The organism is Ectobacillus antri, from assembly GCF_003852715.1.
Classification (GTDB): Bacteria; Bacillota; Bacilli; order Bacillales; family Bacillaceae_G; genus Ectobacillus; species Ectobacillus antri.
In genome coordinates this window covers 1-55,453 of record NZ_RIAV01000009.1, presented here as the reverse complement: position 1 = coordinate 55,453, position 55,453 = coordinate 1, and the positions used below count along the sequence as shown (strand labels likewise).

Genomic DNA, 55,453 nt, shown 5'->3' with positions numbered 1-55,453 from the left:
CGCCAGTATCCTACAATTTGTACATTTTCAACTGTTCCAAATTCAACATTATCAACATACAAACCTACATCCCATTCATCACCCAATCCACCTAGTTTTTGATTATATCCATTCAAACCATCATACGAAGGATATATACGGAGGTTGCGGATAGACCAGTTTTGTGTTGTTGCTTTTACACGTAAAGCGACGCTGAACAACTTTGAAGATGCAGGAGTTATACCAGAAGAGTCAGTATTCATAAAGTTCAGTAACTTATAGTATTGATTTTCTGTGTTTGTAGAACTCCCATTTGTACGCCATCCACCTGATACCCTCATATCACTCGTGCCTTGTAAAGTATGTTTTTTTACACCATTCCCCACAAAACGTAAATGCGTCCCTACACTTTCCTCTTTTGCTTGATCTGGAAATGATGGAACCCATTTATCAACACCATCTCCAAAGATATGGATTTCACCAAACTCTAATGTATCACTAACGATATACACACCTGTAGGGATATACAAACGTCTCTTCATCGTTTCCGCATACATAATTGCTGTTTTTAAAGCAAGAGTGTCATCTGTAATACCATCACCTTTTGCTCCATATTCCCTTACATCAATCCAGTCTGTTTTTTGTGTAATTTGAGATACTTGTTTATCATTCTGTTCACTTAAACGTTTGGCATCTTCCGCTAAAGTTCTAACTTCTGTTACATCAGGTAACTCCACTTTTATTTTATTTCCTAGCATGGTCGGCTCAATATACGGCATAATCCCCCTCCTTACATGGTGTAAACTGCATCAATGTGATACGTCTCTTGCTGCGCATAATACTTACGTAAATCTTCCACCCTGCGCCCAAATTCGTTGTTTGCATCGCGTTGCAGCACCAAACCTTCTTCCTCATCCTGGTACTTCGCACGTGCGACTGCATATAGAATAAACAGGTCATGAAACTGCGGCGGTATAACCGGTTCGTCATCTGGTGTAACTAAGTGCGGTAACCTTGCTTGGTAATACACATCCACTGATACACCGCTGATGTTTTGGAAACCGATTGTATTACCCCATCGTTTGTATCCTGCACTCATACGATCTGTCAGTTTGAGTAAAGGAAGTTCTCCGCTATCTCCAATCACGTGCATAAGTTTCAGACAATCAGGCGGTAACGGATAATCCCCTACACCATCCTCAAACAACAAGGTGACCCGTTTCTCGTAGCGTGTAACAGCCGAGATAATATCCATGGCACGGTTCACCCATCCGGTGATAACTGCATTTTCTAACGTGTCGTCTAGGTCTGTATTCACCTGTTCGATGATTTGCTGTAAGTTCATGCAACCCCTCCTTTCTATATAAAAAAGAGGACTCATTGAGCCCTCTCTCATACATACCTGTTATGTCGCAGTATCGTCCGAATACGAATTAGATATTTACTTTACTAATAGTTGCACGACCAATTCGGACTGTCCCTGTCCCTCTGATATAAATACTTATGTTTAATCTTACTGCTCCATTGGTAACTGTGAGTATTGGGGTTCGCAAAACACCAAATGTTGGGTTATATGGGAAGATTCCTGTCGCATCATTTGTGTAAGGAGCCATTACTGTAGTATTTGATCCACCCTCTTCGCTAAGTTTGAGGCTTAGAGACAGTGTATTGGGGTTGTCATTTTGAAATTCAAATTGCGCCACAACCTTATCTCCTGCTCCAAATTTAGTCACATCAGTTTGTTTTATAAAAAGTTGCAGTCTTGTTGCTCCATCTACTGTTTGATTGATTTGTTGCCACTCGCCTTTTATTTCGTCTGTTCTTGTTACCTTAGATGTAGTGTAAGTTCCACCACCATTCACTGTCCATGACGTAGCAACGCCTGTTCCTGCATTGCCATCAAACATACCATTTGGGCATAAATTTGTTGGGTCTGCATTATTAGATGGGAGTAAATCAATAATAGGAATAAATTCACTTAATGTTTTAGCGAGTTTCTCTCCAAGTATTGCTGCTCCTTTTGTGCTTGGATGAGTACCGTCAGATGTACAATCAGCAACCCAGTTGCCGTTTGATGGATTTGTCACTAAAGGACTCCAATCGCATAAAATCATGTGTGGATTTGCCCAACAATATTCTTTAATCCAGTTATTCACTTGATATAGAATGTTCTTTTGTGCCGTAGTTGCGGCATCATAAGGCATAATGGTAGTTGCTACGACTTGAGTATTATTAGCAACTAGTGTCTCAAAAATAGTTTTCAAATTGTCTCTAATGATTGAAAACGAATTTCCTGAAATTACATCATTTACTCCACCTTCAACGATGCACCACGAGGGCTTATATGCTAATACATCGGTTTGAATTCTATTTAACATTTGAGTAGTTGTGTTACCTGAGATGCCAGCATTATTAAGCACTTTCAGGCGTTGACGTAACCAAATATTCGCCCAATAAAAGTATCCAGTGTATCCGTAAAAGTTTTGATTTGTCCCCCCATCGTTAAATCGAGCAGTAATAGAGTCACCAAATATCACAACAGTATTTGCTAACGTTGTCCTTTTAGAGACATTACTTAAAGAATTTTCTACATCCGCCAACTGCGCACTAAGACCGCTCACTGTATCCGATAATGTTTGCACCGTTGTGGGCAGGGTTCCGTCTGTAATCGGTCTATCGTAAGCAGTCGCAAGGAACGCTTGTGAGTTTACGGCGGAGCGAATTGTAAATTCCGTAAAGTTCGTTGTTATATCCCACTTCTCGTTCGGTTTGACTACACGATCTGTATAGCCACCAATTGTAACAAGAATGTCTGCACTCCCTTGGTTCTCAATCATGAAATATTCTTGCTGGATTGGATACGTGTACACTACGTTACTGGTGCTCGTTGTATCAATAAAGGATGTTTTGATTTCACCTGTACTTAAACCGACAGGCCTCGCCGTTACGTTTGGCATAAGTCTCCCCCTTTACATAAAAAAAGCACCCTATTTGATTAGAGTGCTACCCAATTTCCACATTCAATGACATTCTTGCGTATGCCTCTTGTGTCGCTGTATACGATTCTTGCCATGCTTCTGCTACACTGGCAGGCACTTCGATTTGTTTCCCTACTGCTAAGTAACGTCCTACACCGTTCACACTCACCCATACTGCATTCGCAGGGTTCAATGGATCCTTCGGAATAAACAATCGCACTTTCGGTTCTGCTTGTTGACGCTCATATTCACTTGTAAATTCTTTTTCAATAGCCACTTCGGATTTACGTGTCATCTAAATACCTCCTTATAGTAAAAAAGAGGAGCCGAAGCCCCTCATTGGATTAAGAAATCGCAGATTCGTATCGAATGATACATTTTTCGTTCAAGCGAGCAGCTGTGAACACAGACTTCCAACCTGCTGTTTTGTACAATGCAAGTGGGTTTTCTGTGTTACCTCCTTCAAATACCAACATTTCCGGCTTAGAAGAACCAGCTACATCTGGAATACCGTACGCGCCTTCACCAATCACGATTGTACCGTATACGTCGATTGCCGCAGCTCCTGCACCTGTAAACACTGGCGCTAATGTGGCTTCTAAGAAGTAAATACCGTACATTTGACCTGCGATACCTTGCTCGCGATTCTTCGTATCTACATATGTGTTTTGGTCTTTCCACTCTTGCAATGCCATGATGTTTGCAACTACCTCTGGATGCGTGAACGCTAAATAGCCTTTACCGCCGTTTGGCAAAGTAATTGGCTTCACGTTGTTCTTTTTGAACGTTGTACGCATCTTAATGATATCAGCTGCTGTAATTTTATCACCTGCCGCTACCGTTACACGAGATGCGCGGTTTCCTGCACGTTGCACTTGTGTACCTGCCGCCACGATATCACGAATTACAATATCCATAGAGATACCAGAATGCTCACCGAACATTTCCGCTGTCTCTGTTAGCAATGGATCTAATCCAGTCAAGTCTACGAAATCAGAAATCTTCGTCCATGCACCGAATTGTTGTACAGTCGCTGTAATCTTGTTAATTGTTAGGTCCAATCCATCTGGTGTTACACCTTCCGTGATTGGTGTTGTAGACGGTGCTGGTAAGTCCAAACGTCTCCAGCTCGTTGTAGCGCCTGCATGTTTCGGAATGTTTTGTTTCTTACCGTATTTCATGAAGCATGTTTCATCCACCAAACGGTCAAGCATGGTACGTTGATAAAACTCGGCTTGCTCCGCTGTTAGAGTGTTGTAAGTTGCACCAGATGCTGCGTAAGATTGAACTTTTGTAGGCATGTGTTATTCCTCCTTAGAATGTCCGTCTCTCACCTCGTAGCACACTCTCTTTGAGTTGTTTGAAGTCTTTCGCACTCAATTGACTTACACTCACATTGTGTGTCGTGTCGCCGCCGCTAAGTGTGCCTGGTGAAGCGGTTTGGTTGTTTTGTAATTTTTGTATTGCTTCTTGCTCTTTTTGCTGCGCTAACGTTTGATAGTTCGTGCGTAAGTAAGCATCAAGCAAGCTAATACCGCTTTGCTCCTTCAATTGCCATGCAGCTTGTGGGATTTGGTCAAACTCCACGTCCGGAAACATACTGCGCAGTTCGCTTACCTCTTGTGAGATACGCGCTTGTTGTTCCTGCTCTTGGCGTAATTGCTGTGCGTACTGTATATCAGGATGTTGTGACAGCAACTGATTAAATGTGTCTGGGTCAATCCCAGCCTGCTCATAGCGTTGTCTCTCCTGCGCTTTCTCGTACTGCTCGATTGCATGATTCAACTCATCGAGGGTTTGGTAGCCGCTCATCTGTGCCAAACGTTGCAATTGTTGCTCGTACGTAGTCGCACGTTGTTGCACCTTCTCATAATTCAAGCCTTTTTGAATGTAATCTGGTGCTTGATCGTAAGGAATCTGCATTTCTTCTTTGTTGTATTTCACCGTAAAAGCCTGTGGCGGGGCTTCCGGTTGTGTATCTGGCTGTGCTTGCGGTTCTGTTACAGGTGTTTCGATTGGATCTGCGGAAGTTTGGTGGCTTCCTTCTGTCAAGAATTCACTCATTTTTATTCCTCCTTGTGCTATGGTTGGCACATGCAGTTTAACGACATGCTGAGGTCAAAATAAAAAACACTTACATCATAGTGGCAAGTGTCTCGATAATCTGTCTGTTACTCATCCCTTGTTGTACCATTTGGTCAATTTGCATCTTCAGTTCGTCTGGTGCCTGTTCATACAGCATCTGTACATCCATGTTTAAGTCTGTTTCCTCTGGCGCCTGTTGCATCTGTTCCTCCGCCATCACTTGTTGTGTGGCTTGCTGTATCGCCTGCTCACGTTGCATTTCCATCTGCTGTTGTACCTTTTTCAGCAATCTATCTTTAAACGGAATCACGTTTTTAGGCGCAAATTCCAAATAATCTTCTAGGCTGATGTATTGCCCATCAAATAACTTGTCGAGTGAAGCCATCATAAGAGACTCCGAATACGACGATGACGGACCGATATCAATTTTAAGCACCATATCTACATCTTTGTACGTATCGCCTTTGAATGGGATAACCACATCCTGCTGTTCATCGTCTTTCACGACGACGTTCCTCTCCATGTTGTAATACACCTTCCACATGTCTTCCCATATACGCCCAACATCCTCTACAAACTGATAGAAGCGACGCTTAATGCTTTCAATTGGTACACTGGAAGCCTTCTGTAGTGCCATGATTGCGGCGGCGTTAAGGTCACTTCCTACCTGTTCACCGAGTGCGTTCTCATTTGCACCTACTGTTTCCTTCGTATACGTCATAAGCTCACTCACAAGGTTATTGACCATATTTGACATTGGCGCAGGTTCTAAGTGTTTAATGCCCCACTCACCCGACGGTGAGTTGTCGAATAGAATTTCACCCGGTGTGTTCGTTGGATTCCGCTTCAATGCACCTGGTCGTACCAGTAGCTTCGGCCATCCACTATCTTGCACCGATTTGATTTGCATCGCGATCAAGAAGTTAATGCTCTTTTGGTTCGGTATCAATCCTTCTATTTCACCTACACCAAATGCAGAACCTTTCCGTTTCCGCCAGTGCATACCAGCAAGTGGATACACCTTTAATCCTGTATTCGTCTGTGGTTTACATACGATACCGCTCGATACTTTCATGAAATAGACGTTGCCGTTCTCTTTCCAATACTTCGTGAGTACGATAACCTTTTCGTCACTCGTCATTTCTTGCTTTGCCATATCGTACGCTTGGTCTGCACTTTCCTTATCAGATGTAATCATAAGCGCAAGTTCGCGGCTTACTCCATTTTCCTCTGCTTGCTTGCGTACGTTGCTCACAAGTTCACGCGATGTGATGATAAAGTACGGTTGCTTTTGGATATCAGGCTGTTGCGGATCACCGGGAAAGTAATTGACAACGTCAATGATTTCACCGCACAAGTGTCCTTGGTACTTCACCTTATTCCCACCTGTTTTGTTCGGGTCAAAGTAGTAATGGATAAGACCTGTGCCACCTATTCCGCACGACTGCAGCATATCTTCATTGAGTTGGTCTTGTTTGATAAGCTCCCAGTTCGTTTCCGAGTAGCGCGTGAACTTATCTGCGCCCTCTGCTTCTGGCGATCCATCCTCTACATCCATTGCGCTGAACACCATCTTGATGTTCTCGCTCATAACAGATGCTACCTTGTGGTCCACAATCCGCTGTACGATATTAAACACCGGACGTGGTAGGTTCTTCGTGCGTTCCGTCGGTGCCGGCCATTGGTCACCTGCATAGAATCTCTCATGTTCCGCCCACTTCGTTAGAAAGCCCATGCTGCGTTTATACTCAAGAACATCCTTATACTGCTTCTCTACCACCTGCGCAGCCTGTAGCATACTCTCCTGCTTCATGTACTCACCTCACTTCTCCATTGAGCCACTCATTCATGACTGCGATTTGCTCTTGTGTATCTTTAAACTCTTGCCGCTCCTGCACCACACGCTGTACTTGTGTAACAGGTGTCTCCATACTCGGCGGCTGTTCGCTCCGTACTTCAATCTGCCACCGTAACCCTAGCTGTACGGCTTTCAACGTAAAATAGCCCGTTACAAGGGCTGTAACAGGAATCAATAAAGCGAGTGTTATTACCATGATATATAATCCTCCTCGCGTTCTGTGCTACGGAATGGATAGGCTAGTTGTGGTTTACGTTGTGCTTCTAAGTCGCCTGCATTGTAATACAAACGATTCAACGCTTGACTCATGCAATCAACCTGATCGTCGTTTTTTCCTTTTGGGAAGCTGGCGCATTCTTCCACAAAGTCGTGTACCCATTCTGCTTGTCGTGGTAGATACACGTTTCCTGCTTCAATATAAGCAGATATCGCATTCACACGTGCGACCTTGCCGCCTTGTGGGTTAACCGGTATCATACCGCCTATCTCACGTTGTAACATACTGATGATAGCAGAACCATTTGCTTTATCTTCTACCAGTTTGACATGCGCATTCGGATGCTTGCGTACCATGTTACGTATCGTTTGTAGGGTAGTTGGAAAGTTCATACGCGCTTTCACGCTATCTTTCAAATAGACGTTCGCGCCTGATTTCCCCCATACTTGCACCGCCACATAGTCGTTATCATCTTCATCCTTAAACGCGGCATCCACGCTGATAAGCTCAATTGCAAGCTCTGGTAACGTATCATAGTACTGCCACCAGTCACGCTTCAGCAAGTTCCCTTCCTGTGACGTTGGTCGCCCTTGGTACAATGCGTTGAATGACTGCGGATAACGTTTGCGTTCTTCAATAAAGTCAATACCGTATCTCTCTGGCCAAAGCGGTTCACCTTGCGCTCTACCTAGTAAGTCGTTTTGTTCTGCTTCTAATGGCAGATTATACACTTGCCACGGTAACGGCTCCGCGTATTCTGGATTCAGTAACCGCCCTTGCAGATCATCCTCATGCCACCTTGTTAAGATAAGAATGCAAATCGCACCTGGATGTAAGCGTGTAGATAGAGAATCAATCCATTCTAGCCATATCTTTTCACGATACGTCTCACTATCCGCTTCTTCACGGTTCTTAATCGGGTCATCAATAATCATTAAATCCGCACCTTGCCCTGTGACACCAGCCAAAATACCGCGGCTAATCATGCCACCGCGTGTGCCTTCAATATCCCAGTCTGTTGAACTAGAGCTGCGCTTATTGAGCTCCACGCCGAATAATTCATTTGCGTACAACTCCACTTTCTCACGGTTCTTCTTACCGAATCGTTCTGCGAAATTAGTACCGTACGATAACTCAATCACACGGTCATCTGGAAAGTGACCAAGGAAGTAACTCGGAAACGTCTCTGTAATCGTCATACTTTTACCATGACGCGGCGGTAGGTTAAAGGCAAGATATTGTACCTTCATTGGTTCCTCACCTGTTATCATGCGTTTACGGCGCTCTATCGCATCTTGTAGCTTACTGCATATAAAGCGGTTATGCGGTGCACTCTTGTATCGCTTTTCATGCACATACGACACATAGGATTCATAATCTCGCCGTGCCAATTCCTTCTGGATCTCATTCAGATTGAGTAAGTTTGGCAGCAAGTGCTTCAAGCTGTTTCAACTCCTCTAACGTATACTTCTTATAATCTACTTCCACTGTTGCGTTGACGTTTTGTGTCATCTCGCCGCTATGCTGTACTTTCTCAACAAACGCGGCATTCGTTTTCGCAATGTATTCAGAAGCCTTTAAACGGTCCTTAGACTCCGCATTGTTATCCCGCAGGACATATGTCCAGAACTCCTTTACCTCGGTCATATCAGCTATCCTACGGCTCTCTATCTGCTTGTTACGTTCCTCGATATATGCCTTAATGCCACTATTTGCAACTAACTTATGCGCATTCCCTCTAGCATATCGTTCACTGTATCCTGCTTTCCTTGCCGCGGCTTCTGCGCTCCCTAACTGGATGTAATAATCCGCAAACGCCTTTTGTCTCTCATTAAGTGTCACTTCCACCACCTCACACGCTAATTGCTTTTATCAATTGGGTAGCGTTTGTTGCACAGTGCGGCAAATGTTTAACGTCCCCGCCGAGGAGAACCCACAGCTACCCGTGCGAGCGAGCTCACTTGCTCCCATCAGCCTACAACGCATATACAGGGGATAAGATATATGCGCGTTATAGACTGAAAGCAACAAAAGGACGCTCATTTACCAAATGAACGAAGGAATACTGTGTTTCCGCACAGTATCAAATTTATACCGTCATATATAGGTGGCAACTGTAAGGTAAAAAAATAACCTATCCCGCATTGCAGAATAGGCTTTCTTGTACTTGCTTTCGTATTTTCTTTTCCGCCCGCTCCACCGCATCTTTTGCTGACTGTCTATGTATGCGACACAGCTTGGCAATCTCACCATAACTCATCATGTTCACCTTACGCATTACGAACAATTCCCTCTCTCTTTCCGTTAACGTGCTCATTGCATCCTCTATCATCAGTTGCGACCATGTATCGAGTTCACGCTCCGGTTCTGGCTCTGTTGCCGCAAACACCTTCTCAAATACGCTTGGGTCGATATACCGTGTGTTCTGATATACCGAACGTCTCTCTACCCCTCGCCTGTTCCCTGGTCTACCTCCAAGCGATATCCAGTCAATCGCATATTGTACATCGCTTGCCATACCACCTAATAGCTTTCTATCCTCGTCTGAAGCTGTAACTTGCGCTTCTTTGATACGTTTCAACGTGAATTTGTATTGCTGGAGTAAGTCGTTCACAGCTTCCTCTCCCTTCGTTTCTTCTTCGGACTATGAATCAAAGAATTGGTTTTCTTAATTTAAAACCACCCAGTCATCTGCCAGTAAATCAGTTTGAGAAGCTAACCAACCAACAACCAATGTGTTTTGTGCTGTTTTCATAACGATGGAATCTGTGAAAACTGGTTCTCCATAATATTCGCCATATCCATACTTAAAGGCGTTCTGAAAATCTGTACCTTTAATCATATAAAGAAACATTTCTTTACCGTTCCAGCCTTTGCGTGTCACTTGCTTACCTTCTTTTAATGCTTCAATTGCTTTACCAAAATCCATAATTAACGTCCCTCCGCTTTAGTTTTTATTTCACAGTATGTGTCTACAACAACGCCTCAATCACATCATGCTGCGTCTCAATGAGTCGTTTTAGCATTGTGATACGCTCCGTTTGTCTATCGTCCACCACCGTATGTGCGTTGACCATGCGCGCCTCTACCAATTCAGCCTGCGCCCTGTTCAGTTCCCCTTGCAATCTCGCAAGCTCTTTCTCTTTGATACTCACAGTCTCACGTAGGTCCCGTACTTCTACCTCTAGCCGTGTGTTGTCTTTTTGTAAGGTATCGTAGTTCTCCAGCCATTGATCGCGCTCTTTGCGCATGTTATCGAGCATGAGTTGTAACTCACTCTTCACGTTCCCTTCTTTCGATTCGACTGCTTTTTTCAGCTCTTCTCTCACAGCTTCCAGTTTCGCTTCTGTGGCTGTTTGTGGCACCTCCGCACCTTTGGTATTCCCTTGTGCTCTTGTCGTCAAATTACGCTGTTTTAGGTTGTAATGCAGTGTCTTTTCGTTCACGCCTAGCTTATTTGCGGCAAATGAAAGTTTCTTTCCTCTCTCTAACAGTTCAGCCGCTTCCTTACAAATCCCATCCCACTCTTCTTGCGATTTGAACTTACCACCTTGTCTCACCATCTCCAATTCCTCCTCACTTAGTGTGTATGTGGTTACTTGACTGTAATCGTACGTGTCTTCTTTCCGCCCGAATCGTGGTTGCCCTTTTCGTCTACTGCTCCCTGTGTAACTTCCTGTTCCTGCACCTGCCGCCATGATCCATCCCCCTTACGATATCCGTATTTATGTAAACGCATGTTGAGTGTCGTTTGTTTTATCTGTAAATGAAGTGCAGTTTCCCCAACTGTCTTTCCTGCTCGTAACAATGGCAATGCGTACTTTTGAATCCAATTCTCCATACGCTCTCTTTGAATCTGTTCTGGACTTGGCATCAATCCACGTTTTACAAGTTTATTCACACCCATTTGCAGTGTCGAGCGGTTCACATTGTATTTTTCCGCTATTTTTGGTATCGATAATCCTTCATACAGCATAAACACAATCTCATTGACATGTTTTTCGTATTTCAATTGCACTTTCGGCTTTCGTGGCTTCATACGTTCGCTTGTATTGAGTGGTGCAGCTAATTGTTGTAATTCTTTCGCGAACGGACACTGGCGTATGCACCACGCTATTTTCACTTCCCCACTTATCCCTGCTGGCTTTTTGTCACACGCACCACACGTTTCATCCATCATGCGCGTGATTTTTAGCCGTAGCGCACGTTTTTCTTGTCGTGTTAAGGTTGTCACGCTATCCCCTCCTTATTTCTTGTTTAAATTAAGAAATCCAACGTCACCCCGCGCCCTTCTTTCACCTGCACACCCTTACTCATCTCGCTGTACGGTACACTCTTACGACCGCCTAACACCGATTCTTTCCACCATTCATACGCGGTTACAAACGGTATGCGGTACACCTCGTTAGCAAACTGCCATTCTAGTAATATCCAAGCCTGTGCGCCTTGTTCACGATGTTTCCGCATGCGCTCGACTTGCTCCGGCTTCCAGTTACGCAGCTCCCATGATTTACGCGCTGTACTCTTTGCTTCAATCGCTACCGCCTGTCCGGCGTGGGAGCCGAGAAAATCCGGCATCCCTTTCTCGCTGGCAGATAGATACGCTTTCCCTCGACTGGTTCCGCGCCATTTTCCTTCTGTGCGGTGGATCATCGCGATTCCTTGTTCTTCGTACTGCCGGCATGCTAGTTCAATACGTCGCTCAAATAGTTCCCCTCTGCCGACTGCCATTAATATCCACTCGCCAATCGCTCGTAGTTGGTTTGGTTCTTCGTGAAGTATGTTTGGCTCATGTCCTCTTCTGTCATGCCAATAGATTTTCCGATTGTCACTAACAACCTCAACGCGCGCATATACTCATGCAACCTAGAAAAATCCGTTTTATATAATGTGTCAAATGCTTCGTGTACACCATAAATCAAGTTTGTATTTATTTCTTCTAACTTGTCGCTGTGTCCGTACTTATTGCCTAAGCTGATAAGGAAATGCCAGCAGTCCGCCCATTCATCCCACTGCTTGTCCTTATTGTTACGTTTGTTCTTCTTCCAGTGTTTGAAGAACTCGATTTCATTTGCCAATTCCCCTAACTCTACGAATAAAGCCATTGTCACGTTCGCTGTAAGGCTTTGCCCTTTCAAGTTGTGTACTTCAACCACCTTGTTATCTAATCGCTCTTGCGCTTCAAAAAACTGCTGTAATTTCATCGTTTCTCCTCCTTCGCAAAGTGCGCCACGATCCGTTTATGTAATTCAGGTCCAATGCCCTTTATCTCGTTCAACGTCCGCAGCTTCTCTCCTAAACGCTTACCGTCCGCTTTCATTTGCGCTTCCTGCCCGGCTCTATATGCCCGCTTCACAACCTCATTCATGCTCGAGCAACCCCACCGCTACCCAATACCTACGCCAGTCTCGTTTCCATCCTTCCTTCTCACGTTGTTTCATCGCTCTCTTGAGCCGTTTGCGCTGTTTCTTTTTGTTCGCCATCTCTATCCCTCCATTCTCCGCATTCGCACTCTCTTGCCCCTTGGAACAACGCCAGTGTGAGCATAGCGCCTGTCCACCATAATCCTGCTGCTAACATGCACCCAACAATGACCATCTACATAACCTCGTGATAACGACAAATCGTTTGCAATGCCGAGCAACTTGTCTTAATCGCTTCTAACGCTGACAATGCACTTTTATGTGTATCTGCCGCTAAATCTCTCTCATATTTGAGATACGAACACTTCCCTCTTGCAATGTCGGGGATGAGAGCTGCTTGCACACCTTCCGCACGCAGCTCCATCATCACCTTCGCTAACTCTTCCCGATATGTCCGTTCCATCTCCGCTTTTGCTTTCGCTAACTGGAATATAGTACGTGATGCTTTATCTAATCGTTTGGTCGCCTCTCGAAGCTCTTGCGTGACCTCGATTAAATCCGCTTGTTGTGTCATAATCCCAACTCCATAGAAAAGTCCCCGTGGTCAAACCCGACTAACACCTTACCGCTTGGAAACACTGTCACCGGCACCGCACTGTAACCGTACTGCGCATGTTCTTGTTTGTACTGGTCACTTTCTTCAATGTTGCGTGTTTCGTATGCTACGCCTGCAGCACTTAGACCAAATTTGACCTTACTGCACTCTGGACATTGTGTTTTCGTGTAAACAATAATCATGTTGTTGCTCCTCCCCCTTGTGTCGCTATCTCTTCGGACTGCGACATTATTAGTAGTCGTCATTCATGCAATCTATACACCAATAATAGTCGCCATTTTTTCCGTAAAAACCTGTAATATCAACTTTCTTTTTACAAATACAACATAATTTTAATTTCTTTCTTAAACGCTTTTTCATAACCTACCTCCTTCGCAATAAGTTTACTTGTAGTAAGGTTTAGAAAAATCAATCCATACAATGCACGTTTAATTTCACCCTCTATCCCAATCTGTACTATCTCTCATTTCGATTACGTCTTGTTGTAATAATTTGATGTCTTGTTGTAATAATTTGATATATGTTTCTTGTTCATCTGAATTTTGTTTTAGATTTCTTACTAACCTCATAAATTTGTAAAAGTCATTCTCTCCTTGCGAACCATTTTTAAAAGAATTTAACAGTGTTAAATCAGGAAACGATAACAAACACTCTAATTCCGTCAATTCATTCATCATATACACCTCCTAAAGTTTATTTTTATTTCACAGTATGTGTATGTAGCGATATCTCCTCGGACTGTTAACTACTTATTTAATTTCTTACCGTCCTTTAAGCCTTTCAAGTAAGCCATTTCTATTGCTTTTATTACGTTTTTGAAATCTCTATTGAAAGTAGCATCTTCGGGTTCTGCTGAATCAGATAAAATCATTAAAGTTTCAGTACCATCTGTGATTTTAATGTAGTTTGCGTATTCTTTACCCCAACCGTTATTAGGTTGAATTTCTCTTTCCTCTTCCGTTAAATCATCAAAATTAACCAGTTTAACTTTTAACATCTTTATTCTCCTCTCTCATGTCACAGTATGTGTCTACTCCGTCAGAACGGTAAGTCTTCGTCTGAAATTTCTATTACACCGCCAGTCATCACAAATGGATCTTTCACTCTGTCCTGTTTACTCGTTTGGTCTTGCCCGCCGTCCTTCTTACCCTCTAGGAACTGCACACTATCTGCCACGACCTCTGTCACATATACCTTCTTGCCATCTTGCCCCTCGTAATTCCGCGTTTGGATGCGACCTGTCACCCCAACCAACTGACCTTTGCGGCAGTAGTTCGCTGTGTTCTCTGCCGGCTTGCGCCATACCACGCAGTTGATGAAATCCGCTTCGCGCTCTCCTTGCTGATTCGAGAATGTGCGGTTGACTGCCAGTGTAAAGTTTGCAGTTGCTACTCCATTTTGCGTATAACGTAATTCCGGGTCCTTAGTTAACCTTCCAACTAATGTGACTGCATTGATCATATAAATCCTCCTAGACCGCCTGCGCGCGGCTGTATTTTTTCTGCATCTCCCAAATCGAGCAATAGTGCTGCCAACTCAATTTGATGCCGTTTCATTTTCTTGGCGATGTCAGGGAAGCTAATGCCCGCTTCCCACATCTCCACAAAATCACGTACTTCTGTCCAATCAAACAGCAAATCGAAATTCTCTAGTGCGATGTATCGTTCTGACCGCCCTTTTCGCCACGTACGCCCGGTATCTGCGGCTCCGACTGGTCTACCCATACTTGCGTACCTCGTCGTATTGTTGTACTTCTAAAGCGGCGAGAGCGGCGTTAAATCTCTCGCGGAAGATACGCATCGTTTCGTCGTATTTTTCTCTGCCTGTTGGTTGGCAGGAACAAGGCTGAATCGTATACATCCCTAATCCTGCTGCTTCATACACAACCCCTTTGCCATCACATGTACACATCTCTATCCCTCCTAGAATGGAATTTCTATCATTCGTTTGTCTTTCGCCGTCTTAAACTTGATATGCCGGAATCCTCTAAACATACGCGATACACTGCGGTCATCGTACGCTTGCCTGATTTTATCGCCTGTTAGGTTTGTCGTGATGATGAGCGGTTTGCCTTGTCGTCCTTCCAGCACGGAGAACAATACCCTGTTAATGAAGTTGGTCGCCTTGTTGTCTCCGTTGAGATCACCAAGCTCTGCGCCTAAATCATCCAGTACCAAGAAGTCCGCTTCAATCAGACTTTGTATGATACTGTGCTCCGTTTCTTTTGCATCCTTACTGAACGTGCTTTTAATGCGCTGTAAGAGTTGGTCAATTGTAATGAACAGTGTGCGCTTGTCGCCGTCCTCATTTACTTCTTTCGCGATACTGTAAGCAAGATGGCTTTTTCCTGTGCCCGGCTTACCGGCCAAGAAGAGGGTGAACACCTCTCCTTTTCGGTAATCAGCCGCAGCCTGTCTTGCTTTTTGAAAGTTCTCCGCCGTTTCAGCGCATTCACATACATAGGTATCAAATGAAGCATCTCGAATCGTTTGGTCCGCTATCATGCTTTCTCGGTAGAACACCATGCGTTTCTCACTTGCTTTATACTGCTCGTAGTCACGTTGCTTTTCTTGCTGCAGTGCTGTATCTAGTGACTGGCAGAAGCATCTTGGACATACCTTCTGTCCGTTTAACATCATCATTTGTACCGGCTTGCTATGGTTATCGCACGTATCAGAAAGGTAGCTTGACATCGTTGTCGCCTGCATATCTTGAATGCTGTTGTTGAGGTGTTGCATATTTGACTACCCCTTTCCTTACAGGACGTTGTCCGTGATAATCGGTAAACTTGTTGCCGAACAATGTACTTGGTCGTAAATACATGTTCATCTTCGGATCATTCAGCCATTCTGCTACTTTTGTATCGATTACCTTTTTAAAGTCCTCTACACGATATCCATCTTTCCAACGAGCTCGAATCAATCGCTGTATTTCTTTTGATGTGGCTTTGTAATCGGTAATCGCTTGTTCGTTGAGATAATTCACAATTTCCGCAAACGGAATGGTATTTTTTTCTTTAGGCTTGTCTATACTAGAAGTAGATGATTGACCAGTTGGTGCTGGTGTGCTCGGACGGATGTCCGGGCTATTTTTTTTACTCTTTATATCTGTAGAATTCTTTGTAGAACTCTCTGTAGTAATCTCTGTATACGTCCTCCGATTTTCAAGGGGAGTCTCCTCCGATTTTTCAGGGGAGTCTCCTCCGATTTCTAAGGGGAGGGTGGTGGTATTTTCAAGGGGAGTCTCCTCCGATTTTTGATACCTAGGGCGGGTATCTTGTAGCGCCATATATGAAATACTGATCTTCTTTATTTCCTCTGGTACTGGTTCCACAAACATGACGTTGTTTAATGCACTGCCGTTCACAACGATTGTTCGAAACTCTGTAGTGATTAACTTCATTTCCACCAGATGGTCACAAGCTGCTTTCACTACATCACGAGATACATCGTACTTTTGAGCAAACTGTTTATAGCTGCGTTGTAACTTATCTGCTTTAAATTTCTGTTTAAAAACCGTTTGGTCTGTTTCCTCATCTCTGGATACAGTTGGTCGATACCAGTACACGATTTCTCCTAAAATCATGATTGCCAGCATGTAAGGCTTTTTCCCTTTTCGTATGTTAAGGAACCACCCATCATCAATGATGTTTCCGTGAAAATGAAGCGCGTTAATTTCGAACACTTTACTGTTCATGTTGTGAACCTCCTTTGTTACCGATCATTCATTGTTTCTTCGGACTATGACGTATTAACCGATTATTTCTCTTATCTTTTTTATCTTAGTTGCATTTTCATCACCTAGCACTTCATGATTAAATGTGACAGCAAGTCGTTCGCTTCTGTCCATTTGGTATCTAACTACACCCATTTCATTCTTAGCTACAATCAACAAACCATTGAATCCAACATCACACACCTTTCGGTGGTCAACATAGGTATCCATGAAGAACTCTTTCCAGTTTTTATCGAAATACAACTTCATGAATTCCTCCATATCTTCGTTACAGCCTACTTGTTGTTCGTATTCATATTCATTTTCCATTTCAATAACATGAAACAACATTACGGTTTTAAATTGATTTCTATCGCTTATAATTAGTTGATTTTCTTTACTCAATTTAACCTCTCCTTTATTACGCATTTTGTGTCCACCCCGCAGGGCTCGGATGACCGAACCCTATGCGGTTTTATCTGCAGCAAGCTTTTCCCACTCGCTCAATAACTCAATTGCTTTGCTTGCTTGCGACTTGTTCATATCATCTATAGAAGCAACACCGATGTTCTTGCATAGTGATGACTTAATGCCTTCTACTGTTTTCCCTGTTACCTTGCCGAGCGTGGTAATCTTAGCGAATATCGTCTTTGTTTGCGCAGTAGTTGGTTTATTGGATGATTGCTGTTTTTGTGATTCGCTCTGATTTCTTTCGTCTACGCCCTCGTCAGCTTCTGGGTCATCACCTGTCGGAATCATGAAGGCTTTCATCAACGCATATTTTTGTGCGCCTGTCATAGCTTTGTATATCCCTTTATCACCAGCATCCTGACCTTGACCGCCCATCTGGAAGGTAATATCTTCACCTGTATCTCCATCGTAAAAAGTGAACTGCATCATAACTGTTACAATATACTCGCGATTACCACGTTGATTTGTATGTTCACGAGCTTCTTGTGACAACACACTTGGAATCATGATGATGTTTCGTTTCGCTAACTCTTCCCGTATTTTTTCAGCTACATCGCTTTCTGTTGCATAGCGATATTTATGAAAGCTGTTGTAGCCTTTCTTCTGGATGTACTTTACCTCGTTCATGACTTCAGACAGTTTGCGGACTAGTTGTTTTTCGTTTGTCATTTAATACGCACGCCCTTTCCTTGTTGTAATTCCGCTCCGATGACAAACCCACCGTTCTTCAGCTCTGCCAGCACCGCTTTCTTATCAAGCTTTGGCGCTTGTGGGATTTTGTAGATATCCGGTATCATCGTTTCATCCAACACCCTCACACTGGCCGGATTGTTGGTGATGCTTATCATCACCTTAGGACGTTTGATTTTGCTGATACCTGCCGTTTCTAACTGGTGTAAGAGATAATCCTTCAAGTTGCTTACGCGCGCTTCACGTGCTTTTCGAAGCGCCTGTAGACGTTCCTCTTCTTCTTTAATTACCTTCGCTTCTGCTTCTAGTGTGCGGATGACAAACGCGATATTTTCCGCTTTATCTTCAATCAGATCGCTGATGCTTTCTAGCGTATCTGCCAATGTTTGTTGGTCCAGTTCGTCAACCATGTCAACCAGTTGACGATATTGATTGGTAAGTTCGTACAATTTCATGTACATTTCCCTCCGTTTCGGTTATAATAACCGTAGATGTTTTTTTGGAAGAGCCCCTGCCAAGGCTCTTTTTTTGTTAGAATGGTGAATCTTCAATACCTTCACCTGTGACTAGCTGGCGAATTTGTTCAAGCTGTGCCACAAAATGCTTGTATGTGTTCGCTGTTGCTTTTAAGTGCGGATCGTTACTTTCTGTATAACGTTCAATCAAGCTGCGGTACACGGACTGATGAAACTCAATCATGGATACGCCTGCTGGTTTCACTTCCACTTTCATTTCTTTCACCTCTGTTAATGTTTTTTATTCTCCAGCTACTCGCACAAGAGCAATTTCCAACACTCGATTTTCACACTTTTCACAAACGAAGATTGCACCGAGTTGGTAATACTTCATGCCGTAGTACAGCTCGCCATCACAGATGCTACAGTATTCATCGAAGTCTTTCGTGCAACTGTCATGTGCGTTTCCGATTAACATGCCGTTTTCAATCATTTATCTCACCTCCTCTAAAGTAAGTAACTGTAGCTTAGTTTCACATTGACCCCGACCTTGCGCCTCCATGATGACGTTCGCGACACCTTGTAATCCACGCTTTACTAAATCCTCTAGAAGCTCTGCTGTTCGTTCATGCTCTTTTCGCTTTTTCTCCAGTTCTAGCAACTGCATTTCCGCTTGTAACTGCTCTAACTGATAGAACTTAAACTGCTTGTCCGCTTCTACTTCGTTCGCAATATCAGCCGACTTAAACTGTCTCGCACAACAGTATGCGATGTAGTTATGCAGCTCGACAGCACGGTCGATATCTTCTGGTAATACCCTTGTGCTAAGCATGTATTTTTTAATGGAACCAATCATGTTACATCCTCACTCTCTTTCGTAATTCTTTGTTCTCTGCATCCAACCGTTCATTTTCTTCGATGAACAAGTACATCGTGCCAACCACCATAAAAAGAATGAACAACCCAAGACCAAAACCCAACGTGATAAGCAGTAAGTTTGTTGTGTTTTCAACCATGTTTTCACCTCCTTTACAGGACTTTTCTTGCATCTTCCTTCATCCATTGATGTAACCCATCCGTTAAGATGACCCAGCGCTTGCCTGGCTTAATGGCTGGGAAGTTGTCCAACTGAAGTAACTCGTACATGCGGTTTTTCGAAACGCCGAGCACTTCCATAGTCTCTTCTACCGTCATAGTCGGTTTGGGTGAAACGCCACCTAACTTCTCCACGATTTTGGGAATCATACGTTCTACAGTCTCTTCAATGAGGACTTGTAACTGTTGTTCGAAAGACATGATTTCCACTCCCCCTAGTGTTATTCAAGTTGTTTAATTAAACAAATCGTTTAACTAATTTTCAAAAAAAAGTTCTTCTATCGTTGTATTAAGTATGCCAGCAATGATTCGAGCCTGTTGCACATCTGGTTTTTTACGACCAATTTCTATATTGTAGTATCCGCTGGCACCTATATACCCAAGTTCTTTCGCGATGAACGTCAGCGAGATCCCGCTTTTCTTTCTACGAGCACGAAGTTTTTCATGTGTGTATCGCAATAACTCCACCTCTTTTTAAACTTTTCGTTTAACTTATGTTTTTATCTTACCTCTACATTTTGTTTAAGTCAAACATTTTTTATTCTTTTTGATTAAATTTTTTATCGACACGTGTAATTTTATGTGTAATACTGTACAATAGATGTAACTGACAGTTACATTTCTTAATTTTAGAATTTGTACCTTAACTTACTTTAACTTACTTTAACTTACTTTAACTTACTTTAAAGTACCTTACACATAGATACCTTAGAATGAGATATAAGAGGAGAGGGAAATATATGAGCATGGAAATTACCGCGAAACGTTTACAACAATTGAGGGAAAGAAAGGGATGGTCAAAGACGTTTGTTGCAAAAAAGATTGGCTTAAAAAATATGGCTACTTATGCTAATTACGAATATGGAAAAAGACAGCCTGACCATGAAATATTAGTGAAGATAGCGGAATTATATGAAGTAAGTATAGATTATTTATTAGGAAGATCTGATAACGAAAAACTAACTGAAGAGCAACAATTACAAATTGATGACAGGACACGAAAAGTAATAGAAACATACATGAAACTAACTGAGGAACATCAATTTGTCATGGAAGAAATGATAAATAACTTATATAAGATTCAAAAATAAAAAGCGCAATAATCATGCGCTTTTTTGTTTTGCCAAAAGTTCTTTTGCAAGCGCGAGTATATCTGGTACCGGCTTACCCAATGCTTCTGCTGTCAGTATCGCTTTAATTTTATCCTCCAGCTCTTTATTTTTTTGTTTGGTGCAAAGTGTCGCTTGATCCATTGCTCTTCATCCCCCTTATCACATTTCAATACCATTTTTTAGGTGGAAATATTTTGTGCATATGCACTTTTTGTTTCCAAGTTCTTTAAATGACGAATGACGACCATCATATTGACGGTCGTCATCGTTTTGTATGTATTAACCTACTCCAGGTCCTGGGTCGGAGAATGATTTAATTATTCCACCAGCTACATTTTTGTATTGATTTGTTTCAACTGATTGAATGTCTACAAATCCAAAACCTAATACAATTGCAAAAGCCATAATAGATTTTAATAACACGGATTTCACTGTATCACCTCTTTTTTATAATCTAATTATATCAATTTTTATATTCCATTGGAAGTTTAATATAGAAGAAATCTGAAGTTTTTTTAAATTTTTCTAAAGATTCCTCGAAATGGATTTTTGAGATGTCTGTATCTCCTTTTTTTAGATAAGTATACCCTAAATAATAGTGCTGTATGGCACTTAATTCTCCATTTTTAGCTAACAACGCCTCTAACAAACCTATAGCTTCATCAAACCTTTTCAGTTTAGCCAGCAAAAAAGCTTGTTCCGCGGGATGTGTTGGTTGTATCAAGTGAAGATCAATCTCATGAAGTATGTATAAAAAATCTAAAGTTGTTTTAATGTTTTCTTTTCTGGTTTTCAATTTTTTATTTGTAGGTACTTTTATGATTTCTAGTGCCTTTTCCATATATAGCTTTGCTTGAGTAAAATCAGAAAAAACATAAGTTTCACCTAATACACAGTAAGCGCCAGCTAACATTCCTATATAATGATTATCCGCATCATCAATTATTTTTTGCAAAATCATTCTAGTCATTTCCGTATCATTTGCTCTATGATAACAATTGAGTAAAACCTCTTGAGCACGAAATTTATATAACCTATTAAGGGTACTATTTTTCACTTGCTCAATATAAGGAATTAATCGTTCTGTATATTCGCGTGCCACTTTATAATCGAATGAATCCATAAACGAATATATTAGTGCGAATTCAGAAATTACTTTGACTTCCTCAGATGTTATTTTGCAAGATTTTAACATATCTTTAACATTAACATAATACTCTTTGCTAGAGATGCTCATTGTACTTCGTTTGCATAATAAACTATATAAATCAACAAGTTGCTTATTTGTGTGTAGTGATTTACTTAATCTCTTTTTTTCTTTTTTTACCTCATCAAAGAGTATTTCACTCTTTTTTATGACTTCTTCTAGTAATTCTACATCACCATACATACTCAAAAATTCGAGTGCAATACGTGTATTTACTGGAGACATATGTTCACAGTAAGATCTTAAAGACTCTTTCTGCTTTTCTAAATCATCAGGGTAAGCTAACTGTATGATTTTTATAAAAACAATGAAATCAGGTGTATATCCCCCATTCATTATTTTGTTGATTGCAGTATGGCTTATTTTTGTGATTTTCGCCAATTTCCTATTACTAATCTCCTGTTTTTCTAGTCCTACTTTTATTTTTTCAAAAACCTTTTGCATTGCCCTCCCCCTAATCTAACAAAAACATAAGTAATAGTTACTAAAAAATATCTCAAAATTCTGATTATTTTTCGTTAGAATAATTATTAAAACTCAAGACCTATATTTGATTTAATAAGATAATTTTACCAAAAACAGAACGTTCGTTCTACAATTTTTATCTTTTTTCATAAAATTTTTCCATTTTAAAATTAAGAAACTTTGCAATGTCATACGCTACTTTTCCTCTTAAACTTTTACCTTTTTCGATTTCCGAGTAATAATTGCGAGAGATCCCCACTGCATCTGCTACGTCCTTCTGGGTGTAACCCTTTTGGCGTCTTAAATCAATTAACCATTCACGCACGATACCATCTCCTAAATACTACCTAACTTTGTTATCATTATAAGTCGCAAATGACGACTTGTACACAAAATTTTTAAAACAATGCGACATATCCATTTTTTTCTTTATGTCGCTATATGCGACGTATATAATAGATGTACAATATACAAGAGATGGGGAACTGACTGTGTTACAAAGACGTTTAGTTCACTTACGTAAACTGCATAACTTGAAGCAAGAGGATGTGGCGCAATACTTAAACGTTAGCCGCAGTACATACACAGGATACGAAAATGAAGGTTTAAGTCATCGCGTCCCTAATGCTGACACAATCAAGAAATTATCCGAGTTATACAGTGTATCTGCAGATTACATATTAGGCATTCAAGCTGACGACGTAGTAGATCAAGAGTACCCAGATGAAGTTGTAGAAATTATGCATAGAATAAAACAACTTCCGGAACATCAACAGAAAAAACTTTTAGAGCACCTTATCAATTATATGAAGTTAGTGGAACCATTTTTAAAGGACTGATATGCAGTCCTTTTTTTATTTTTGTTGATAAAACGTTTGTGACGTGATAAAGGTAGAGTGTACAAATAAATAGAAAGAAGGGAGAAACGATGAAGGGATACATTCGAAAACGCGGGAAAACGTGGTCTTATACAATAGACATAGGGCGAGATGAAGCCACTGGAAAAAGAAAACAAAAGACAAAAGGTGGATTTTCCACAAAAAAAGAAGCTCAAGCCGCTTTGGCCAAGCTTCAAACAGAAATACAAGAAGGGTCTTATATCGAAACATCGAAAGATACACTGGAGTCTTTCCTGCGGTTTTGGTTACAATCTAAAAAGATAAACTTAAAGGAAAGCACGTATTTTATGTATGAACGATCTATCGACCATTACATTATACCTAAAATTGGACAAGTTCGGCTAGAAAATCTAAAAACGGCTCATTTACAGAAACTATATAATGATATGAGTGATACACACTCTTCTTCCACTATATACAAAGTCCACAAACTGTTAAATCAATCTTTAAAACGAGCCGTAGAAATGGGCTATATAAAACGAAATCCCGCAGAATTTACAGAAAAACCTAGGGAAACTGCTGCTCCTACAAGGGTATGGGATGAAGTGCAACTCAATCATTTTTTAGAAGTGTGTAGACCTAGTCGTTATCGCATTGCGTTTTTACTAGCTGCAACCACTGGTATGCGACGTGGTGAAATATTAGGATTACGGTGGCAAGATATTGATTTTGATAATAAGACAATTCATGTTAAACAGACTTTATCTGCACAGAATCAACTCATTTTAGATGCTAAAACCGCAAGTTCAAAACGCTCTATCATGTTACCGGAATTCACAATACAAGAATTGCTTAAACACCGTTTGAAAGTAAAACAAGAAAAATTGAGCCAGGGTGTTGCATATAAAGACTTAGATCTTGTTGCTTGCACGCTTACAGGGCATCATACATGTAACGAAAACTTTTGGAAGGTATGGAATAAATATTTAAAGATGTCTGGTTTGCCTCGCATCCGTTTTCATGATCTTCGTCATACACACGCTACATTACTTTTAAAAGCGGGTGTGCATATAAAAGTTGTCGCGGAACGATTAGGACACGTGAACCCTACAGTTACCCTCAAAACCTATTCTCATGTGTTAAAGGGCATGCAAGAAGAAGCGGCTCAAAAAATAGACGATTTACTGTTCAAAAACGCAAAATAAATATCAATGTGGTCAAAATGTGGTCAAATGAACAAAAACAGGGTTTCTCATAGTCGAGAAACCCTTATTTATCAACGTTTACAAGTAATTAACCTTCTGTTTTAAATAAGCCAAAAAAACTTGTAATCCATATGCCTGTTGCTAAAGAAAAAACACTGCCGAGAAATAAAAATAATTTGTTTTGCCGTGCGGTTTTGACTAGTAATAACAAATCAAAAGCTGTAAAAGAAGCAATAATGGTTAGAATAATAGCAATAAACATTAAAATAGGATTGGTAATTTCGCTCATATATGTATCCTTTTCTCTAAAATAGGTTTTCACTATGATTGTAAGGGAAAATGACATAAGTGAAAAGCTAAAAATACACCTGCATGTTATGTACAGGTATGTGTTCCAGTATATAAGACGTTTAGTATCAAAAGTTACGATGATATGAAAAAGTAAAAAACACTCCAAACAGATTCATGTTGGAGTGTAAGAATGAGTGTTATTTCGTTTGGTTTAAGAAAAATAGGGCTAATGTTCCCGGTCCTGCATGTGCACCGATGGCCGCTCCAATGGAATTAATAACAAATGTTTGCGTACCAAAACGCTCTTGAATCATTTCTTGTAATTTTTGCGCAGCTTCTAAATCATCGCCATGACTAATGCCGATCACTTGGTTTTCTAAATCGCTTCCTCGCTCAGCCATTATATCGATCATGCGCTGCAAGACTTTCTTACGTCCGCGAATCTTCTCAATTGGAATGAGCTTTCCCTCCTCTACATGGAGAAGAGGTTTGATGTTTAAGAGACCTCCAATAAAGCCTGCCACTTTACTTACTCGACCCCCGCGCACGAGAGTTTGCAAATCATCTACTGTAAAGATATGCTCTACATGCTGTGTTAAAAACGTGACATGATTACAAATTTCTTCAATTGTTTTGCCTTGCTGCGCTAGCTTGGCCGCTTCTAGTACAACAAGCCCTTGTCCTGTTGAAGCACATTTTGTGTCTATAATAGAAATGGTTGCTTCCGTATACTCTTCTTCTACATCTTGCTTTACAAGCATTGCAGATTGATAAGTACCCGATAACTCTGAAGAAAAGGCCAAATACAGACATGGTATGTTCTTCGCAGCATATGTTACAAATGTTTGACGAATCGTTTCATAAAACGGAAGCGATGTTTTATATACTTGTCCAGCTCTCATACCGTCAAATAATTGTTTAGGTGCTAGCGTCACACTATCAAGGAACTCCGTATCCTGCTCATCATATACCCGAAGCGGAATTACATCGATATTATACTGCACCAACAAATCCTTTGGTAAATCTGCCCCGCTGTCGGTAATAATTTGTACTGTCATTGCTTTCCCCGCCTTTGTTATGTATGTTTATATTCTATTATATATGCAAATGCGACAATTGGGAAATCATCTATATGAGTACAGATGAAAAAACTGAAATTCTCTTTGAAGAATGAGCGAGATGTGGCTACACAAAAGTCCTGAGAGATGTCCGTGTAAGTAAAAAATGAGGTGTTTACATATTTAAAAAGCTATGTGTCCCTTATAATAAGAGCGTAGAATTATACCATCCTTATCAAGCAGCATTCTAAACAATAAAAAAGCCACCGTTTTGGTGACTTTTTTACATTAACCGATAGGTTCTACTTCCGGCATTTGTGTTACATAGCGCATATTGCGAATCACTTCCTGCTGACGCAGACGCAAATGGAACAATTTAAGCGGATCTTGGAACACTTCTGGATTCGCCTTCATCGCACTATGTTTATCACGTTGCTGTTGAATTTCCATATGTGTTTCTTCTACTGTTTCTTTCAAGATACGGAATGGTTCAGCGAAGAACATAGATACATCTTCTTCTAGTGCGCGTTCAAACAATGTGAATTGCTCAAAACACATGCGAATCACTTCCTGTGTCACTTCTGTATAATCTTCATTCTCTATATATTTGCGATACTGGTTTTCAAGCAGCTGCTTATTTTGTGAGAATCCACCCAATAGTTTACCAGCGCTTTTCAACAAAAATTGTCCCGGTGTAAAACGAAGCAAAATGTTAATGTCGGCAATACGGATGCGGCGTAACATACGCTCCGTATCACGGCGCCAATCTTCCAATATCTTAAAGTCACCGGTTAATTGCATTTTTTCTTCTTCATATAACGTATTGAATGCTTCACTTGTTTCATATAAATAAGTTTGACTTTGTGACAATTCTTCCTTTACTTCATCTAGCCAGTTGCGGAGGGCAACTGTTAACTTTGGTAATATCTTTTCTGTAACATAATCCTGTATCATATCATTCATTTGCTCATTCAAGGTAACATGAATATTACGGAAGTCTTGCTCATCGTGGATGAGAGAAGTAGCTCCTTGTAAGAGCACCGGAATGTCACGGCGCATATCAACAGCGATATTTTCTTTAATGTCGCGATAAGAGGATGCAATCACTTTATATTTCTCTGCTTCTAATGCGGTCAAATTATTGATAAAGCCGTTTAACTTGACGAGCATATCTTCATTCCAGTGAATAGATTCCATCAAGCTGTTTTCTGCTGCAATTCGTTGTTCCATTACATCAATTAAGACGTTACGCACTGCGCTTAGCACTTGACTTGTGCGACGCTCTGCTGGACGTACAGAGCGAGCGAGTGCCTGCATGTATGTCCCAATCTCATTCGCGTGTGCAGCGAATACACGTGCATTCGGGAAATATGGCTGTACACGCATTTGCACATCTTCAAGCAGTCTTACTATATCTTCTCGGCGCATACCATCCAATTTATTTAACACAAAATGAATGGGTAAGTTTGGCGCTTGCTCCTGCAACGTTAATACGATTTCTTGTTCGCGCGCGGTGAAGGGCTCATGCGCATTTAGCACGAACAACAAGCTATCTCCATAATGCAAGTAACGGAATAAGCGGTTATTTTCAATTGGTTGATTCGCAAATTCTGGTGTATCAATAAAAGATAACTCATATTTTTGTAGGAAAGGAGATGGTAGTTGGAATGTAAAAGCTACATCTTGTTCATTACCGTGAGCTGTGATTTCATAAAACTCCTCTACACTCATTTCCGATTGCCCCTCTTGAGATACAATTTGTACGGATACTTGAGGTGCATCTTCAATAATAATCGTTCCCGGGCTGTTTGCGCCAAGTACTTGCTCACCAAGAATGGAATTAATAAAATACGATTTTCCGCTGCCGTTTATACCCGTTACAAGTACATGGCTGTTATCTGCATGTAGAAGCTTTTCCATCATCCATCTGACACGAACATCAAGAGGGAATTCATTTTGCTCAGCCCATGCTAATACAGTATCTAACAAATGCAAACCCTCTTCGAGTCCTGGATTTTGCTCTTTGTAGTCATATAAAACATGTTCTGCATGCTGCAAAGTGTTTCTTTCTATAGTAGAAGGGAACAATCCTTCCCAAGCTAATACAGCCGCCGCCGCAAATAAAGCATCCGTTTGATTGGCAATTTTTAACCAGTTTGCCAATAAGTTCGGTACGAGATGTTCAAACTCTGTAATAAAATAAGAACCACTGATTAAGCGCTTGTATGTGCTTCGATACAAATCCGAAATTTCTTCCCAAGCTGTTTCTGCATAGCCAATTCCGTCAAATAAGTTGTTTATCGCTTGTAGCCATTTCAGGTCGTATGAGGATTGGCGATAGCTGTTCCAATGCGCCGAAACCATTTCACGAAAACGTGGTATATCTGCTTCATATACAGCACGTAACACTTCAGAGAAATAATCTGGCTCTGTGTCTTTAGTAAATCCTTTTTGTATGTATCCAATGAGCACTTGCATCCATGCGGTTGATTTTGTACGTATAATTTCATTTACGGCCAGCTCAATTGCACTGGACCAATCCTGCTCTTCTTCATAAAATGTTCGAGCCAACGATGTCACGTTCGGATAGTCTGGATTTTGCACCACAGCTTCCTTGATTACACGAAAGGCATGTTCTTTCCGCTCTTGCTCTAAGTAAAGAGAGAACAACTGCAGCGCGATTTCTGATGTTAAAGAATCTGAATCAGTTTGCACACTTTTATATAACTCTTCTGCTTTTGTTGTGTTTCCTAGCTGAAAATAAGCATCAGCCATATTTTTTTGCGCCCAAGCTACAAATGTCCCTTTTACTTTTTCCCATTTATAAATGGCAGCTTCATAATCTTTAAAATGATAATAGACCTCACCCTGCGCATAGCGAATATGCGACAGGTTTTCACTGTCCAGCTCCGTTTCATGAAAGTATGCTTCCCCTAATACGGCAACTGGGTGTTTTCCTTCTTGATCTACCATAAACGTTTCATAAAACGCTTTATTAATAAAATGTTTTTCAGTCATATTTTCACCCGCTACAATTTCTATTTTTCTCTTTTTCACCGAACGACACATGATACTATCGGTTGTCTTCCTAATTCTAGCAGGAAAGTTTCGCAAATAGATTGCAATTATGTTTCAATTTCAAAACAATCCTGCTATAAACTAAAGCGTTCTAGGCTTTTGTCCATCATTTCTTGATTAATCCCAATATATTTTAGGGTAATACTAGGATGAGAGTGATTCAATATATTTTGCAAAAGCGCTACATCTTGATACATCTGATAATGCCAATAACCAAACGTCTTCCGGCACGTATGTGATCCAATATGCGACAATCCTACTTTCTCAGCGGCTGATCGTAAAATTTTATATGCTTGCACGCGTTGCAAGGGTAAATCTGTTTTTTGCGATGGAAACAGATAATCTTCCTCTTCCATGTGTTTAGTGTATGTGAGAATTGTTTCTCGCAGATCCAAGTTAATTAAAAAACGCTTCCGTTTTTTTGTTTTTTCTTCCTGAATCTCGATATGGGTTCTATTCCGTACGTCTTGTACACGCAATTGAAGTAAATCAGAAATACGTAAGCCAGTATTAATCCCCATAACAAATAAAAACCAATTACGCTCTGACTGCTTGCGCAGCACCTGCTTCATTTGCTCAATCATATACTTATCGCGAATCGGCTCAACTACCTTCATTCCTTCACTTATAATGGCTCGGTAGTCTGATTTTAAGTTGCGCTTTGTCTCGTCACGACGTTTTTTCTCGCTTAACGCTGTAATGCGCTTTTGCAATTCTCTCTCTCCGTATTTATTCGTTAAATATATGTATTCTCCCTCTGTGAGGTATACATATGCAGCGTATTCCTTCTTCTCCATTGCACACTCCATTTACTTTTATTGGATAAAACATTATTGTACTATGTTTCATTCCTATATTTACTAATTTCTTTCTTTCTCTTATTTCATAAGTTTTCATATCATTTTCATAATGAAACAAAATATATCTTTTGTTTCTTGTTTATATTTTACATCTTTCTATGAAAATAGAAAAGAAAAGAGGTATAAAAATTGTAATTCTAATAATACTTCTTCAGAAGCTCCAGAATCCTCGTGACGAGGTTTTATGTCCCCAGGTATCTGTCCTATTAACTTCACTCTTTCAACGTCCCTAGAAGGCTGTTCTTTTCTCTTTTTTTGTTAACATAATATTTTTATTGATAACAGTTATTCTCTGGTCTAATCCACTGATTAATTTATGTGCATTGATAGTCATTTGACCTCACACCATCCTTCTCTATTTATGTAACGTGTCAGTCTGAAGAAGAAATTCATGATTGGTATGAAAACCTTTTGAAAGATGGACAATTACTCATGCCACTTGGGAACTACGGATTTAGCAAGAAATTTGCGTGGCTGAACGACAAGTTTGGCGTATCTTGGCAATTGAATTTACCTAAGTGAATAGAAAAAGCATACATAAAAAGCCAATCTAACATCATTAGATTGGCTTTTTACTAGCTATTTATCGATTCAATCGCATTTTTGCTAAAACAGCTTTAATAGTAAAATAACTTACATCGTCAGGTAACGCTTCTTTCAGCGGCTTTAATTTCTCACCGCCCCTTTCTATAATTACCTCTCGTATTACTACTTCCTGCTCCTGAGAAAAAAAGTGTTCCCACTGCACTTCCTTTCCTTCCTCCGCACATTGCAGAATATGATTTTCAATTGTGAGTAGGGATAAATTTCGTTCTTTGGCAATATCGCGTAAAGTGTAGCCTTGCTTGTATAACTCATAAGTTACAAGATGTGAAGCTTCTTTCTTTTCCTTCGTTACAACCCTTTGGCTTGACGGTCTTACGCCATTCTCAGTCACATACCTATCGATAATAGCTATAAAACGCTTCCCGTAGCGCTCTTGCTTTTGCTGACCGACGCCTTTTACACCGAGCATTTCTTCAGTCGTTTGTGGTAATTTTGCTACCATATCACGAAGTGTCTGATCAGAGAAAATAACGAACGGTGGTACACCTTCTTCAGCGGCAATTTCCTTACGTAGTCCGCGCAGCATTTCAAATAAAGTATCATCAGTAGAAGCTTGCACAATTTGCATTTGTTCCTTTCGTAGTACTTGTTTTTTTCCAAGTAATACTTCTTTTCCTTCATTACTCACAAATAAAACTGGATATTGCCCACTTGTAACCCCAATATATTGCTCGGATGTGAGAAAATCAATCAAATCAGCTACATCCTTTGCTGCCCGGTCCTTCATAATTCCATATGTAGTCAATTTATCAAAACCTAATTCGAGCACCTTTTTATTAGATGAGCCGGTAAGAACTTGACTAATTATGGTTTTACCGAATCTTTCTCCCATTCGAATCATACAGGAAAGTACCATTTGTGCATCGCGTGTCACATCTACGCTAGTACGTTCATCAACACAATTGCTGCAACGTCCGCACGGCTTCGGGTCATTTTCTCCAAAGTATTGAAGAATAAAGCCCTGCAAGCATCCTTCTGTATAACAATAATCCTTCATCTGACGCAGCTTATGAAGCTCCTGGTTTTTTCTCTCTTCATAATGAGATTGTTCAATGAGATAGCGCTGCACTTGTATATCCTGCGGTGAAAACAACAAAATACATTCACTATCTAGACCGTCACGTCCGGCACGTCCCGCCTCCTGGTAGTAACTCTCCATATTTTTGGGGAGCTGATAATGAAGAACACTTCGCACATTTGATTTGTCAATTCCCATCCCAAAAGCATTTGTTGCCACCATTACAGTAATATCATCTTGCAGAAACAAATCCTGTTGCCTTCCTCTTTCATCATCGCTCATCCCAGCATGATAACGTCCGACACATATACCTTGCTTTTGTAAAAATTCATATACATGATCTACTTCTTTACGAGTGGCAGCGTAAATGATGCTTGCTTCATTTTTATTTGTTTCTATATATTGCTTCACATACGCTAAGCGATTTTGTCCCTTCACAATTTTAAAAGAGAGATTGGTACGCGCAAAACCCGTCACAACCGCACTTTCAGGAATGATGCCCAAAGCCTCACAAATATCCTCACATACCTGCGGAGTAGCTGTGGCTGTTAGCGCTAAAACCGTCGGTTGTTTTGAGAATTGTGTTAATAAATGACGGATGCGCAAATAGCTTGGGCGAAAATCGTGTCCCCACTGTGAGATGCAATGCGCTTCATCAACTGCGACAAGTGAAACAGGGAGCTCTTTTAATTGCTCTAGAAAAGCAGAAGATTCCAGTCGTTCCGGTGCAATATACAACATTTTATATATACCATGCTGTATATCATGCATACGCTCCCTTGTCTCCTTCATCGACAAGCTACTGTTTAAATATGTGGCAGAGATACCAACTTGTTCGAGAGCATCAACTTGATCTTTCATGAGAGAAATAAGCGGTGATATGACGAGGGTAATACCAGGAAGAATCAGCGCGGGAATTTGATAACAAATGGACTTTCCCCCACCGGTTGGCATAATCCCAGCCGTGTTATAACCTGATAATACACGTGTAATGATCTCCTCTTGTCCGTTCCGAAATGATTCGTAACCAAAGTACTGTTGTAAATATTGTTTCGCTTTTGCAAGCAACAGATTCGCCCTCCTTTTTCTCCATTATAACATGATAAAAAGTATAGGACTTTACATTGCAATGCTTTTCCAAGGCACACATAGTTCATAAAAATCTGCTTATATATTTCGGCTCCCTTGCTTATTGTAGGTAGTATACATTTTTGATATTAAAAGAGTGATAGTATGAACCATGTTTCTTTTTTAGAACACGCATGTGAACTAGCGAAGACCAATATCTCAAAAGGCGGTGGTCCATTTGGAGCAGTAATTATCTTTGCGACATATAAACAGCAAGAAAATCATAGCGCCAGAACGCCTCGCTACGCGTGTATATTCTTACTTGACACGCGTATCTCTTAAGCTTTGACCGCAACCATACATTGTCTCTTCTTCTTTCCCACCCCATGTCGGTTTTTCTAGTTGTACTCATATAGAAAGCCTCTTCTTTCCTATAACATATTGAAAAAAAGAGGCTTCTTTATTCGTAAAAAGGAAAAGAAATAGAACAGATTCAGACTCGTTTTAGGAAAAAATGATTTGTATCCAGTTATATAACAAGAACAAGGTGACCATCACTGATACTGGAATGACAATTAACGATACGCTTAAGTAATCCTTCCATGTAACTTTGATGTTGTTTTGTCTTAAAATATGCATCCAAATTAAAGAGGCTAATGTTCCAATAGGTAGCAATAATGAACCTACATCGCTGCCGATGATGCTCGCTAAATACATCGTTTTTAAAGTGATAGGGTCCAGATTCATTTCTGTTAATGTGATAGTTCCAATCAATAAAGCTGGATGATTGTTGAAAAAGTTGGATAATATGGACACTAAGCCACCCATAATGAAGCTTGCTTCAAATAAGCCTTGTTTAACAATTGGTTCACATATTTGTAAAAGAAATGTTGTCAATCCTGCATTGTGAAGGCCATAAATAAGTACATACATAGAAAAGGCAAAGATCAGGATGTGCCAAGGTGTTTTCTTTAATATATCAATCGGATTGGTGCGTAATTGATACCATCTCCATACAAGCAAAATCAGTGAACCTAACACCGCAACAATCTCAATTGGAATTGCTAAGAATGATGCAACAAAGAGTGAACAGCGTATGATAAAAACAAATAATAAGATTTTTACCATAAATTTTGTGCGTTGACTTTTTGTCTCAACGGATGCATGCCCTTTTAAGGGATGAAAATTCTTCGTAAAAAATATTTGCTCAACGTCATACACTGAATCTGGTAATTTCTTAGGAAGTTCTTTCTTTACTACTACATACATTAGCCAAGACATAAAAACCAAACCTAATGATGAAGGTATAAACATCATTGCAGTATGCATATAAAGAGACATATTAACGATTTTCAATGCTATTAAGTTAACGATATTACTTACGCCAATAGGAGCACTTGATGCTGTAGCAATTAATGCACCAGTTAATAGGTAGGGAATTTGTTGGTGAGGCTTTAGCTGTAGATTTTTGAGAAGTAAAATTAAAATAGGGGTCGTAATAAGGATACTACCATCGTTGTTAAATAACAGGGTCATTAAAAAACATAATAATTGAATGTACCAATATAATTTATAACCTGAACCTTTTGCTAACTGTGCCAGTCGCGCAGCTGACCAATGAAAAAAACCGAAACTTTCTAATATGACAGCCATGACGATCGTTGCAATAATGGTAATTGAGGCTCCGCCAATCTTCTGGATAATATCCAGGATATCAGCATGAGATACAACACCTGTCAACAATACTATTCCTGCGCCAATTGCTGCCGGCCATGCTTCGCTAATCCCTTTTGGCCTCCAAAAAATTACTGCAGTTGTGATTAAGAATACGAACACTGAAATCATCATGTGAATATCCATTGTTGTATTGATTCTTCCTTTCTCAATCTACTAGTATCTACTTGTCCGATAACTAGTTATAGTTTATGTATATGCAAATTGTTTTAAAAAAGGCTAGACGTATGTCTAATTCATTCAATATGTACGTTTGTCTTTTCAGAACAGACTTACTTATCATATATATTAAAAGTCCCGCTATAAAGAGCAGGACTTTTAATATAAGGATATATCCTAATTTTTAAGACACTTAATCATTTACATCTCAAATTTAGTACATATATTTCTTTATTCGTAATTATAAATCGATTTACTTAAGTTCTCTAAGCAATTTAGCAGTTACAAGAATAAAAATAATGAGTTTACTTTATGATTACAGTGAACATCCCGGTCATATGAGGGGAATAATCTTTAAAATTATACTGTCCGTAAAAGCTATCTTTTCCTTCCGATGCGAATAATCCAACGAACGCCTTATCAGGGGCATTTTCTTTTAAATATGTGATCAACGCATTCATGATTTCCCCTCCAATCCCCTTTCCTTGATAGGCAGGATGCACCACTATGTCTTGAATATAAAAATAAATCGCCTTATCCCCAACAATTCTACCCATACCTATTATTTCATTACCGTCTTTAACTGTCACAGCGAAAACGGAATTTTTCAATGATATCTCTGCAACCTCGAAATTCATATGCTCTTGCCAGCCCACACTCGAGCATAGATATTGATATTCTTCTAAGGTTGGGACTTAATATAAAACTTCATACTGATTTTTCCTAACCCTTTATCCCCCTGAGCGAAAGCTGATCTGTTCATAACATAAATAGTAAAGAACTTTGTCTAGTAACGCAGGAATCATGACACACCTAGAAAATCGGTCAAGAGCGCTAATACCAAAAGAATGCTCATGACAGCACTAGCAATGACAGCACGTCTGCGTTTTTTTTCTTGTCCCCTTTGCAGGGCGGATCGCGTGTAAAAGATCATACCAATCAAGATAAGGATGAATTCTATTATCACACTTGTCACAGAAGATTCCCACAGGCCAAAACCAAGCAGAGGAAGATCTCCCATATTACCGGGTAAAATAGGTAAGTCTGCGCGATGCACAAGTAAGTCCAAAAACCAATGACTCAATACAACACCCGCCAGAAAAACAGCTCCTTGATTACCCCAAAATATTCTTGCTAATACCCATACAATTGCACTAATCAGCAAGGCGCCAATTAAAGAATGGGAATATTGGGCAAAGATCAACATTCCCCCATAACTTTTCTGTTGAACTTGTTCCATCCCTTCGATTCGGCTTAGTAATAGGGGGACAAAAATTATATCAATAAGCTGTGTTCCTACCATCAATGCCCAAAGCGGCACACGAGGAGCTTTTGCCTTCGCGGCCGCTGCAACACCAAAATGTCCTGCGAACATATGCTATCACGCTCTTTCTTTATTTTATATCTAGTTTATAATCCAGCCAGCCGCAAACAACTACAAAAAGAAATGTAAATATAATAAAATTCATTCTATTCACCCACGTTGTTAAAATGTAATAATCATGTAGCCCCGTCAACTTTTATATTCATGCTATTGTTTCCATACGTACATTAGTGTTCGATTGATTACAATCAATGCGGCCAAGAGAACTGCCAGCATCGTGCTGCCTGTTCTATATAGCAGTATTACAGCGGTCCCTAAGATTACAAGCTCAAGCAATACACGAGAACTTTCGGATAATCTTCTCTTCGCTCCTGGTGCACCAAATGTCGCCCAGATGAGAGCTGTAATCAGAGGGACACCTAAACTCAGCAACACCTTATGCATAAGTGTAGTTCCAACAACAAATCCCCAATATCCTATTGCCAACAGCGCACATACTTCTAAACAGAAACGCAAGGCTAAATTGATGTTCTTCATCATGTGTCCCCTTCCGTAGGTGTACACGCACCTTTAATGGATTTTACGAGAAGTCCTCATAATCGCTTTGTCCATAGCCGGTACAGGATTTTTTAGCAAGTTCCCGTGTCCTACTGCTAACACAGCAGGTTGACATCCACGTAACTTTTGTGCACTCTTTAGTGCTACTTCTTTATTCAAGGTCGCTAACGCTGGAAACGGAAAGGCGGCTCGCAGCTGTCCCGCAACACACATTGATACAATACATTACTTGTTTTATGTTGGAATCGTCAAATGTTTCCTTGTATAGAGCATATCCTATCGGGCTTCCTTGTGAGTCCCTCATGATAGCCGCTTTTTCCATCCGTTACGTTAAACCATTGCGTTTGCCATGGAGCAGCATGGTTATAGAATGATAAGAATTGTATTCGTCGCGGAAGGTCAACTTCGATTTGCTAAGACGTTGGTTGTGAGACAGGATATGAAATCTTCCCTTTTTGTCCCATATAATGTAAAATATCGGTTTTTTCGTACCCCAATGACGTATACAGTCCGATAGCTGCATGATTATCGGTGATCGCCTCCAGAATTGCGGTTTCTACAAGATTTTCCTGATAGATATCGAAGGCTTTATTTATCAGCATCTTTCCGATTCCTTTTTGTCGATAAGGGAGAGCTATGGCTGTGCCGACGTTCCAAACCTCCTAATTCTCTGATTCCGTTCAACAACAAGCCCACTGGCTTATTTCCGTTAAAAACAACTATGGATAAATCAGGTGATAATCCTTCTGACACAAAACGTTTAAGGAATTTCTCTGTTGTGGTTTCCATGTTTACAAAATATCCTTGAAATCCTAAGTTCCATGCCTCCACTACTTCATCTAAATGACAATTCGATAGTCTTTTTAAAGTAAACACACTAGGCCTCCTTAATAAAACCAATAGTAAAAACCAAAAAACTAACACCTTTAGTAAAATATATATCAATATTAGTTTAATTACAAGCACAAACTAATGAAATTAGTTTGTGGATACAGCAATACATATAAAATAGGCGACCTGTACAGGTCGCCTATTTTACACATACAAATTTACTTTTTCTCGTGTAGCTGTTCCCATTTCTTCCAACTAACAATCCCGTATTGAGGTTGCGGTGGATGTGGTCACATTGCTAATAATTCCAAGGAATGTCCGTCTGGATCTTTGAAATAAATAGACACGGCAGGCATAAATGAAAACACATACAACTCCTCGGGATTCTCTCCAAAAAAAATTCTCGGGCTGAATACCTTTCTTTCTTAGCCAATCTGCTGCTCGTTTTAACTCTTCAACGGATGTTTTAAATGCAAAATGTTGGCGTTGTATATCAGTTGATGGATAGTTTTCTCTTATACCTAACATTGCCTCACCTGGGTTACCAACCCAATAAAAAAATAAGATCGTCTTTTGTTATCATAAAATATACGTTCTAATCCCAAACCATTTTCATAAAATTCCACAGAAATATCTGCATTAGAAACATTAATATGTATTTCAAAAAGCCCGTTAATCACGTTAACTTCCCCTTCTTTTTGTCTCTATTTACTTCTAAACCACTGACTCAGGTGCATAGGTTCTAAATTAGGTTTTGCTTCTCCATCCAATAAGGTTATATATTCAAGTAGATTTCCATCCAAATCTTTGAAATAGTAACTAGCTGCCGGCATCCAAGGATGAACAATTGGTTCACTCGTATCTAATCCAAAATCAGGAACAAGTGAAATACCTCTTGCACGTAAATACGATGGAGATTGTAATAATTCATCATATGACACATAAAATGCAAAATGAGATTTAATAAAGCGCTCTTGAGATACTTCCCATATCCCTAATAGTTGCTCCTTTTTTGAAATATCACCTAAATAGAAAAAGGCTACCTTTCGCTCATATACTGCATAACTAAGCTCTAGTCCCAAGCTTTGATAAAATTCAATAGCTTTCTTCAAGTTTTTTGTATAGATATGTGTTTCATATAACTTAATGTTACGCACAACATACGCTCCTTTCTAATAAATATTGTTGTTATCTATTATAATTAAAGACATTCATATTAAAACACGTACTTGAGGATAATAAATTCTCCTACTTTAGTATGAGGACATAAATAAAAACACATTCATTTATTAAAAGTATTTAAGATAAACAAATGATACTCTTGATGTTCTCATTGAATTTAGCATAACAAAAGGCACGGATTTCTCCGCGCCTTTTATCACACCATCACTTTACAAATGTCATTCGTAAATTCTACCGGATCTTCAATTGGTAATCCCTCAATCAGCAATGCCTGATGATATAATAAGCTTGTATATAGCTGTAGCTTTTCTTTATCCTGAGCGAATGCATCTTGCAGCGATTGGAATACTTCATGATTGATATTAATTTCTAAAACTTTCTCTGCTTGAATATTTTCGTTATGCGGCATTGCCTTCAAGATTTTTTCCATCTCAATTGTAACTTCTCCTTCTGTAGAGAAGCAAACTGGATGTGTTTTTAAACGCTTTGATGGACGAACGTCTTTGACCTTGCCAGCAAGTAATTCTTTCATAGAGTCAAACAGCGCTTTTTGCTCTTCTGTTACGTCTTTGTTTTGCTCATTTGTTTCAATTCCTAAATCGCCGCTAGAAACAGATTTAAATTCCTTCTCTTTATACGTCATGAGCATTTTAATCGCAAATTCGTCCACTTCATCTGTAAAGTACAAAATTTCATACCCAGCTTCTGCAACAGCTTCCGTTTGTGGCATTTTCTCAATACGTTCATTGCTTTCACCAGATGCATAGTAGATGTATTTTTGACTTTCTGGCATACGCGATACATATTCGTCAAGGGTAACCATCTTTTTCTCTTTAGAAGAATAGAACAATAATAGATCCTGTAAGGTATCTTTGTTTGCACCGAAATCACTGTATACGCCATACTTCAATTGACGACCAAACGATTTGTAGAATGTTTCATACTTCTCTCTATCGTCACGGAGTAATGCCTGAAGTTGTGTTTTAATTTTGCTTTTGATATTTTTTGCGATGAGCTTCAATTGACGATCATGCTGTAGAATCTCCCTTGAAATATTCAATGATAGATCTTCAGAATCAACCATACCTTTTACGAAACTAAAGTAGTCTGGAAGCAAGTCTGAGCATTTTTCCATAATTAAAACGCCACTAGAATACAATTCAAGACCTTTTTCAAACTCTTTTGTGTAATAGTCAAACGGCATTTGTTCTGGAATAAACAAAATTGCATTGTAGCGAACTGCACCATCTACGCTGATATGGACGTGCTTTAGTGGTTTATCAAAGCCATAACGCTTTTCTGCATAAAAGTTCTCGTAATCTTCTGTTGTGAGCTCGCTTTTGTTTTTGCGCCAAATTGGTACCATGCTGTTGATGGTTTTCTCTTCTTGTACACTTTCAAATTCACCTTCGCTACCCTCTTTTGGCTTTGTTTCACTAACATCCATCTTAATTGGATAACGGATAAAATCAGAGTATTTCTTAATGATGGCACGCAGGCGATATTCTTCTAGATACTCATCATATGTTTCTTCTTCGATATTCTCTTTGATTTTTAAGATGATTTCTGTACCTCTAGTTTCTTTTTCGCATGGTTCAATTGTATAACCGTCTGCTCCCTCTGACTCCCACTTGTATGCTTGATCACTGTCAAATGCTTTTGTAATCACTGTCACCACATCTGCGACCATAAAGGCTGAATAGAAGCCAACGCCGAATTGACCGATGATATCATGACCATCTTTGCTCTCATTTTCTGTCTTGAAGGCAAGAGAACCGCTTTTCGCTATGATACCCAGGTTCGTTTCCAGTTCTTCCTTTGTCATTCCGATCCCTGTATCCGTAATAGTAAGTGTACGGTTCTCTTTGTTTGGTGTTACTTTTATGTAGTATTGACTTTGATCGAATGTGATGCTTTCATCTGTTAAAGCTTTATAGTACATTTTATCGATGGCATCGCTTGCGTTGGAAATCAACTCGCGCAGGAAAATCTCTTTTTGAGAATAAATGGAGTTAATCATCATTTCTAATAAGCGTTTAGATTCAGCTTGAAATTGCTTTTTTTCCATGATACAGTCCCCTTTCTATTTACAGTGTTAGCACTCTGTTTTTCAAAGTGCTAGCACTTATTTTATTACCATAGGAACTATAATCTGTCAAATGTTTAATTACAATTCAGGGGATTCAATCGCATGCGTTACATCATACAAACTAAGATCAATGTCCACTGGTTGATGTAAGGCAATCTTGGCGAGCTGCCAGCCGAGATAAGGGCCCATTGTTAAACCAGAAGCACCTAACCCATTTGCAATTAATAATCCGCTGTAGCCTGGCACACGTCCGATTACAGGTAAAAATCCAGGTGTGAACGGTCTGAAGCCGACCTTAACTTCAGTAAGTGTTGCATTAGAAAGTCCCGGTGCAACGGCAACTGCTTTACCAATTACTTCATTCACACCACCTACCGTGACGCGCAAATCCCAGTTGGGATGATCCTCATGGGTAGCACCTGCCACTATTTGTCCATTCTCAAAAGCCAGTAAATATTGATTATTTGGGGGCATCACAACAGGCCATTCTCCTGTGCTATTCTCTTCTAATTGAAGATGTGCAATTTGCGCTTTTTGGTGCGAAACAAGAAAATTTACTCCAAGGGGCGCCAATACTTCATTTGCCCAGGCACCTGCCGTTACCAACACCTCGTCAGCATCAAGCGTTTCTTCTTCTACCTTGACGCCCCTTATAAGTTGTTTATCATAAAGCAATGTTGCGCTACCGTATAGGACGGAAGCACCTGCTTTTTGAGCTGCCCTTATTAGTGCATCTCTTAAAGCACGTCCATTCACACGCGCGCCGCCGCTTACATGAACAGCAGCATATTCGGGTGCCAATACTGGAAACTTCGTCCCTGCTTCTTCAGGCGACAGTCTTGTAACCCTTCCTATCTCCGGTGCGTCTTCTAAACGTTTACGAGTACGCTCTTCTATCTTCTCTAATTTATCTGCGTCTGTGTGTAAACTGAGCGCACCGACTTTTTTATAACTTGTATCCATCTCACCCCAATGTGCAAGATCTCGTATAAGCGTTTCGTAATAAGCAGCTCCCTTCTTAACAAGTTGATACCAAGCTTGATTACGACGCTGTGACAACCAAGGGCAAATAATGCCGGCTGCAACCGCTGTTGCTTGTCCGGGGTCTTGTCGGTCAATTAATGTGACAGAGACGCCTTCTTTTGCAAGATGATAAGCAGCGGAAGCGCCTAAAATACCGCCGCCAATCACAATATAATTTTTCATAGCAAACACCTTTTTCGTATAATTTCTTTCTATTATATTGTACTTCATCTCACAAGATAAAATCATCTCTCGTTTGATACGATTAGTTATATAAAACACCATCTTTGATTGTCACAATGCGATCACATACATCTAACACTCGTTCGTCATGCGTGACCATCACAGCTGCTTTTCCTCTTGTTTTGACTTCTTGTGCCAACATCTCAACGATTTCTCGCCCTCGTTTTGAATCCAAACTTGCGGTTGGTTCGTCCGCCAAAATAACAGCTGGATCGTTCATAAAAGCACGAGCGATAGCCACACGTTGTCGTTCTCCTCCTGACAAGTGTTCAGGGTAATGTCGCATACGGTGTGCAAGCCCTAAACGTTCTAATAAAGTCTTTGCTTTTTCCTCCTCTTGTTTTCCCATGTTCTTTGCCAGTCTTGGTACAAGCAATAATTGATCCCATATATGCAGATACGGAACTAGATTCGCTGCTTGAAACACAAAACCAATATCGTGAATACGAACATCATGTAGCTCTTTGGAAGAAAGATTTGTAATATCACGTCCGTCAATTGCTATTGTTCCCCCTGAAGGTGTCAACAAGGCACCTGCAATGGATAAAAAGGTGCTTTTTCCAGAACCTGAAGGTCCCATTACCGCGACAAATTCTCCTTGTTTTACACGAAGTGAGACCTCCTGTAGTGCAGTGACTGCCGTTTCACCTTCCCCATATACTTTGCTAATGTTTTCAAGTACAAGTTTATCTTTCATACTTCCATCCTCCCAATCGCTTCAATAGCATCTATTTTTGCAATGCGGCGCAACGATAACAGAGCCCCACCTACCGCTACAGTGATGAGCAGTCCGGAATACTGAAGTAGCATGCTGCCGTTCAGCTCAAACGGTATACTAGCTGGAAGCAAGGCACTCGTTCCGAAAGTAAGAAGGATGCTCACGATTACAGCTCCACTTGCAAGTAAAAGAACCTGACCGATCAAATTTCTTGCTAAGTAAGATGTCTTGGCTCCTATTGCTTTTAATATGCCAAACTGATTTGTTTTTTGCAGTGTAATCACATAAAAGAATACCGCTTGTACAAATGCCGCAATAATGACAAGAAATGTGATCATCATGGTAAGTGAACCCTGTTCTTCCTTATAACCAGGAATACCGTGTGTTGCCTCTTCCTTTGTTATCACCTCTACATCTGAAATCTTGGTTTCCAATGTTTTCTTTATATCAGGAGTTCCTTCTATAACAATTGCATTATAAGAAGGTTTCGTTTGTTTTCCGGTAAGCTTCATTAAGTTTCGGAAACTTCCATTATCTGTATATAAGACAGGCATATGACTAAACAGCTGTCCTTTTGCAAATCCTACGACCTTAACTTTGATTTCACTATCCTCGTTTTGCAATATATCACCAATTTTAATTCCGTTTTCTTTTAGGGATATATCAGCAATGACCTCTTGTTTGCCAACCTGCCCCAAGCTTTTTCCTTCTGTGACTGTTGGCATAAGTATACTGTCTGCCTCTGTTCCAAAAACAGTAACATCTATTTTCTTGTTTTGTTTCTCTGTCGTTAGTGTTAGAGTCGCTTGTGTTAATGAGGCGGCTTGTTCCGCATGCTGCTGCACTTCCTCTAATAGAGTGGGTGGAAGTACAGATCTAGCAAGCTTTTGCTCTGCTTGTTTTTGCAGGAGTACATAATCTCCCTTCATATTTTTCATAGCAGATGCGTTATCTAGGGCAAGACCATTGGCCAATCCGGATACAATGAACGTCAGCCATGAGACAAGCAGCATAATACACCCAATTAGCAGATAGCGAAATTTCCCGTGCCTTAATTCTCGTATTGCTAAAAACATATCGTTCAACTCCATTTCCTTGTTTGTAGGTAACTTCTATGCAAGAACATGGTAAAAAAGGAACATGAACGCAATATGAACAACTGTTTACATTTGATGAAATCACTAAAAACGGGACAATACGACCTTGGCCGCTTTGTCCCGTTTTTAGCGTGGAAGTATAACTTGAAAGACAGTGCCTTTTCCTACTTCGCTTTGTACTGTAATCGTTCCTTTATGTAAATAGATGATTTTCTTCACAATGGAAAGACCTAGTCCACTTCCACTTTCTTTTCTTGTTCTAGCCTTATCTCCTTTATAATACCGATCAAATATATAAGGCATATCCTCTTCGTGGATTCCCTGCCCTGTATCTTGTATCGTTACTTGAATGGAATCTTTTTCTATCATACGGACCGATATGAGAATTGTACCACCAGGTTCTGTAAACTTAATGCTATTTTGAATAAGATTGAGCCAAACCTGATGCAAAAAGCGCTTGTCACCTTTTATATATGTAGATGGTAAATCCATCTCAATTCCCAATTCTTTTTCACGCCAGGACCAGGCGGTGGCATGAATGATTTGTTGAATTTGTTCTCTTATATCAAATGTCGTCCACTCCAATATATCGCGCTCTTTATCCAAGGAAGCTAAAAGAAGTAATTGCTTACTCATAACAGACATGCGCCTACTTTCTTCCTCTATAATGGAAGCATATTGTTTTCGTTCTTCTTCCGTCACATGTTCCGTACGTAGAGCGTGTGAAAAGCCTTGGATAGAAGTGAGCGGCGATTGAATTTCATGAGAAACATTTGCGACAAATTCTTGTCGCATCTCTTCTAAACGTTGTATGCTTTCTGTCATACGTTCAAATGACTTTGCCAATGTTCCAATTTCATCCTTCCGATCAACTGCAAGCTGTATATTATAATCACCTTGGGCAATTTTCGTTGTTGCTTTCGTTAAGATTTGAATAGGCCTTACAATATATCGTGTTCCAATGAATATAAACAGCACTGTCAAAACTAAACTTAATAAAAGTAATTGCGCAAAAAAGATGCGCATCTCTCCGAATTGTAATTCTACATCCGGACGAATGAACAAGGCATACTTGTTGCCATCTATCTGAAATGGAACACCGATAGTATTAAGTAATTCATCATCAAAAAAGCCAGTAATGAACAACCTCTTTGGAAAATTCTTGATACCATGATACACTTTTCCGTCTAATACAGTTGCAACAACAGTATGTGGCAGGTATTTTGTTTTAAACGCATTACCATAGTAAGCATCTCGTCCCTGTTCATTTGTGATATAAATTTGATAACCTGAGTGAGCGACAGTTTCCATATAGTCAGATAGTGCAACACTGGGAAGCGTAGTAACGAACGCTGCAGTCTCTTGGGCAATTTTCGTAATTTTTTTGTCATTGAACGGTTTTAAATAAACTTGGTAATACGCGTTTGTTAGAAAAAAAGCGAGTAAACTGCTACTAATTAAAATACAAATAGCCGTTAGTACAAAGCGAATATATAATGTCTTCAAAAGGCCTTCACCTCTAATTTATAGCCTACTCCCCGAACGGTGGAGATGATAAACGCATGTGTCCGATTAGAAAAGCGTTCCCGTAAACGTTTCACATGTACATCGACGGTACGAGCATCTCCTTCGAAATCTATTCCCCAAATCAAATCAATTAACTGCTCACGTGTGAACGTGCGCCCTGGGTGACTTGCAAGTTGTGCCAAAAGCTCAAATTCCTTGAGTGGCAATAAGATCGTACTACCTCCACATCGTACTTCATAACTTCTTCGATCAATTAACGTATCGCCAACTGTAATGATATCTGCATGTACAAGTTGATAGCGCCGCAACAATGCTTTTACCCGAAACAACAACTCTTTTGGCTCGAAGGGCTTCACCAAATAATCGTCTGTTCCTGCCAAAAACCCGCGCTCTTTATCGAGGAGTTGTTCTTTTGCCGACAAAATGATGACTGGTATATCATAATGCCTTCGAATTTCTTCACATAACTCATACCCATTTTTATAAGGCATCATAATATCAACAATAGCTAAATGAATTGTTTCCGTTTCTAAGAGGTGTGAAGCAACAGCACCATCTTCCGCTTCTAATAAAAGGTAGCCTTCTTGCTGCAAATAATGACGCAGTAGCGTACGAATATGTATATCATCATCCGCAATCAATATATGTATCATCAGTTTCACTCCCTATTTCATTCATGCTACTATTAGCATGTCCTTTACAAAGATAGCACACTATTGTTATGGTATAACATCTTTATGAATACAAGATGAACAAAACCATACAAAAAAAGAAGAGCATATGCTCTTCTTAAAATGTCGCAATGGCGATAATACCCTCGTCCTCATCAAGCTTCAGTTGCAAACGAGCCGCAAATGGGTCTAACCCACGTTCTTCTAACCATAAACGAAGTGCTTCGATTAAATTCGCTTTAATTAAAATTTGTGTGCGGCCGTTTACTTCCACCTCGGCTGAAAATCCATATTCATCGTCATACATCAGTTCAGCTAAAACATCTGTAGGCGCTACCTGTCTTTTATCTGCAATATACACGCATAGCGCATTGATAATTTCTTGCTCAGAAATTTTTACCGTTTCCATGCTTCACGCTCTTTCTGACGTTTTTTCTTGTACGCTTTAAATAGCTTGGCTGTAATCATAATGATACCTACAAATAACATCATATTTATCATAAATGCTAAGACTGTTCCAATTGGACCAAGTCCTGCAAATAAACTACCTAACAATAAGCCACCAAGGCCACCAAGTAACAAACCTTTGGCGAAGCTTCCCGCTTTGCTTTTCGGTTTAGTTGTAGCCGATGGAGTTGGCTTAGAAGGTGTTGTTTGCTTAATATTCGAGTTTTGATTTTTATTGGTCGGAACTGTTTGATTTTGGCTGGGTGTAAAGGATCGTTTTCCTGATTTATAGCCCTTTGCTGCAGCATAATCTACTGTTGTGAAACTAAGAGTCGCAAAGGTAAGTGCAAACGCTGTAATCATTGCCATTATTTTGTTACGCATGTGAATGTTCTCCTTATGATGTATTTAGCTTGTACACCTTAAAACAAGAAAAATTTCCAAATAACAACTTGCTTTAAGTTCCTATGAACCTATTATATGAACTTACAAAAGAGAAATCAAGTATAATTTGCTATATTCATATCTACTTTTCATATGACCTTAATCATCACTACTTGCATGAGTGTATCTGTTAATAATACACTTCAGTTTTTCATTATCTTTTGTATATCACAATTGACTTTCGGCTGTACGCAAACTATGATAAGTTCATAAGAACTTAAAAGAAATGGAGAAACGTTTATGATTACCTTTCTTCTCACTAGAAAAGAAATGGCAAACTTACTGTTGTCATTAAAAGGCTGGCACGAAAAACAACCATTGACGATTATGCAAGAAGCCTGGCGTCGGACACATAAAGAAGAAACAATCAATTCTCTTCTAGCGGGGGCTACATTATCTCCTGTATTAGAAAAAATCATGCGAACAAAAGAACAGGACATTGGTTTTTCATTGACAGAAATCTCAGCGCTTGGTAACCAAATTGAAAATACAAACTTTTCCCTTACTGCATTACAAAATTGGGTAAAGCGTGATGTAAAAGAAATGATTAGTACACCACAACGTGGTAAAAAATACGCACTGGAGCAAGTGGCACTCTTATTTATAGTCGAGGATTTAAAAACTGCTCTTGATTTTGAATCAATTCGTAAATTGCTTCAATTAATTGTCAATGATCCAGATAACAGAGATGATGATTTAATTAATCCTATTTTTCTGTACGAAGCATACTCATCTTTGTTTGAAGAGCTTACACATAACGATAAGGTGTATATAGAAACAGACAAAAGTACCATTGCATGTATTGAAGAGACGATTAAAGCTAAAGCAGCAGAACTTGCTATGTCTTTTCCAAATACAACTGAAACACAGCGCGAGGCAATTCGGAATGTGATTATCATTGCTACTTTATCTGTTCATACTGCTTATTTTCAAATGATGGCCAAGCGTTATTTATCTGCCACCCTTTTTCTGCAAAATATGCAACTTTCCCATGATAGATAAAAACACACCGCATCTGGTGTGTTTTTATCTACGATTTACTTGTCTCCATACACGCGCCAAACCATCGGTTACTGTATCAATAATACCTGGATCGCAAAAATAATCCGCATGCGACAAGGGATTCTAACTTGTTAAGAGTTTTCCCGTATTAACGGGTTTGTCCGCTGTGAAAGCAGGCTTGTAGCCGTATAGGCCATCATATCCCCCTTATCATAAACAGTCTTTTCATTGCGCACGCTTCCATTGCTTCGGTTGTTGAATGAACCGAAGTGATATTTCATTGAAGCGATCTGGTTGATCAATATTACACACATGACCAGCACCTTCAATGCAAACCAGACTCACATCTTGTTGTCTTTGTACAAGCGCTTTCACAGGTGCGCGGAATAAATAGTCTTCTTCTCCCATTACAAAAAGTGTAGGAATGCCGAAAAAGTCTGTTTGTAGCTTTTTTAAAAATGGCTGCACGGCTTTTGTCAGTGAAAACCACCGAATAAACTCCTTTTGACACATCTTGGCTGCTTGCCTAACAAAAGCATGCCTTGATTCTGTGTGACTTCGCTTTGGCATAATAATCCACGCAAATAAGCGATATAACCACATATAAGGTATAATATACTTACCAACATGACCTACTGAAAGCAAGAAACTCGTACGGAAATTTAGCGTGACGACCGCTCCTCCTAAAACCATAGAGCGGATGCGCTCTGGGTACTTATGTGCCATCGTTTGAATGACAATTGTTCCAAGAGAAATACCAACAAAGTGCGCACTTTTAATATGTAGGTGATTCAACACTTGTATCACCTCATCAGCTACCTGCACAAACGTATCTCCTTTTTTCCAACTACCTTTTTGCGATTTACCGTGACCTCTTAAATCTATTAATAATACATTAAAGTATTTTTTAAACTCTTTCACCTGCTTATACCAAATGGACGAACTGCCGCCTGCTCCATGAATAAATACGACCCAAGGGCTGTGCTGTTCTGTTGTGTAAGTTCTATAATATAGCATTCATATCCCCCGCTCTCATACGTTGCATGTATCTATTATTCTACATGTTTTAGTAGGGAAGTTCTAGTGAAAATAAGATATGATATATATTATAAATACAAAGGTGTTGTTAAAGTTTGTTGTTGATTTCCGTTGGGATGGGTCGCTTTCCGTGGGCGATCAGGGAGCCTCCTCAGCGCTATGCGCCTGCCGGGTCTCCCTTTGACTTGCTTCTTAACCCTTTCTTCCAATCAACAAGTGCCACTAGCAGTATCAGGTTTTAACACAGCCAATAGAAAAGCGTTCTTTTATTTACATTTCAATTAAACTGCATAGTTAGAAAGAAAACGAATGGGGGCAAACGGATGGATCAAAAGGTTGCGATTGTAACTGGAGCTTCAAGTGGGTTTGGTTTTTTGGCTGCGTTAGAATTAGCCAAAAAAGGATTTCATGTTATTGCAACAGTGAGAACTATAGAAAAAGGCGCTGCGCTTTTAGAGCAGGCTAGCTTACAAAATGTTGAGATTGTTCTCTACGAATTGGACGTGGCCTGTGAGACATCTTTAAAACAGTGGGAATCTTATGTAAGACAGCTACACCGAGTAGATGTACTTGTAAACAATGCTGGGTTTGCTATGGGAGGCTTTACAGAAGAGATATCCATCGCTTCTTATAAAAAACAATTCGAAACCAATTTCTTTGGTGCTATTTCTGTCACACAAGCTGTGCTGCCACTAATGAGAAAAAGACAGAGTGGCTATATTATCAATATGAGCAGTATCAGTGGACTCATTGGTTTTCCTGGTTTATCCCCCTATGTTGCGTCCAAGCACGCTTTAGAGGGTTGGAGTGAAAGCTTGCGTTTGGAGCTTAGGCCATTTGGTATTCACGTTGTCTTAATAGAACCCGGGTCTTTTCAAACCAATATTTGGTCTTCAGGTCGTGAAGTTTCACCTTCACAGCCAGATTCACCGTATTATACGTACATGCAACGATTGGAGCAACACATTTCTGCAGGAAGTTCGTCACTTGGAAATCCTTTAGAAGTCGCACAAAAAATTATACGTATTATAGAAACAACAGATCCGTCCTTACGTTATGCAGTAGGAAAAGGTGTTTCTCTGACGATATGGATAAAAAAGATACTACCTTGGCGCATATGGGAAAAACTCGTCTACCGTCAATTGAAATAAGGAAATTTCCCGTTTATTATTATTTCCTCGGCAAGCGCAAAGTCTGATAAAAGCAGACAAATTCCATGAATTATTTTTACATATTATGTATCTATTCGTCATATACTGCGTACAAACTAGAAAAACTCTGCACAATTTACGCTGGTGAGCTGCTTCCGTCAAGACCTGACCCTGTTCCGTGCGTAAGTTTGTCAGAGATGTAACTACATTATAGCTCCGTTATTCTGATTTGCCGATAACACATTCTTGGCAAGTGAACCTGTATTTTCCTTGTCATTTGAATTTTTAGAAACACTCGCGTTATAATAACAAAGAGTTTGATACATAAAGGAGAATTTCTATGGCGAAAATCCGCGTTTACCAACCAAAAGAAGAACACTTTGAAAGTATTAAAGAGATTATTGATGTGCAAGAAGAAAATCCTTCACCTGAGTTACTTGCAACAATGTACAATTGTGTACTAGAAACAGAGGAATTGACAATTCCCCCTGCGTATATGGAGGAAGATATTTTAATTGACTCTGTTGAAGGGATGCTCAATGCTTCTCCAAACAAAACAAAACATTTAGGCGCTTATGATGTAATTGCTGTTACAACAAAAGAAAAGCGTTTTAAAATTTTGCTTTTAGAAGATGAAGAATACGAGATTATTTCCGAATAAAGGGGGGCTTATTGCCACCCTTTTTCTTTTAGGAAATCATGTAGCCTTCTGAACATCGCAAGTCTTTCATCTCTAGAAAAGCTAGCATTAGCACCACTTGTAGATGGAATTACAAACACATAACACCCTTCCCATGATTCATTTCCAAAAAATAAACCGTTTTGTATACCAAGTTTTATCTTCTCTTTCTTTTTTCCTGTTGCATGTCGAAAAGCGGTGATGCCGTTAAAACAAATCACTTTGGGTTTGTACGTGATAACAAGAAGCTGAAATTCAATTGCACCCATCTTGTAATCTTGCGTGTGTAAATCGCCGGATGATCTAGTTGGGCGAGCTACCAGATCTGTAATACCGTAATTCCAGCGAAGGAGCTGTGCTGTTTCCTCGGGCTTGAGTTGATACGGAGTAAGTCCACCTTCAAACAGCCCACGCCAAAATAAATTTGCCTGATTTGCGTAATGATATCCTTCGGTAGCTGAAATACGCCCAGGGTTAATGCCACAAAACAATACGGTAATATTGGGTTTAATATAAGTAGGTAACCATTTTTCTTCAAAGGCTTCTTTCATTTTATCCTCTTTCTTTATCTTCTTTTTTAATCAATTTTTGTACAGCAGATCTTGGATCCCAACAATTGAATACATAGTCCGGTTTCGTTTCGTATTGCAATCTGGTACAGATGTATCCAATATTTGTTGATTTCACTACAGCAAAATGCACACAAGTTGCACAGCAATGAAAACGGTTCTTTTTCATAGAATCCCCCTATATAAGATAAAACCCACATTTGCGAGTTTTATTGCACATTTGTTCGACTCACATTTTCTTTTTTGATAAGTTGTCCTCTTGTGACACCAAGCTGATTAGTCGCCTTTAATGAGCGCCATACACTACTGCCTTTGGATAGTCCGTTGTAAATTCAAAATCTGCGTAAATATAATCAATATCTGTTAAAGAGGCTGCTTCAATTTGTTCCATTCCGCTTTAGATGGTATATAGGTTCGTCCTTCTAGACATTCCCCATTCCCTACAGGCGCTAATAATTCTACTGTATGTCTTGTGATTCGTTTCACCATTTTCCATACTTCCTTGCTTGTAAGTACGTCCACATACAGTATACACGGAATAAAACCATAATAATCGAAAAAATCTCATATTTTCATAATATTCTTGACACCTTTGTGATGGACAGTTTAAATTGATATGATGGTTTCTTTTTTATTTCATTAAGTAATTAATACATCATATAAACTAAAAGGCAGAGGACATCTTATGTGGAAAAATAAAAACGTTTGGATTATCTTAATGGGTGAATTTATTGCAGGTATTGGTTTATGGCTAGGCATTATCGGTAATTTAGAGTTTATGCAGCGACATATTCCGTCAGACTTCAAGAAATCTTTAATTATGTTTGCAGGATTGTTGGCAGGCGTTATGGTTGGCCCGCTAGCTGGAAGATTAATTGACCAAGCTTCTAAGAAAAAGATTTTATTATACGCAGGATTTGGACGCGTAGTAAGTGTTGTATTTATGTTTCTTGCCCTGCACTTTGATAATGTTTGGTACATGGTATTCTTCATGGTTGCGATTCAAATTTCAGCTGCTTTTTACTTTCCGGCTTTGCAAGCAGTCATTCCTCTTGTCGTACGTGATCAAGATCTCTTACAAATGAATGGTATGCACATGAATGTCGCCACGATTGCTAGAATTGCAGGGACTTCCATTGGGGGCGTTTTGCTTGTTGTGTTAAGTCTTGAGTATATGTATGGCTTTTCTATGCTAGCATATGCGCTTTTATTTGCTTCGACATATTTGTTAGAATTTCAAGATACGCCTGTACAGCCCTCCAAAAATGCAACCAATCAAAAAGCAGGATTTACTGAGGTATTTCGCATTTTAAAAGAAGTTCCTGTTGCATTTAATACATTAGTTCTCAACATTATTCCCCTTTTGTTTATCGGTGGATTTAACTTAATGGTGATTAACATTAGCGAAATGCAGAAAGATCCGGCAATCAAAGGTTTGTTATATACTGTGGAAGGTGTTGCATTTATGTTAGGTGCTTTTTTTGTTAAATATGCGTCTAAACGGACTTCTCCGCAGCGTTTGATGTATACGTACAGTTTTATTATTGCATTTGCACATCTTTCATTATTTTTTAGCAATATCAAATGGATGTCACTTGTCTCCTTTACAATTTTTGGTCTTGGTGTAGGTGGATTTTTCCCGGTTGCTTCAACTGTTTTCCAAACTAAAATTGCAAAAACCTACCACGGACGCTTGTTTTCTTTTCGCAATATGTTTGAGCGCGTGATGTTTCAGGTCGTCTTACTGGCTACAGGCTTATTTTTAGACACAATCGGTCTGCAGTATATGGTGCTAATCTTCGGTCTAGTTTCCCTTCTGATTTTATTTTTACTACTATCTAGACCAAAAGCTATGTCTTTGGAAACAAAAGAATCTCAATCCTCTTAACGGAACCTTTCATACAATCTAACAAAAAAACCCGCAGTTGCGGGTTTTTTTATTCTTCTTTTCTTTCAATTGTTAAGCCGTCCACATGGCGTTTTTCCATTATACGCTGTTTTTTACGATTCTCCTTTGTATCAAAAATAATCGCAAAGTCGTAATCTTCCGGATATAATTCAGCAGCAGCAATGTACAACTTTAGCCGCTTATGATTATACATTCGCTTTTCACCCTTGACCTGTACAACATAATTACCTGTATCATCCGGACCTTGATAAACAATTCCAAACTCGCCTGTCTCGGTAATTTGCACATTATCACCTATGACAAATGTTGGTACATGAATTTGCTTTTCTTTTCCTTCACGATGTCGTTTGATATATCGGTTCGTTGCTAATTGTTTATCCATTTCTTTTTTGGCAGAAGTCTCTGCGACTGTTTCATATTCTTTCTCTTCTTTATACGTAATCATATGTGCCGCTGTGATCAGCTTTGGATGCATACCAAGACGCAATGCAATTGCAAATGCCTGACTGTCCCCACCCTTTCCGATTAGTAGTCGATACGTAGGACGTAATGTTTGTAAATCAAACTCCATAGAACCGTTAATAAAGCCTTCCTGCTGATTTGCAAAATCTTTAATTTCACTATAATGCGTCGTTGCAAGCAAGGTAGCTCCTTTTTTGTACAGCTCCTGTAAAATTACTGTTGCGAGACCCATTCCTTCGCCAGGGTCTGTTCCTGAACCCAGCTCATCAAGTAATACAAGGCTTCGATCGTTTGTTTGCTTTAAAATTTGAATAATATTGACAATGCGTGAACTGAATGTACTTAAGTTTTGCTCAATGCTCTGCCCATCACCAATATCTACCCAAATATGTTGAAAAACAGCAATATGACTTCCTTCTTCAACAGGAACATGTAAACCACATTGCACCATTAGTGTTAATAAACCGACCGTTTTAATTGTCACCGTTTTACCACCGGTATTAGGTCCTGTAATAACTAAGGCATGATAGTTTTCTCCCATTTCAACGGTAAGGGGTACAGCTTTCTCACCTAGTAAAGGATGACGAGCCGATTTCAAAGAAATATAATGAGATTCGTTCACTTCTACACTACGTCCTCCAATTGCACGGCTATATTTGGCTTTGGCAAACAGTACATCGTAATGCACCATCGTTTCTACAGCCAAGTGGATAGAAGGTTCTTGTTCTTCTACAAGCCCTGTCAAATAGCTCAAAATACGTTGACATTCTATTTCCTCTTCCACACGTAATAAAAGCAGTTGCTCCTGCCCACGCGTTAATTCATCTGGCTCTATATATAAAGTAGAGCCAGATGCAGATACATCAAGGACTGCTCCACTCACTTTACCTTTGTGTTCTTTTTTGAGCGCAAGTACATAGCGTCCATCTCGCTCACTCACAATGCTTTCTTGTAAGTACGTTTTGTATTTCTTGAGAAGTTGTTGGATTTTTTCTTTCAAACGTTCTTCATGGGTTCGTATTTGTTTTCGAACCTTTTCAAGAGATTTACTCGCGTAATCATCTACCATCCCATTCCGAATACAACGATAGATCTCCTCGGCTAAATGTGGTAACTCCTCAATGCCATACACGTAAGATGCTACACGCGGTGCAATGGGTACCTTGTCTTCCATAAAACGCTTCAGTTTACGACAGCAATCTAAGAAATCGTATAATCCCACTAATTGATCTGGACGAAGAGATATCCCTTTGTTCAAGCTTTTCAGTAAATAATCCATCCCGTTTAAACCATGAATTGGTACGCTAGTGCTTTTTTCTAAGATGCGTTTCGCTTCGGTTATCTCATCTAGCAACGCACGAATTTGTTTTAAGTTTGTGTGGGGATCCAAGGCACGCACCTGCGCCTTACCCAAATCAGTTATGGCATAATGAGCTACTTCTTCTTTAATGTGATGTAAACCTAAGACCGTAAATGTGTCTGTATTCAATGTTTGTTCCTCCTTTTTTATAAAAAAAGCGCAATGAACTTAGTTCATTGCGCAGATACACTTGTGCCTATACAAAAAGGCTGTGCGAAAGCGCACAGCCGAAAAGGACACAATGGTTCGGATGCTATGACTATCGTTCTTAACTATCAATCGCAGGCATAGCTAAATAAACCTAATCTTGTCGTTTTTTTCAAGATAGGTAAGCTTGCAATTGACCGTATGAAATTACGGTTAGTTAAGAACGGCACCTAACATATACATAGTCTCCCTTACATGTTTATAATGTAATTCTCTTTTAGTATATCGCATTTGTATTTTTTTGCAATAGGTGTACATATCTCTTCTGTATAAGAATTCCCATTTATGTCAAGCTAAAAACAGGAGGTGATATCATAGAACCTTTACTTTGTCCGTCCTGTAAGACAAACCGAACGCGTTTTAATTTAATTGCGCAGCAAGTAAAACAAGTAAAACAAGTAAAACTCAATCCGCAATCCGGCAGCGTGGAACAGGAATTTGCTGAAGATGCAGGACCTTTTCATATGTCCTATCAAGGGCCAGATTATCGTGTACAATGTGCTGTGTGCGGATTGAACGAAAATATGGATATGTTTGTTAAAATGGCACAATTTCACAAACAATGAAAAAAGCGCCCAAAAATTGAACTGGCCCCCAAAAGTTAGACACGGGTGTGTCAGGCAGCCTCTTGGGCATGAGCCCGGTATTGAACCGGGCTCATGCCCTTTAATTTTGCCTTGATCCGTTTATGGTTGTAGTAG

The 55,453-nt window shown here is 39.8% G+C and carries 74 protein-coding genes and 2 pseudogenes (1 of these 76 cut by a window edge); 10 read left to right on the top strand and 66 right to left on the bottom strand.

Going from position 1 to position 55,453, the window contains the following annotated elements:
• The 37 genes from EEJ45_RS10470 to EEJ45_RS10310 form a co-directional block, all read right to left on the bottom strand.
• Positions 1-758, bottom strand: the beginning of a protein-coding gene (locus EEJ45_RS10470; protein ID WP_124564757.1) for a glycosyl hydrolase family 28-related protein. The gene continues 1,261 nt to the left of window position 1, outside the view; only the first 758 of its 2,019 coding nucleotides appear in the window; it begins with the start codon at positions 756-758; its stop codon lies beyond the left edge, outside the window.
• A gap of 11 nt (positions 759-769) precedes the next feature.
• Positions 770-1,324: a phage adaptor protein gene (locus tag EEJ45_RS10465; RefSeq protein ID WP_124564756.1), complete on the bottom strand. Its 555-nt coding sequence runs from the start codon at positions 1,322-1,324 to the stop codon at positions 770-772.
• A gap of 88 nt (positions 1,325-1,412) precedes the next feature.
• Complete coding sequence (locus EEJ45_RS10460; RefSeq protein WP_124564755.1) at positions 1,413-2,936, bottom strand: SGNH/GDSL hydrolase family protein; 1,524 nt, start codon at positions 2,934-2,936, stop codon at positions 1,413-1,415.
• 46 nt (positions 2,937-2,982) lie between these two features.
• Positions 2,983-3,252, bottom strand: a complete 270-nt coding sequence (locus EEJ45_RS10455) for a hypothetical protein (protein WP_124564754.1) — start codon at positions 3,250-3,252, stop codon at positions 2,983-2,985.
• 49 nt (positions 3,253-3,301) lie between these two features.
• The gene (locus EEJ45_RS10450) at positions 3,302-4,258 is read right to left on the bottom strand and encodes a N4-gp56 family major capsid protein (protein ID WP_124564753.1); all 957 of its coding nucleotides are present in this window, start codon (positions 4,256-4,258) and stop codon (positions 3,302-3,304) included.
• 13 nt (positions 4,259-4,271) lie between these two features.
• Complete coding sequence (locus EEJ45_RS10445) at positions 4,272-5,021, bottom strand: hypothetical protein (protein WP_124564752.1); 750 nt, start codon at positions 5,019-5,021, stop codon at positions 4,272-4,274.
• Positions 5,022-5,091: 70 nt separating this feature from the next.
• Positions 5,092-6,855 (bottom strand): portal protein, encoded by a 1,764-nt coding sequence (locus EEJ45_RS10440; protein WP_124564751.1) that lies wholly within the window; start codon positions 6,853-6,855, stop codon positions 5,092-5,094.
• 4 nt (positions 6,856-6,859) lie between these two features.
• Positions 6,860-7,096 carry a hypothetical protein gene (locus tag EEJ45_RS10435; protein ID WP_124564750.1) on the bottom strand — a complete coding sequence of 79 codons (237 nt, stop codon included), beginning with the start codon at positions 7,094-7,096 and terminating at the stop codon, positions 6,860-6,862.
• Positions 7,090-8,559 (bottom strand): phage terminase large subunit, encoded by a 1,470-nt coding sequence (terL, locus tag EEJ45_RS10430; protein ID WP_245999877.1) that lies wholly within the window; start codon positions 8,557-8,559, stop codon positions 7,090-7,092. The genes EEJ45_RS10435 and terL overlap by 7 nt, the downstream gene beginning before the upstream one ends.
• Positions 8,522-8,959: a terminase small subunit gene (locus tag EEJ45_RS10425; protein ID WP_124564749.1), complete on the bottom strand. Its 438-nt coding sequence runs from the start codon at positions 8,957-8,959 to the stop codon at positions 8,522-8,524. Before EEJ45_RS10425 ends, terL begins: the two co-directional genes overlap by 38 nt.
• A gap of 292 nt (positions 8,960-9,251) precedes the next feature.
• The gene (locus EEJ45_RS10420; RefSeq protein WP_124564748.1) at positions 9,252-9,731 is read right to left on the bottom strand and encodes a sigma-70 family RNA polymerase sigma factor; all 480 of its coding nucleotides are present in this window, start codon (positions 9,729-9,731) and stop codon (positions 9,252-9,254) included.
• 54 nt (positions 9,732-9,785) lie between these two features.
• Positions 9,786-10,046, bottom strand: a complete 261-nt coding sequence (locus tag EEJ45_RS10415; protein ID WP_124564747.1) for a DUF2829 domain-containing protein — start codon at positions 10,044-10,046, stop codon at positions 9,786-9,788.
• Positions 10,047-10,089: 43 nt separating this feature from the next.
• Positions 10,090-10,815, bottom strand: a complete 726-nt coding sequence (locus EEJ45_RS10410; RefSeq protein WP_124564746.1) for a hypothetical protein — start codon at positions 10,813-10,815, stop codon at positions 10,090-10,092.
• A complete protein-coding gene (locus EEJ45_RS10405; protein WP_124564745.1) occupies positions 10,713-11,351 on the bottom strand; it encodes a helix-turn-helix domain-containing protein in 639 nt (212 codons plus the stop codon). Before EEJ45_RS10405 ends, EEJ45_RS10410 begins: the two co-directional genes overlap by 103 nt.
• 23 nt (positions 11,352-11,374) lie before the next feature.
• On the bottom strand, positions 11,375-11,848 hold the full coding sequence (locus EEJ45_RS10400) for a Holliday junction resolvase RecU (protein WP_124564744.1): 474 nt from the start codon (positions 11,846-11,848) through the stop codon (positions 11,375-11,377).
• The gene (locus tag EEJ45_RS10395; protein WP_124564743.1) at positions 11,848-12,321 is read right to left on the bottom strand and encodes a dUTP diphosphatase; all 474 of its coding nucleotides are present in this window, start codon (positions 12,319-12,321) and stop codon (positions 11,848-11,850) included. Before EEJ45_RS10395 ends, EEJ45_RS10400 begins: the two co-directional genes overlap by 1 nt.
• A complete protein-coding gene (locus tag EEJ45_RS18420) occupies positions 12,318-12,485 on the bottom strand; it encodes a hypothetical protein (protein WP_164464254.1) in 168 nt (55 codons plus the stop codon). Before EEJ45_RS18420 ends, EEJ45_RS10395 begins: the two co-directional genes overlap by 4 nt.
• A gap of 59 nt (positions 12,486-12,544) precedes the next feature.
• The gene (locus EEJ45_RS18415) at positions 12,545-12,715 is read right to left on the bottom strand and encodes a hypothetical protein (RefSeq protein WP_164464253.1); all 171 of its coding nucleotides are present in this window, start codon (positions 12,713-12,715) and stop codon (positions 12,545-12,547) included.
• Positions 12,716-13,054: a hypothetical protein gene (locus EEJ45_RS10390; protein WP_124564742.1), complete on the bottom strand. Its 339-nt coding sequence runs from the start codon at positions 13,052-13,054 to the stop codon at positions 12,716-12,718.
• Entirely contained in the window at positions 13,051-13,278 is a 228-nt protein-coding gene (locus tag EEJ45_RS10385; RefSeq protein ID WP_124564741.1) for a glutaredoxin family protein, read from the bottom strand. Before EEJ45_RS10385 ends, EEJ45_RS10390 begins: the two co-directional genes overlap by 4 nt.
• 49 nt (positions 13,279-13,327) lie before the next feature.
• Positions 13,328-13,456 carry a hypothetical protein gene (locus tag EEJ45_RS18865; protein WP_281274447.1) on the bottom strand — a complete coding sequence of 43 codons (129 nt, stop codon included), beginning with the start codon at positions 13,454-13,456 and terminating at the stop codon, positions 13,328-13,330.
• 74 nt (positions 13,457-13,530) lie between these two features.
• Positions 13,531-13,773: a hypothetical protein gene (locus EEJ45_RS10380; protein ID WP_124564740.1), complete on the bottom strand. Its 243-nt coding sequence runs from the start codon at positions 13,771-13,773 to the stop codon at positions 13,531-13,533.
• Positions 13,774-13,841: 68 nt separating this feature from the next.
• Positions 13,842-14,093, bottom strand: a complete 252-nt coding sequence (locus EEJ45_RS10375) for a hypothetical protein (protein WP_124564739.1) — start codon at positions 14,091-14,093, stop codon at positions 13,842-13,844.
• A gap of 41 nt (positions 14,094-14,134) precedes the next feature.
• The gene (ssb, locus tag EEJ45_RS10370; protein WP_124564738.1) at positions 14,135-14,557 is read right to left on the bottom strand and encodes a single-stranded DNA-binding protein; all 423 of its coding nucleotides are present in this window, start codon (positions 14,555-14,557) and stop codon (positions 14,135-14,137) included.
• Positions 14,554-14,820: a helix-turn-helix domain-containing protein gene (locus tag EEJ45_RS10365; protein ID WP_245999876.1), complete on the bottom strand. Its 267-nt coding sequence runs from the start codon at positions 14,818-14,820 to the stop codon at positions 14,554-14,556. The genes ssb and EEJ45_RS10365 overlap by 4 nt, the downstream gene beginning before the upstream one ends.
• A complete protein-coding gene (locus EEJ45_RS10360) occupies positions 14,813-15,007 on the bottom strand; it encodes a hypothetical protein (RefSeq protein ID WP_124564737.1) in 195 nt (64 codons plus the stop codon). Before EEJ45_RS10360 ends, EEJ45_RS10365 begins: the two co-directional genes overlap by 8 nt.
• Positions 15,008-15,018: 11 nt before the next feature.
• Positions 15,019-15,834 carry an ATP-binding protein gene (locus tag EEJ45_RS10355; RefSeq protein ID WP_342769355.1) on the bottom strand — a complete coding sequence of 272 codons (816 nt, stop codon included), beginning with the start codon at positions 15,832-15,834 and terminating at the stop codon, positions 15,019-15,021.
• Positions 15,770-16,792: a conserved phage C-terminal domain-containing protein gene (locus EEJ45_RS10350; RefSeq protein WP_245999875.1), complete on the bottom strand. Its 1,023-nt coding sequence runs from the start codon at positions 16,790-16,792 to the stop codon at positions 15,770-15,772. The genes EEJ45_RS10355 and EEJ45_RS10350 overlap by 65 nt, the downstream gene beginning before the upstream one ends.
• A gap of 54 nt (positions 16,793-16,846) precedes the next feature.
• Positions 16,847-17,239, bottom strand: a complete 393-nt coding sequence (locus tag EEJ45_RS10345) for a hypothetical protein (protein ID WP_124564736.1) — start codon at positions 17,237-17,239, stop codon at positions 16,847-16,849.
• A gap of 36 nt (positions 17,240-17,275) precedes the next feature.
• Positions 17,276-17,950 carry an ERF family protein gene (locus EEJ45_RS10340; protein WP_124564735.1) on the bottom strand — a complete coding sequence of 225 codons (675 nt, stop codon included), beginning with the start codon at positions 17,948-17,950 and terminating at the stop codon, positions 17,276-17,278.
• Complete coding sequence (locus EEJ45_RS10335) at positions 17,947-18,426, bottom strand: siphovirus Gp157 family protein (RefSeq protein WP_124564734.1); 480 nt, start codon at positions 18,424-18,426, stop codon at positions 17,947-17,949. Before EEJ45_RS10335 ends, EEJ45_RS10340 begins: the two co-directional genes overlap by 4 nt.
• Positions 18,427-18,502: 76 nt before the next feature.
• Positions 18,503-18,703: a hypothetical protein gene (locus tag EEJ45_RS10330; protein ID WP_124564733.1), complete on the bottom strand. Its 201-nt coding sequence runs from the start codon at positions 18,701-18,703 to the stop codon at positions 18,503-18,505.
• 24 nt (positions 18,704-18,727) lie between these two features.
• Positions 18,728-18,919, bottom strand: coding sequence for a hypothetical protein (locus EEJ45_RS10325; protein ID WP_124564732.1), 192 nt, complete (start codon positions 18,917-18,919; stop codon positions 18,728-18,730).
• Positions 18,920-19,282, bottom strand: coding sequence for a hypothetical protein (locus tag EEJ45_RS10320; protein ID WP_124564731.1), 363 nt, complete (start codon positions 19,280-19,282; stop codon positions 18,920-18,922).
• A 1-nt stretch (position 19,283) separates the two neighbouring features.
• Positions 19,284-19,442, bottom strand: coding sequence for a hypothetical protein (locus EEJ45_RS18410; RefSeq protein WP_164464252.1), 159 nt, complete (start codon positions 19,440-19,442; stop codon positions 19,284-19,286).
• 13 nt (positions 19,443-19,455) lie between these two features.
• Entirely contained in the window at positions 19,456-19,722 is a 267-nt protein-coding gene (locus EEJ45_RS10315; RefSeq protein WP_124564730.1) for a helix-turn-helix domain-containing protein, read from the bottom strand.
• Between the two features lie 54 nt (positions 19,723-19,776).
• Positions 19,777-19,980, bottom strand: coding sequence for a helix-turn-helix domain-containing protein (locus EEJ45_RS10310; RefSeq protein WP_124564729.1), 204 nt, complete (start codon positions 19,978-19,980; stop codon positions 19,777-19,779).
• A 281-nt stretch (positions 19,981-20,261) separates the two neighbouring features.
• On the opposite strand from EEJ45_RS10310, the gene EEJ45_RS10305 reads away from it, so the two are divergent.
• A complete protein-coding gene (locus tag EEJ45_RS10305; RefSeq protein ID WP_245999874.1) occupies positions 20,262-20,612 on the top strand; it encodes a helix-turn-helix domain-containing protein in 351 nt (116 codons plus the stop codon).
• A 12-nt stretch (positions 20,613-20,624) separates the two neighbouring features.
• Here EEJ45_RS10305 and EEJ45_RS18405 read toward each other — a convergent pair whose 3' ends face one another.
• The 4 genes from EEJ45_RS18405 to EEJ45_RS10295 form a co-directional block, all read right to left on the bottom strand.
• Complete coding sequence (locus EEJ45_RS18405) at positions 20,625-20,774, bottom strand: hypothetical protein (RefSeq protein ID WP_164464251.1); 150 nt, start codon at positions 20,772-20,774, stop codon at positions 20,625-20,627.
• Positions 20,775-20,912: 138 nt separating this feature from the next.
• On the bottom strand, positions 20,913-21,065 hold the full coding sequence (locus tag EEJ45_RS18400) for a hypothetical protein (RefSeq protein ID WP_164464250.1): 153 nt from the start codon (positions 21,063-21,065) through the stop codon (positions 20,913-20,915).
• Positions 21,066-21,096: 31 nt separating this feature from the next.
• Positions 21,097-22,284, bottom strand: a complete 1,188-nt coding sequence (locus EEJ45_RS10300; RefSeq protein ID WP_124564728.1) for an AimR family lysis-lysogeny pheromone receptor — start codon at positions 22,282-22,284, stop codon at positions 21,097-21,099.
• Positions 22,285-22,441: 157 nt separating this feature from the next.
• Positions 22,442-22,630 carry a helix-turn-helix transcriptional regulator gene (locus tag EEJ45_RS10295; RefSeq protein ID WP_164464249.1) on the bottom strand — a complete coding sequence of 63 codons (189 nt, stop codon included), beginning with the start codon at positions 22,628-22,630 and terminating at the stop codon, positions 22,442-22,444.
• 166 nt (positions 22,631-22,796) lie between these two features.
• Here EEJ45_RS10295 and EEJ45_RS10290 point away from each other — a divergent pair, with 166 nt between their 5' ends.
• Positions 22,797-23,144 (top strand): helix-turn-helix domain-containing protein, encoded by a 348-nt coding sequence (locus tag EEJ45_RS10290; RefSeq protein WP_164464248.1) that lies wholly within the window; start codon positions 22,797-22,799, stop codon positions 23,142-23,144.
• Between the two features lie 89 nt (positions 23,145-23,233).
• The gene (locus EEJ45_RS10285) at positions 23,234-24,349 is read left to right on the top strand and encodes a site-specific integrase (RefSeq protein ID WP_124564725.1); all 1,116 of its coding nucleotides are present in this window, start codon (positions 23,234-23,236) and stop codon (positions 24,347-24,349) included.
• Between the two features lie 88 nt (positions 24,350-24,437).
• On the opposite strand, the gene EEJ45_RS10280 is transcribed toward EEJ45_RS10285, so the two are convergent.
• The 4 genes from EEJ45_RS10280 to EEJ45_RS10265 all read right to left on the bottom strand — a co-directional run bounded on the left by EEJ45_RS10280 (position 24,438) and on the right by EEJ45_RS10265 (position 29,393).
• A complete protein-coding gene (locus tag EEJ45_RS10280) occupies positions 24,438-24,638 on the bottom strand; it encodes a hypothetical protein (RefSeq protein WP_124564724.1) in 201 nt (66 codons plus the stop codon).
• Between the two features lie 199 nt (positions 24,639-24,837).
• Positions 24,838-25,698: a DegV family protein gene (locus EEJ45_RS10275; protein ID WP_124564723.1), complete on the bottom strand. Its 861-nt coding sequence runs from the start codon at positions 25,696-25,698 to the stop codon at positions 24,838-24,840.
• Positions 25,699-25,986: 288 nt separating this feature from the next.
• Positions 25,987-28,716 carry a GTP-binding protein gene (locus tag EEJ45_RS10270; RefSeq protein ID WP_164464247.1) on the bottom strand — a complete coding sequence of 910 codons (2,730 nt, stop codon included), beginning with the start codon at positions 28,714-28,716 and terminating at the stop codon, positions 25,987-25,989.
• 134 nt (positions 28,717-28,850) lie between these two features.
• Positions 28,851-29,393: a site-specific integrase gene (locus EEJ45_RS10265; protein ID WP_124564815.1), complete on the bottom strand. Its 543-nt coding sequence runs from the start codon at positions 29,391-29,393 to the stop codon at positions 28,851-28,853.
• Between the two features lie 576 nt (positions 29,394-29,969).
• On the opposite strand from EEJ45_RS10265, the pseudogene EEJ45_RS10260 reads away from it, so the two are divergent.
• Positions 29,970-30,158 (top strand): annotated as a pseudogene (locus tag EEJ45_RS10260) (VOC family protein); the annotation flags it as partial.
• Positions 30,159-30,219: 61 nt separating this feature from the next.
• Here the strand turns inward: EEJ45_RS10260 and recQ are convergent.
• The gene (recQ, locus tag EEJ45_RS10255) at positions 30,220-32,328 is read right to left on the bottom strand and encodes a DNA helicase RecQ (RefSeq protein WP_380018292.1); all 2,109 of its coding nucleotides are present in this window, start codon (positions 32,326-32,328) and stop codon (positions 30,220-30,222) included.
• A 165-nt stretch (positions 32,329-32,493) separates the two neighbouring features.
• Between recQ and EEJ45_RS18395 the strand changes: the two genes are divergently transcribed.
• Positions 32,494-32,670: a tRNA-specific adenosine deaminase gene (locus EEJ45_RS18395; protein WP_164464246.1), complete on the top strand. Its 177-nt coding sequence runs from the start codon at positions 32,494-32,496 to the stop codon at positions 32,668-32,670.
• Positions 32,671-32,832: 162 nt separating this feature from the next.
• Here the strand turns inward: EEJ45_RS18395 and EEJ45_RS10250 are convergent, their stop codons facing one another.
• From EEJ45_RS10250 to EEJ45_RS10175, 15 genes and pseudogenes are all read right to left on the bottom strand, one after another.
• Positions 32,833-34,188, bottom strand: coding sequence for an arsenic transporter (locus tag EEJ45_RS10250; RefSeq protein ID WP_124564720.1), 1,356 nt, complete (start codon positions 34,186-34,188; stop codon positions 32,833-32,835).
• Positions 34,189-34,526: 338 nt separating this feature from the next.
• A pseudogene (locus tag EEJ45_RS10245) lies at positions 34,527-34,916 on the bottom strand (GNAT family N-acetyltransferase); the annotation flags it as partial.
• A 107-nt stretch (positions 34,917-35,023) separates the two neighbouring features.
• Entirely contained in the window at positions 35,024-35,596 is a 573-nt protein-coding gene (locus EEJ45_RS10240) for a metal-dependent hydrolase (protein WP_124564718.1), read from the bottom strand.
• A gap of 156 nt (positions 35,597-35,752) precedes the next feature.
• Positions 35,753-36,085: a YrdB family protein gene (locus tag EEJ45_RS10235; RefSeq protein ID WP_124564717.1), complete on the bottom strand. Its 333-nt coding sequence runs from the start codon at positions 36,083-36,085 to the stop codon at positions 35,753-35,755.
• A gap of 431 nt (positions 36,086-36,516) precedes the next feature.
• A complete protein-coding gene (locus tag EEJ45_RS19070; RefSeq protein ID WP_124564716.1) occupies positions 36,517-36,705 on the bottom strand; it encodes an N-acetyltransferase in 189 nt (62 codons plus the stop codon).
• Complete coding sequence (locus tag EEJ45_RS10225; RefSeq protein ID WP_124564715.1) at positions 36,692-36,979, bottom strand: hypothetical protein; 288 nt, start codon at positions 36,977-36,979, stop codon at positions 36,692-36,694. Before EEJ45_RS10225 ends, EEJ45_RS19070 begins: the two co-directional genes overlap by 14 nt.
• A gap of 659 nt (positions 36,980-37,638) precedes the next feature.
• Complete coding sequence (locus EEJ45_RS10215) at positions 37,639-38,091, bottom strand: VOC family protein (protein WP_124564714.1); 453 nt, start codon at positions 38,089-38,091, stop codon at positions 37,639-37,641.
• Between the two features lie 221 nt (positions 38,092-38,312).
• On the bottom strand, positions 38,313-40,184 hold the full coding sequence (htpG, locus tag EEJ45_RS10210; RefSeq protein WP_124564713.1) for a molecular chaperone HtpG: 1,872 nt from the start codon (positions 40,182-40,184) through the stop codon (positions 38,313-38,315).
• A gap of 99 nt (positions 40,185-40,283) precedes the next feature.
• A complete protein-coding gene (locus EEJ45_RS10205) occupies positions 40,284-41,411 on the bottom strand; it encodes an NAD(P)/FAD-dependent oxidoreductase (protein ID WP_124564712.1) in 1,128 nt (375 codons plus the stop codon).
• A gap of 82 nt (positions 41,412-41,493) precedes the next feature.
• Positions 41,494-42,168, bottom strand: a complete 675-nt coding sequence (locus EEJ45_RS10200; protein ID WP_124564711.1) for an ABC transporter ATP-binding protein — start codon at positions 42,166-42,168, stop codon at positions 41,494-41,496.
• Positions 42,165-43,265, bottom strand: coding sequence for an ABC transporter permease (locus EEJ45_RS10195; protein ID WP_124564710.1), 1,101 nt, complete (start codon positions 43,263-43,265; stop codon positions 42,165-42,167). Before EEJ45_RS10195 ends, EEJ45_RS10200 begins: the two co-directional genes overlap by 4 nt.
• Positions 43,266-43,412: 147 nt before the next feature.
• On the bottom strand, positions 43,413-44,792 hold the full coding sequence (locus EEJ45_RS10190; RefSeq protein ID WP_124564709.1) for a sensor histidine kinase: 1,380 nt from the start codon (positions 44,790-44,792) through the stop codon (positions 43,413-43,415).
• Entirely contained in the window at positions 44,789-45,466 is a 678-nt protein-coding gene (locus tag EEJ45_RS10185; protein ID WP_124564708.1) for a response regulator transcription factor, read from the bottom strand. The genes EEJ45_RS10190 and EEJ45_RS10185 overlap by 4 nt, the downstream gene beginning before the upstream one ends.
• A gap of 136 nt (positions 45,467-45,602) precedes the next feature.
• The gene (locus EEJ45_RS10180; protein ID WP_124564707.1) at positions 45,603-45,893 is read right to left on the bottom strand and encodes a YxcD family protein; all 291 of its coding nucleotides are present in this window, start codon (positions 45,891-45,893) and stop codon (positions 45,603-45,605) included.
• On the bottom strand, positions 45,881-46,315 hold the full coding sequence (locus EEJ45_RS10175) for a hypothetical protein (RefSeq protein WP_124564706.1): 435 nt from the start codon (positions 46,313-46,315) through the stop codon (positions 45,881-45,883). Before EEJ45_RS10175 ends, EEJ45_RS10180 begins: the two co-directional genes overlap by 13 nt.
• 300 nt (positions 46,316-46,615) lie before the next feature.
• Between EEJ45_RS10175 and EEJ45_RS10170 the strand changes: the two genes are divergently transcribed.
• Positions 46,616-47,377 carry a DUF1836 domain-containing protein gene (locus EEJ45_RS10170; protein ID WP_124564705.1) on the top strand — a complete coding sequence of 254 codons (762 nt, stop codon included), beginning with the start codon at positions 46,616-46,618 and terminating at the stop codon, positions 47,375-47,377.
• A 225-nt stretch (positions 47,378-47,602) separates the two neighbouring features.
• Here EEJ45_RS10170 and EEJ45_RS10165 read toward each other — a convergent pair whose 3' ends face one another.
• Entirely contained in the window at positions 47,603-48,394 is a 792-nt protein-coding gene (locus EEJ45_RS10165) for an alpha/beta fold hydrolase (protein WP_124564704.1), read from the bottom strand.
• Positions 48,395-48,738: 344 nt separating this feature from the next.
• Here EEJ45_RS10165 and EEJ45_RS10160 point away from each other — a divergent pair, with 344 nt between their 5' ends.
• Together EEJ45_RS10160 and EEJ45_RS10155 are read left to right on the top strand one after the other, a co-directional pair.
• The gene (locus tag EEJ45_RS10160; RefSeq protein ID WP_124564703.1) at positions 48,739-49,566 is read left to right on the top strand and encodes an oxidoreductase; all 828 of its coding nucleotides are present in this window, start codon (positions 48,739-48,741) and stop codon (positions 49,564-49,566) included.
• Between the two features lie 340 nt (positions 49,567-49,906).
• Complete coding sequence (locus tag EEJ45_RS10155; protein ID WP_124564702.1) at positions 49,907-50,227, top strand: hypothetical protein; 321 nt, start codon at positions 49,907-49,909, stop codon at positions 50,225-50,227.
• 8 nt (positions 50,228-50,235) lie between these two features.
• On the opposite strand, the gene EEJ45_RS10150 is transcribed toward EEJ45_RS10155, so the two are convergent.
• Together EEJ45_RS10150 and EEJ45_RS10145 are read right to left on the bottom strand one after the other, a co-directional pair.
• Positions 50,236-50,796, bottom strand: coding sequence for a mismatch-specific DNA-glycosylase (locus tag EEJ45_RS10150; RefSeq protein WP_124564701.1), 561 nt, complete (start codon positions 50,794-50,796; stop codon positions 50,236-50,238).
• Position 50,797: 1 nt separating this feature from the next.
• Positions 50,798-50,983, bottom strand: a complete 186-nt coding sequence (locus EEJ45_RS10145) for a hypothetical protein (protein ID WP_124564700.1) — start codon at positions 50,981-50,983, stop codon at positions 50,798-50,800.
• A gap of 516 nt (positions 50,984-51,499) precedes the next feature.
• Between EEJ45_RS10145 and EEJ45_RS10140 the strand changes: the two genes are divergently transcribed.
• Positions 51,500-52,702 carry an MFS transporter gene (locus EEJ45_RS10140; RefSeq protein WP_124564699.1) on the top strand — a complete coding sequence of 401 codons (1,203 nt, stop codon included), beginning with the start codon at positions 51,500-51,502 and terminating at the stop codon, positions 52,700-52,702.
• A gap of 49 nt (positions 52,703-52,751) precedes the next feature.
• Here EEJ45_RS10140 and EEJ45_RS10135 read toward each other — a convergent pair whose 3' ends face one another.
• Positions 52,752-54,674, bottom strand: a complete 1,923-nt coding sequence (locus tag EEJ45_RS10135) for an endonuclease MutS2 (protein ID WP_124564698.1) — start codon at positions 54,672-54,674, stop codon at positions 52,752-52,754.
• Positions 54,675-55,066: 392 nt separating this feature from the next.
• Between EEJ45_RS10135 and EEJ45_RS10130 the strand changes: the two genes are divergently transcribed.
• A complete protein-coding gene (locus EEJ45_RS10130) occupies positions 55,067-55,318 on the top strand; it encodes a DNA alkylation repair protein (protein WP_124564813.1) in 252 nt (83 codons plus the stop codon).
• A gap of 50 nt (positions 55,319-55,368) precedes the next feature.
• Here EEJ45_RS10130 and EEJ45_RS10125 read toward each other — a convergent pair.
• The coding region (locus EEJ45_RS10125) for an IS3 family transposase (protein ID WP_164464214.1) at positions 55,369-55,453 on the bottom strand (85 nt) is incomplete at its 5' end.

Bases quoted from the DNA above. Each gene is read 5' to 3' on its own strand.
- EEJ45_RS10200 (WP_124564711.1), bottom strand. From the start codon at position 42,168: ATGAAAGATAAACTTGTACTTGAAAACATTAGCAAAGTATATGGGGAA.
- EEJ45_RS10175 (WP_124564706.1), bottom strand. From the start codon at position 46,315: ATGCGTAACAAAATAATGGCAATGATTACAGCGTTTGCACTTACCTTT.
- EEJ45_RS10165 (WP_124564704.1), bottom strand. From the start codon at position 48,394: ATGCTATATTATAGAACTTACACAACAGAACAGCACAGCCCTTGGGTC.
- EEJ45_RS10270 (WP_164464247.1), bottom strand. From the start codon at position 28,716: ATGACTGAAAAACATTTTATTAATAAAGCGTTTTATGAAACGTTTATG.
- EEJ45_RS10435 (WP_124564750.1), bottom strand. From the start codon at position 7,096: ATGGTAATAACACTCGCTTTATTGATTCCTGTTACAGCCCTTGTAACG.
- EEJ45_RS10410 (WP_124564746.1), bottom strand. From the start codon at position 10,815: ATGGCGGCAGGTGCAGGAACAGGAAGTTACACAGGGAGCAGTAGACGA.
- EEJ45_RS10445 (WP_124564752.1), bottom strand. From the start codon at position 5,021: ATGAGTGAATTCTTGACAGAAGGAAGCCACCAAACTTCCGCAGATCCA.
- EEJ45_RS10195 (WP_124564710.1), bottom strand. From the start codon at position 43,265: ATGTTTTTAGCAATACGAGAATTAAGGCACGGGAAATTTCGCTATCTG.
- EEJ45_RS10320 (WP_124564731.1), bottom strand. From the start codon at position 19,282: ATGATTGGTTCCATTAAAAAATACATGCTTAGCACAAGGGTATTACCA.
- EEJ45_RS10160 (WP_124564703.1), top strand. From the start codon at position 48,739: ATGGATCAAAAGGTTGCGATTGTAACTGGAGCTTCAAGTGGGTTTGGT.
- EEJ45_RS10155 (WP_124564702.1), top strand. From the start codon at position 49,907: ATGGCGAAAATCCGCGTTTACCAACCAAAAGAAGAACACTTTGAAAGT.
- EEJ45_RS10150 (WP_124564701.1), bottom strand. From the start codon at position 50,796: ATGAAAGAAGCCTTTGAAGAAAAATGGTTACCTACTTATATTAAACCC.
- EEJ45_RS10345 (WP_124564736.1), bottom strand. From the start codon at position 17,239: ATGCGTAATAAAGGAGAGGTTAAATTGAGTAAAGAAAATCAACTAATT.
- EEJ45_RS10440 (WP_124564751.1), bottom strand. From the start codon at position 6,855: ATGAAGCAGGAGAGTATGCTACAGGCTGCGCAGGTGGTAGAGAAGCAG.
- EEJ45_RS10280 (WP_124564724.1), bottom strand. From the start codon at position 24,638: ATGAGCGAAATTACCAATCCTATTTTAATGTTTATTGCTATTATTCTA.
- ssb (WP_124564738.1), bottom strand. From the start codon at position 14,557: ATGATCAATGCAGTCACATTAGTTGGAAGGTTAACTAAGGACCCGGAA.
- EEJ45_RS18405 (WP_164464251.1), bottom strand. From the start codon at position 20,774: ATGGATCAAGCGACACTTTGCACCAAACAAAAAAATAAAGAGCTGGAG.
- EEJ45_RS10335 (WP_124564734.1), bottom strand. From the start codon at position 18,426: ATGAAATTGTACGAACTTACCAATCAATATCGTCAACTGGTTGACATG.
- EEJ45_RS10285 (WP_124564725.1), top strand. From the start codon at position 23,234: ATGAAGGGATACATTCGAAAACGCGGGAAAACGTGGTCTTATACAATA.
- EEJ45_RS10205 (WP_124564712.1), bottom strand. From the start codon at position 41,411: ATGAAAAATTATATTGTGATTGGCGGCGGTATTTTAGGCGCTTCCGCT.
- EEJ45_RS10185 (WP_124564708.1), bottom strand. From the start codon at position 45,466: ATGATACATATATTGATTGCGGATGATGATATACATATTCGTACGCTA.
- EEJ45_RS10340 (WP_124564735.1), bottom strand. From the start codon at position 17,950: ATGACAAACGAAAAACAACTAGTCCGCAAACTGTCTGAAGTCATGAAC.
- EEJ45_RS10460 (WP_124564755.1), bottom strand. From the start codon at position 2,936: ATGCCAAACGTAACGGCGAGGCCTGTCGGTTTAAGTACAGGTGAAATC.
- EEJ45_RS10170 (WP_124564705.1), top strand. From the start codon at position 46,616: ATGATTACCTTTCTTCTCACTAGAAAAGAAATGGCAAACTTACTGTTG.
- EEJ45_RS10315 (WP_124564730.1), bottom strand. From the start codon at position 19,722: ATGTCTTTCGAACAACAGTTACAAGTCCTCATTGAAGAGACTGTAGAA.
- EEJ45_RS10250 (WP_124564720.1), bottom strand. From the start codon at position 34,188: ATGGATATTCACATGATGATTTCAGTGTTCGTATTCTTAATCACAACT.
- htpG (WP_124564713.1), bottom strand. From the start codon at position 40,184: ATGGAAAAAAAGCAATTTCAAGCTGAATCTAAACGCTTATTAGAAATG.
- EEJ45_RS10180 (WP_124564707.1), bottom strand. From the start codon at position 45,893: ATGGAAACGGTAAAAATTTCTGAGCAAGAAATTATCAATGCGCTATGC.
- EEJ45_RS10300 (WP_124564728.1), bottom strand. From the start codon at position 22,284: ATGCAAAAGGTTTTTGAAAAAATAAAAGTAGGACTAGAAAAACAGGAG.
- EEJ45_RS10395 (WP_124564743.1), bottom strand. From the start codon at position 12,321: ATGAAATTACAGCAGTTTTTTGAAGCGCAAGAGCGATTAGATAACAAG.
- EEJ45_RS10400 (WP_124564744.1), bottom strand. From the start codon at position 11,848: ATGGCAGTCGGCAGAGGGGAACTATTTGAGCGACGTATTGAACTAGCA.
- EEJ45_RS10140 (WP_124564699.1), top strand. From the start codon at position 51,500: ATGTGGAAAAATAAAAACGTTTGGATTATCTTAATGGGTGAATTTATT.
- EEJ45_RS10380 (WP_124564740.1), bottom strand. From the start codon at position 13,773: ATGATGAATGAATTGACGGAATTAGAGTGTTTGTTATCGTTTCCTGAT.
- EEJ45_RS10265 (WP_124564815.1), bottom strand. From the start codon at position 29,393: ATGAAGGTAGTTGAGCCGATTCGCGATAAGTATATGATTGAGCAAATG.
- EEJ45_RS10450 (WP_124564753.1), bottom strand. From the start codon at position 4,258: ATGCCTACAAAAGTTCAATCTTACGCAGCATCTGGTGCAACTTACAAC.
- EEJ45_RS10455 (WP_124564754.1), bottom strand. From the start codon at position 3,252: ATGACACGTAAATCCGAAGTGGCTATTGAAAAAGAATTTACAAGTGAA.
- EEJ45_RS18420 (WP_164464254.1), bottom strand. From the start codon at position 12,485: ATGAATGAGGTTGTGAAGCGGGCATATAGAGCCGGGCAGGAAGCGCAA.
- EEJ45_RS10330 (WP_124564733.1), bottom strand. From the start codon at position 18,703: ATGAAAGTGGAAGTGAAACCAGCAGGCGTATCCATGATTGAGTTTCAT.
- EEJ45_RS10305 (WP_245999874.1), top strand. From the start codon at position 20,262: ATGAGCATGGAAATTACCGCGAAACGTTTACAACAATTGAGGGAAAGA.
- EEJ45_RS10145 (WP_124564700.1), bottom strand. From the start codon at position 50,983: ATGAAAAAGAACCGTTTTCATTGCTGTGCAACTTGTGTGCATTTTGCT.
- EEJ45_RS10235 (WP_124564717.1), bottom strand. From the start codon at position 36,085: ATGATGAAGAACATCAATTTAGCCTTGCGTTTCTGTTTAGAAGTATGT.
- EEJ45_RS10465 (WP_124564756.1), bottom strand. From the start codon at position 1,324: ATGAACTTACAGCAAATCATCGAACAGGTGAATACAGACCTAGACGAC.
- EEJ45_RS10355 (WP_342769355.1), bottom strand. From the start codon at position 15,834: ATGCAACACCTCAACAACAGCATTCAAGATATGCAGGCGACAACGATG.
- EEJ45_RS10350 (WP_245999875.1), bottom strand. From the start codon at position 16,792: ATGAACAGTAAAGTGTTCGAAATTAACGCGCTTCATTTTCACGGAAAC.
- EEJ45_RS19070 (WP_124564716.1), bottom strand. From the start codon at position 36,705: ATGCTGATAAATAAAGCCTTCGATATCTATCAGGAAAATCTTGTAGAA.
- EEJ45_RS10415 (WP_124564747.1), bottom strand. From the start codon at position 10,046: ATGGATTTTGGTAAAGCAATTGAAGCATTAAAAGAAGGTAAGCAAGTG.
- EEJ45_RS18865 (WP_281274447.1), bottom strand. From the start codon at position 13,456: ATGAAAAAGCGTTTAAGAAAGAAATTAAAATTATGTTGTATTTGTAAA.
- EEJ45_RS18395 (WP_164464246.1), top strand. From the start codon at position 32,494: ATGAACCATGTTTCTTTTTTAGAACACGCATGTGAACTAGCGAAGACC.
- EEJ45_RS10275 (WP_124564723.1), bottom strand. From the start codon at position 25,698: ATGACAGTACAAATTATTACCGACAGCGGGGCAGATTTACCAAAGGAT.
- EEJ45_RS10365 (WP_245999876.1), bottom strand. From the start codon at position 14,820: ATGGGTAGACCAGTCGGAGCCGCAGATACCGGGCGTACGTGGCGAAAA.
- EEJ45_RS10360 (WP_124564737.1), bottom strand. From the start codon at position 15,007: ATGTGTACATGTGATGGCAAAGGGGTTGTGTATGAAGCAGCAGGATTA.
- EEJ45_RS10385 (WP_124564741.1), bottom strand. From the start codon at position 13,278: ATGATTATTGTTTACACGAAAACACAATGTCCAGAGTGCAGTAAGGTC.
- EEJ45_RS18415 (WP_164464253.1), bottom strand. From the start codon at position 12,715: ATGGTCATTGTTGGGTGCATGTTAGCAGCAGGATTATGGTGGACAGGC.
- EEJ45_RS10240 (WP_124564718.1), bottom strand. From the start codon at position 35,596: ATGTTCGCAGGACATTTTGGTGTTGCAGCGGCCGCGAAGGCAAAAGCT.
- EEJ45_RS10325 (WP_124564732.1), bottom strand. From the start codon at position 18,919: ATGATTGAAAACGGCATGTTAATCGGAAACGCACATGACAGTTGCACG.
- EEJ45_RS10375 (WP_124564739.1), bottom strand. From the start codon at position 14,093: ATGTTAAAAGTTAAACTGGTTAATTTTGATGATTTAACGGAAGAGGAA.
- EEJ45_RS10390 (WP_124564742.1), bottom strand. From the start codon at position 13,054: ATGACACAACAAGCGGATTTAATCGAGGTCACGCAAGAGCTTCGAGAG.
- EEJ45_RS18410 (WP_164464252.1), bottom strand. From the start codon at position 19,442: ATGGTTGAAAACACAACAAACTTACTGCTTATCACGTTGGGTTTTGGT.